The sequence below is a fragment of the Burkholderia cenocepacia genome (assembly GCF_014211915.1).
GTDB lineage: Bacteria > Pseudomonadota > Gammaproteobacteria > Burkholderiales > Burkholderiaceae > Burkholderia > Burkholderia orbicola.
In genome coordinates, this window is sequence record NZ_CP060040.1 from 2,129,101 (window position 1) to 2,185,228 (window position 56,128).

The 56,128-nt window shown below is 68.1% G+C and carries 55 protein-coding genes and 3 pseudogenes (2 of these 58 running past the window's edge); 25 read left to right on the top strand and 33 right to left on the bottom strand.

The genetic code is table 11. From position 1 onward, the window contains the following. Together SY91_RS25950 and SY91_RS25955 are read left to right on the top strand one after the other, a co-directional pair. On the top strand, positions 1-80 hold the 3' portion of the coding sequence (locus tag SY91_RS25950; protein ID WP_023477284.1) for a peptide MFS transporter. It extends 1,441 nt beyond the left edge of the window; the window shows 80 of its 1,521 coding nt (coding positions 1,442-1,521); its start codon lies beyond the left edge, outside the window; it ends in the stop codon at positions 78-80. A 120-nt stretch (positions 81-200) separates the two neighbouring features. Beyond that, positions 201-407, top strand: a complete 207-nt coding sequence (locus SY91_RS25955) for a hypothetical protein (RefSeq protein WP_011694889.1) — start codon at positions 201-203, stop codon at positions 405-407. A 42-nt stretch (positions 408-449) separates the two neighbouring features. Here the strand turns inward: SY91_RS25955 and SY91_RS25960 are convergent, their stop codons facing one another. The 3 genes from SY91_RS25960 to SY91_RS25970 form a co-directional block, all read right to left on the bottom strand. Further along, entirely contained in the window at positions 450-1,574 is a 1,125-nt protein-coding gene (locus SY91_RS25960; RefSeq protein ID WP_043888267.1) for an OpgC domain-containing protein, read from the bottom strand. 428 nt (positions 1,575-2,002) lie between these two features. Next, the gene (gene rarD, locus SY91_RS25965; protein ID WP_023477286.1) at positions 2,003-2,902 is read right to left on the bottom strand and encodes an EamA family transporter RarD; all 900 of its coding nucleotides are present in this window, start codon (positions 2,900-2,902) and stop codon (positions 2,003-2,005) included. A 16-nt stretch (positions 2,903-2,918) separates the two neighbouring features. Next, a complete protein-coding gene (locus SY91_RS25970) occupies positions 2,919-3,215 on the bottom strand; it encodes an acylphosphatase (protein WP_006480292.1) in 297 nt (98 codons plus the stop codon). Between the two features lie 152 nt (positions 3,216-3,367). Between SY91_RS25970 and hpnA the strand changes: the two genes are divergently transcribed. Both hpnA and SY91_RS25980 read left to right on the top strand, forming a co-directional pair. Next, positions 3,368-4,375: a hopanoid-associated sugar epimerase gene (hpnA, locus tag SY91_RS25975; protein WP_023477287.1), complete on the top strand. Its 1,008-nt coding sequence runs from the start codon at positions 3,368-3,370 to the stop codon at positions 4,373-4,375. Between the two features lie 108 nt (positions 4,376-4,483). After that, complete coding sequence (locus SY91_RS25980; RefSeq protein ID WP_185921223.1) at positions 4,484-5,887, top strand: phage tail protein; 1,404 nt, start codon at positions 4,484-4,486, stop codon at positions 5,885-5,887. A gap of 116 nt (positions 5,888-6,003) precedes the next feature. Here SY91_RS25980 and SY91_RS25985 read toward each other — a convergent pair whose 3' ends face one another. Continuing rightward, positions 6,004-7,191: a glycosyltransferase gene (locus tag SY91_RS25985; RefSeq protein WP_185921224.1), complete on the bottom strand. Its 1,188-nt coding sequence runs from the start codon at positions 7,189-7,191 to the stop codon at positions 6,004-6,006. 402 nt (positions 7,192-7,593) lie between these two features. Between SY91_RS25985 and ispH the strand changes: the two are divergent. After that, a pseudogene (gene ispH / locus SY91_RS25990) lies at positions 7,594-8,534 on the top strand (4-hydroxy-3-methylbut-2-enyl diphosphate reductase). A gap of 12 nt (positions 8,535-8,546) precedes the next feature. After that, positions 8,547-9,707 (top strand): adenosyl-hopene transferase HpnH, encoded by a 1,161-nt coding sequence (hpnH, locus tag SY91_RS25995; protein WP_006480287.1) that lies wholly within the window; start codon positions 8,547-8,549, stop codon positions 9,705-9,707. Positions 9,708-9,863: 156 nt separating this feature from the next. Here hpnH and SY91_RS26000 read toward each other — a convergent pair whose 3' ends face one another. The 3 genes from SY91_RS26000 to SY91_RS26010 form a co-directional block, all read right to left on the bottom strand. After that, positions 9,864-10,124 carry a hypothetical protein gene (locus SY91_RS26000; protein ID WP_185921225.1) on the bottom strand — a complete coding sequence of 87 codons (261 nt, stop codon included), beginning with the start codon at positions 10,122-10,124 and terminating at the stop codon, positions 9,864-9,866. A gap of 168 nt (positions 10,125-10,292) precedes the next feature. Further along, entirely contained in the window at positions 10,293-10,772 is a 480-nt protein-coding gene (locus SY91_RS26005) for a hypothetical protein (protein WP_011548879.1), read from the bottom strand. A 223-nt stretch (positions 10,773-10,995) separates the two neighbouring features. Continuing rightward, the gene (locus SY91_RS26010; RefSeq protein WP_011548878.1) at positions 10,996-11,373 is read right to left on the bottom strand and encodes a hypothetical protein; all 378 of its coding nucleotides are present in this window, start codon (positions 11,371-11,373) and stop codon (positions 10,996-10,998) included. A 489-nt stretch (positions 11,374-11,862) separates the two neighbouring features. Here SY91_RS26010 and SY91_RS26015 point away from each other — a divergent pair, with 489 nt between their 5' ends. Together SY91_RS26015 and SY91_RS26020 are read left to right on the top strand one after the other, a co-directional pair. Next, the gene (locus SY91_RS26015) at positions 11,863-12,216 is read left to right on the top strand and encodes a DOPA 4,5-dioxygenase family protein (RefSeq protein WP_011548877.1); all 354 of its coding nucleotides are present in this window, start codon (positions 11,863-11,865) and stop codon (positions 12,214-12,216) included. Between the two features lie 118 nt (positions 12,217-12,334). Further along, complete coding sequence (locus tag SY91_RS26020) at positions 12,335-12,760, top strand: nuclear transport factor 2 family protein (protein WP_124592032.1); 426 nt, start codon at positions 12,335-12,337, stop codon at positions 12,758-12,760. A 59-nt stretch (positions 12,761-12,819) separates the two neighbouring features. Here SY91_RS26020 and trhA read toward each other — a convergent pair whose 3' ends face one another. The 3 genes from trhA to SY91_RS26035 all read right to left on the bottom strand — a co-directional run bounded on the left by trhA (position 12,820) and on the right by SY91_RS26035 (position 15,945). Next, the gene (gene trhA, locus SY91_RS26025) at positions 12,820-13,440 is read right to left on the bottom strand and encodes a PAQR family membrane homeostasis protein TrhA (RefSeq protein ID WP_006480281.1); all 621 of its coding nucleotides are present in this window, start codon (positions 13,438-13,440) and stop codon (positions 12,820-12,822) included. A 207-nt stretch (positions 13,441-13,647) separates the two neighbouring features. Next, the gene (locus tag SY91_RS26030) at positions 13,648-13,854 is read right to left on the bottom strand and encodes a YbdD/YjiX family protein (RefSeq protein ID WP_006480280.1); all 207 of its coding nucleotides are present in this window, start codon (positions 13,852-13,854) and stop codon (positions 13,648-13,650) included. Positions 13,855-13,866: 12 nt separating this feature from the next. Continuing rightward, positions 13,867-15,945 (bottom strand): carbon starvation CstA family protein, encoded by a 2,079-nt coding sequence (locus tag SY91_RS26035; protein ID WP_006480279.1) that lies wholly within the window; start codon positions 15,943-15,945, stop codon positions 13,867-13,869. A gap of 268 nt (positions 15,946-16,213) precedes the next feature. On the opposite strand from SY91_RS26035, the gene dapF reads away from it, so the two are divergent. From dapF to SY91_RS26075, 8 genes are all read left to right on the top strand, one after another. Next, on the top strand, positions 16,214-17,023 hold the full coding sequence (gene dapF / locus SY91_RS26040) for a diaminopimelate epimerase (protein ID WP_185921226.1): 810 nt from the start codon (positions 16,214-16,216) through the stop codon (positions 17,021-17,023). Then, positions 17,020-17,907, top strand: a complete 888-nt coding sequence (locus SY91_RS26045; RefSeq protein ID WP_124476312.1) for an RNA polymerase sigma-70 factor — start codon at positions 17,020-17,022, stop codon at positions 17,905-17,907. Before dapF ends, SY91_RS26045 begins: the two co-directional genes overlap by 4 nt. Positions 17,908-18,101: 194 nt before the next feature. Continuing rightward, entirely contained in the window at positions 18,102-18,581 is a 480-nt protein-coding gene (locus SY91_RS26050; protein WP_034175086.1) for a carboxymuconolactone decarboxylase family protein, read from the top strand. Positions 18,582-18,657: 76 nt separating this feature from the next. Continuing rightward, positions 18,658-19,062 carry a cupin domain-containing protein gene (locus SY91_RS26055; RefSeq protein ID WP_185921227.1) on the top strand — a complete coding sequence of 135 codons (405 nt, stop codon included), beginning with the start codon at positions 18,658-18,660 and terminating at the stop codon, positions 19,060-19,062. A gap of 109 nt (positions 19,063-19,171) precedes the next feature. Then, complete coding sequence (locus SY91_RS26060) at positions 19,172-20,176, top strand: LysR family transcriptional regulator (RefSeq protein WP_124476313.1); 1,005 nt, start codon at positions 19,172-19,174, stop codon at positions 20,174-20,176. A 205-nt stretch (positions 20,177-20,381) separates the two neighbouring features. Beyond that, entirely contained in the window at positions 20,382-21,137 is a 756-nt protein-coding gene (locus SY91_RS26065) for an SDR family oxidoreductase (RefSeq protein WP_185921228.1), read from the top strand. 25 nt (positions 21,138-21,162) lie between these two features. Beyond that, positions 21,163-21,678 (top strand): Ohr family peroxiredoxin, encoded by a 516-nt coding sequence (locus SY91_RS26070; protein ID WP_006480272.1) that lies wholly within the window; start codon positions 21,163-21,165, stop codon positions 21,676-21,678. 39 nt (positions 21,679-21,717) lie between these two features. After that, entirely contained in the window at positions 21,718-22,470 is a 753-nt protein-coding gene (locus SY91_RS26075; RefSeq protein ID WP_006480271.1) for an SDR family NAD(P)-dependent oxidoreductase, read from the top strand. 54 nt (positions 22,471-22,524) lie between these two features. Here the strand turns inward: SY91_RS26075 and SY91_RS26080 are convergent, their stop codons facing one another. From SY91_RS26080 to SY91_RS26090, 3 genes are all read right to left on the bottom strand, one after another. Then, positions 22,525-22,953, bottom strand: a complete 429-nt coding sequence (locus tag SY91_RS26080; RefSeq protein WP_006480270.1) for a PRC-barrel domain-containing protein — start codon at positions 22,951-22,953, stop codon at positions 22,525-22,527. 392 nt (positions 22,954-23,345) lie between these two features. Further along, positions 23,346-24,476: a 3-deoxy-7-phosphoheptulonate synthase gene (locus SY91_RS26085; RefSeq protein ID WP_226240770.1), complete on the bottom strand. Its 1,131-nt coding sequence runs from the start codon at positions 24,474-24,476 to the stop codon at positions 23,346-23,348. A 181-nt stretch (positions 24,477-24,657) separates the two neighbouring features. After that, the gene (locus SY91_RS26090) at positions 24,658-25,980 is read right to left on the bottom strand and encodes a lipase family protein (protein WP_023477005.1); all 1,323 of its coding nucleotides are present in this window, start codon (positions 25,978-25,980) and stop codon (positions 24,658-24,660) included. Between the two features lie 400 nt (positions 25,981-26,380). Between SY91_RS26090 and SY91_RS26095 the strand changes: the two genes are divergently transcribed. Further along, positions 26,381-26,935 (top strand): hypothetical protein, encoded by a 555-nt coding sequence (locus tag SY91_RS26095; RefSeq protein ID WP_023477006.1) that lies wholly within the window; start codon positions 26,381-26,383, stop codon positions 26,933-26,935. A 158-nt stretch (positions 26,936-27,093) separates the two neighbouring features. On the opposite strand, the gene SY91_RS26100 is transcribed toward SY91_RS26095, so the two are convergent. Then, positions 27,094-27,804, bottom strand: a complete 711-nt coding sequence (locus tag SY91_RS26100) for a YceH family protein (RefSeq protein ID WP_034175083.1) — start codon at positions 27,802-27,804, stop codon at positions 27,094-27,096. Between the two features lie 407 nt (positions 27,805-28,211). Here SY91_RS26100 and SY91_RS26105 point away from each other — a divergent pair, with 407 nt between their 5' ends. After that, on the top strand, positions 28,212-28,973 hold the full coding sequence (locus SY91_RS26105) for an SDR family oxidoreductase (protein ID WP_043888013.1): 762 nt from the start codon (positions 28,212-28,214) through the stop codon (positions 28,971-28,973). A 17-nt stretch (positions 28,974-28,990) separates the two neighbouring features. Here SY91_RS26105 and SY91_RS26110 read toward each other — a convergent pair whose 3' ends face one another. The 3 genes from SY91_RS26110 to SY91_RS26120 are packed head-to-tail and all read right to left on the bottom strand — an operon-like array spanning position 28,991 to position 31,421. Continuing rightward, positions 28,991-29,695, bottom strand: a complete 705-nt coding sequence (locus tag SY91_RS26110; RefSeq protein ID WP_023477009.1) for an MOSC domain-containing protein — start codon at positions 29,693-29,695, stop codon at positions 28,991-28,993. Beyond that, on the bottom strand, positions 29,692-30,588 hold the full coding sequence (locus tag SY91_RS26115; protein ID WP_023477010.1) for a dihydrodipicolinate synthase family protein: 897 nt from the start codon (positions 30,586-30,588) through the stop codon (positions 29,692-29,694). Before SY91_RS26115 ends, SY91_RS26110 begins: the two co-directional genes overlap by 4 nt. Positions 30,589-30,638: 50 nt before the next feature. Further along, complete coding sequence (locus SY91_RS26120) at positions 30,639-31,421, bottom strand: aldolase (RefSeq protein ID WP_023477011.1); 783 nt, start codon at positions 31,419-31,421, stop codon at positions 30,639-30,641. A gap of 134 nt (positions 31,422-31,555) precedes the next feature. Here SY91_RS26120 and SY91_RS26125 point away from each other — a divergent pair, with 134 nt between their 5' ends. Next, positions 31,556-32,098, top strand: a complete 543-nt coding sequence (locus SY91_RS26125; RefSeq protein WP_012339122.1) for a helix-turn-helix domain-containing protein — start codon at positions 31,556-31,558, stop codon at positions 32,096-32,098. A gap of 41 nt (positions 32,099-32,139) precedes the next feature. Next, a complete protein-coding gene (hutC, locus tag SY91_RS26130) occupies positions 32,140-32,877 on the top strand; it encodes a histidine utilization repressor (protein WP_006480260.1) in 738 nt (245 codons plus the stop codon). Positions 32,878-32,951: 74 nt separating this feature from the next. Here hutC and SY91_RS26135 read toward each other — a convergent pair whose 3' ends face one another. Then, complete coding sequence (locus SY91_RS26135) at positions 32,952-33,800, bottom strand: phytanoyl-CoA dioxygenase family protein (protein WP_023477012.1); 849 nt, start codon at positions 33,798-33,800, stop codon at positions 32,952-32,954. Positions 33,801-33,831: 31 nt separating this feature from the next. After that, entirely contained in the window at positions 33,832-34,635 is an 804-nt protein-coding gene (locus SY91_RS26140; protein WP_023477013.1) for an ABC transporter substrate-binding protein, read from the bottom strand. Positions 34,636-34,979: 344 nt separating this feature from the next. Between SY91_RS26140 and SY91_RS26145 the strand changes: the two genes are divergently transcribed. Then, positions 34,980-35,357, top strand: a complete 378-nt coding sequence (locus SY91_RS26145) for a nucleotidyl transferase AbiEii/AbiGii toxin family protein (RefSeq protein ID WP_260632493.1) — start codon at positions 34,980-34,982, stop codon at positions 35,355-35,357. Between the two features lie 112 nt (positions 35,358-35,469). On the opposite strand, the pseudogene SY91_RS35200 reads toward SY91_RS26145, so the two are convergent. Continuing rightward, positions 35,470-35,556 (bottom strand): annotated as a pseudogene (locus SY91_RS35200) (ankyrin repeat domain-containing protein); the annotation flags it as partial. Between the two features lie 143 nt (positions 35,557-35,699). Between SY91_RS35200 and SY91_RS26150 the strand changes: the two are divergent. Beyond that, on the top strand, positions 35,700-36,563 hold the full coding sequence (locus SY91_RS26150) for a LysR family transcriptional regulator (RefSeq protein WP_006480257.1): 864 nt from the start codon (positions 35,700-35,702) through the stop codon (positions 36,561-36,563). Between the two features lie 61 nt (positions 36,564-36,624). On the opposite strand, the gene SY91_RS26155 is transcribed toward SY91_RS26150, so the two are convergent. The 3 genes and pseudogenes from SY91_RS26155 to SY91_RS26165 form a co-directional block, all read right to left on the bottom strand. Beyond that, positions 36,625-37,098, bottom strand: coding sequence for a nuclear transport factor 2 family protein (locus tag SY91_RS26155; protein WP_006480256.1), 474 nt, complete (start codon positions 37,096-37,098; stop codon positions 36,625-36,627). 56 nt (positions 37,099-37,154) lie between these two features. Further along, a pseudogene (locus tag SY91_RS26160) lies at positions 37,155-38,338 on the bottom strand (amidohydrolase family protein). 71 nt (positions 38,339-38,409) lie between these two features. Beyond that, positions 38,410-39,609 (bottom strand): amidohydrolase family protein, encoded by a 1,200-nt coding sequence (locus SY91_RS26165; RefSeq protein ID WP_034175081.1) that lies wholly within the window; start codon positions 39,607-39,609, stop codon positions 38,410-38,412. Positions 39,610-40,071: 462 nt separating this feature from the next. Between SY91_RS26165 and SY91_RS26170 the strand changes: the two genes are divergently transcribed. Both SY91_RS26170 and SY91_RS26175 read left to right on the top strand, forming a co-directional pair. Next, positions 40,072-40,722, top strand: coding sequence for a glycine zipper 2TM domain-containing protein (locus SY91_RS26170; protein ID WP_006480254.1), 651 nt, complete (start codon positions 40,072-40,074; stop codon positions 40,720-40,722). Positions 40,723-41,004: 282 nt separating this feature from the next. After that, complete coding sequence (locus SY91_RS26175; RefSeq protein ID WP_023477018.1) at positions 41,005-41,514, top strand: GNAT family N-acetyltransferase; 510 nt, start codon at positions 41,005-41,007, stop codon at positions 41,512-41,514. Between the two features lie 72 nt (positions 41,515-41,586). On the opposite strand, the gene SY91_RS26180 is transcribed toward SY91_RS26175, so the two are convergent. The 4 genes from SY91_RS26180 to SY91_RS26195 form a co-directional block, all read right to left on the bottom strand. After that, entirely contained in the window at positions 41,587-43,584 is a 1,998-nt protein-coding gene (locus SY91_RS26180) for a glycoside hydrolase family 28 protein (protein WP_023477019.1), read from the bottom strand. Between the two features lie 262 nt (positions 43,585-43,846). Further along, positions 43,847-44,722 carry a hypothetical protein gene (locus SY91_RS26185; protein ID WP_260632446.1) on the bottom strand — a complete coding sequence of 292 codons (876 nt, stop codon included), beginning with the start codon at positions 44,720-44,722 and terminating at the stop codon, positions 43,847-43,849. Between the two features lie 186 nt (positions 44,723-44,908). Then, a complete protein-coding gene (locus SY91_RS26190; protein WP_043888018.1) occupies positions 44,909-46,093 on the bottom strand; it encodes a M20 aminoacylase family protein in 1,185 nt (394 codons plus the stop codon). A 41-nt stretch (positions 46,094-46,134) separates the two neighbouring features. Continuing rightward, positions 46,135-47,367: a diaminopropionate ammonia-lyase gene (locus tag SY91_RS26195; RefSeq protein WP_023477022.1), complete on the bottom strand. Its 1,233-nt coding sequence runs from the start codon at positions 47,365-47,367 to the stop codon at positions 46,135-46,137. A gap of 190 nt (positions 47,368-47,557) precedes the next feature. On the opposite strand from SY91_RS26195, the gene SY91_RS26200 reads away from it, so the two are divergent. Then, positions 47,558-48,034 carry an Lrp/AsnC family transcriptional regulator gene (locus SY91_RS26200; protein ID WP_006485043.1) on the top strand — a complete coding sequence of 159 codons (477 nt, stop codon included), beginning with the start codon at positions 47,558-47,560 and terminating at the stop codon, positions 48,032-48,034. A 67-nt stretch (positions 48,035-48,101) separates the two neighbouring features. On the opposite strand, the gene SY91_RS26205 is transcribed toward SY91_RS26200, so the two are convergent. The 6 genes from SY91_RS26205 to SY91_RS26230 form a co-directional block, all read right to left on the bottom strand. After that, complete coding sequence (locus SY91_RS26205; RefSeq protein WP_023477024.1) at positions 48,102-49,826, bottom strand: tannase/feruloyl esterase family alpha/beta hydrolase; 1,725 nt, start codon at positions 49,824-49,826, stop codon at positions 48,102-48,104. A 33-nt stretch (positions 49,827-49,859) separates the two neighbouring features. Continuing rightward, a complete protein-coding gene (locus SY91_RS26210) occupies positions 49,860-51,008 on the bottom strand; it encodes a porin (protein WP_011548809.1) in 1,149 nt (382 codons plus the stop codon). Between the two features lie 63 nt (positions 51,009-51,071). Continuing rightward, positions 51,072-52,277: a 3-(3-hydroxy-phenyl)propionate transporter MhpT gene (gene mhpT, locus SY91_RS26215; protein WP_124476323.1), complete on the bottom strand. Its 1,206-nt coding sequence runs from the start codon at positions 52,275-52,277 to the stop codon at positions 51,072-51,074. A 215-nt stretch (positions 52,278-52,492) separates the two neighbouring features. After that, positions 52,493-54,400, bottom strand: coding sequence for a feruloyl-CoA synthase (locus tag SY91_RS26220; protein ID WP_023476189.1), 1,908 nt, complete (start codon positions 54,398-54,400; stop codon positions 52,493-52,495). Then, entirely contained in the window at positions 54,397-55,845 is a 1,449-nt protein-coding gene (locus SY91_RS26225) for an aldehyde dehydrogenase (protein ID WP_043887511.1), read from the bottom strand. The genes SY91_RS26220 and SY91_RS26225 overlap by 4 nt, the downstream gene beginning before the upstream one ends. A gap of 71 nt (positions 55,846-55,916) precedes the next feature. After that, positions 55,917-56,128: the 3' end of a p-hydroxycinnamoyl CoA hydratase/lyase gene (locus tag SY91_RS26230; protein WP_012339104.1), read on the bottom strand. The gene runs 619 nt beyond the window's last position; 212 of the gene's 831 nt are visible here — the last part of the coding sequence; the start codon falls outside the window, past its right edge — the gene reads right to left on this strand; the stop codon is at positions 55,917-55,919.

Consider the following 56,128-nt stretch of genomic DNA (forward strand, 5'->3'; position numbering starts at 1 on the left):
TGTCGCGCCAGCATCAGCGCTGCACGGAAGAACGCCGCGAAGAAGCGTTGCAGGCGCAAGCAGCGGCCGCCGCGCAGTAAGTACTATCCCTCGGCGTGCGGCGTGCACGCCACATTCTCCCGCCAGAAACGCGAACGCGTCCTACACTGGTTGCAGACAACGCATCCGCGTCGCGAGATGCGCACTGGCGGGAGAACACGATGAAAAGCAAGACAACGCGGCTGTTGAGAATCCTGTCGGACATCCGGCACGCGCAGCGCTGCACCGCGATGCGCGCCGCCCGGGCCGCGGCCGAAGCCGACGCAGTGCTCGCGGAGCGCGACGAGCCGGCGCAGGACGAACGCGACGACGCCGAATCCGACGACGCCACCGCCACGCCCCGCTCCCGTATCGGCTCACCTCACTGACGCCGCGCGGCGCCTGCCGCGCCGCACCCTTCTTGCGCGCGCCTACGCCGCCGCGCCGCGCCATCGCGCGATCCACGTCCCCGAACCCGCCACCGCCATCATCAGCCCGACCGCGCACGCGTCGGCGACGAGGCCCACGCCGACGTGCCGCAGATCGGCGTCGCGCACGACCGGGTGCAGCAGCGAATCGATCACGAGCGAGATCGCCGCGCCCGCGACGAAGCAGATCAGCCCGCGCTGGCCGACCGCCACGACGGGCCGTACGCCCTGCGCGATCCGCGCGATCCAGCCGAAGCGCACGCAATCGGCCATCAGCCATGCGACGGCCGCGAAGCTCACGACGCGCGGCAGCGCGAGATCGCGCTTGAGCACGCCTTCGGGCACCGGCAGCCCCGAGAACAGCTTGTAGCTCGCGCAGCCGAGCACGATCGCGCACGCGAGCCCGGTCGCCGCGGCGCCCCAGCGACCGAGTGCGACGCGCCGGTAGAACGGCTGGCAGCGCGCGAGCACGCCGGCGACGAACATCAGTTGCCACGCGAACGGGTTGAAGCTCCAGCGGAAGCCGTCGGTGTCCAGCAGTTCCGGGCCGAGCCAGCCCGCGGCGAGCCACGACGCGGCGCTGATCGCGACGAGCAGCCACGGATGGCGCCGCGCGAACGGCACCAGCACCGGCGACGCGAGCGCGAACAGCACGTACATCGGCAGCACCGACGCGAGATACGGCTGGCGCTGGAACGTCAACAGTTCGGCGAGACCCGTGAGCGGCGACGCGAGCATCACGCTGACGTCGTCGAGCGCGAGGTTCGGCGCGTCGATGCCGAAGTGATCGAGAACGGCCGACACGACGAGCATCAGCGTCGACGTCGCGAGAAACGCGCGGTAGATCTGCATCGCGCGCCGCACGAACCGCTGCTGCGCGGCGCGCGCGCCGTGTCGCTCGGCGATCGCGCCATATGCGCTCGCGGTCGCGAAGCCGCCGAGGAACACGAACACCTCGGCCGCATCGCACAGCGCGAATGCGTGCAGCGTCACGCGCGACAACACGCTCGCGCCAATGTGATCGACGACGATCATCAACAGCACGAGCCCGCGAAAGAAGTCGACTTCGATCAAACGGCCGCTGCGCGACGGCTGCACCATGGCGGAACGCGGCGGGCTCAACGACATGAGCGCACCTGCACGACGGCGGTGCGGCACGCACCGGGGAAAGGATCGGGAGAGAGACGGCGAGCGCGATCAGCGGCGATGCGCGTATGCCCGCATCGCGCCAATCCGGCTGGCCAGGCGCGGAGATGACCGTTCATGGCAAAGCTGCATACGAAGGGAAGTCGGTCAGGCCAGTCTAGTAGCCGATCAGGGGAGACCCTAAGTAACAAAGTGCAACCGAATCTTCTGTTCGATTACAAGCGCGAGCGTTGCGCGGCGAAGCAGACAGCGCCGCCAGATTCGCGTCAGCGCGTCGCCAGTTGGCGGTCAGGATCGAGGGATTCGGCGGGAGTGAGCGGAAGTCGGCAGCGCGACGCGCGGTGTTCGACGCTCGGATGAAGCGCGATGCGCGGCACGTTCCGCACGGCCGGCGCATCGCGACGAGGCGGTTATCCGCGCGCGGGCAAGCGCCGCATCAGCATCGCGCTGTGCCAGGCGGTCAGCGCGACGGCGACCCAGATCGGCCCGTACGTCGCGAGCTGCGCGACGCTCAGCGTCTCGCCGAGCAGCAGCAGCGACACCACGACGAGCAGCACGGGCTCGACGTAGCCGAGAATCCCGAACAGCGCCATCGGCAGCATCCGGCTCGCCTTCAGGTAGCTCGCGAGCGCGAGCGTGCTGAGGATGCCGAGCCCCGGCAGCAGCGCGGCCCACAGCAGCGGCTGGCCGGCGACCTGCGTCGCGCTCGTCGCGACCATCGCGAACGCGATCGGCCACAGCAGCACGATCTCGACCGCGAAGGCGGCCAATGAATCGGCGTTGATCCGCCGGCGCAGCACGAAATACGGCGGATAGCCGAGCGCGACGACCAGCGTCGGCCACGCGAACGCGCGCGTCGCCCACACCTCGTGCGCGACGCCGAGCGCCGCGCACGCGACCGCCGCCCATTGCAGCGGGTCGAGCCGTTCGTGATAGTAGAAGCGGCCGACGAGCACCATCGTCAGCGGCAGCAGGAAATAGCCGAGCGACACTTCGAGCATGCGGCCGTGCAGCGGCGCCCACAGGAACAGCCACAGCTGCACGCCGAGCAGCGCCGCGCTCGCCGGCAGCGCGATCAGCAGGCGCCAGTCGCGCGCACTGCGCCGCGCCAGCTCGACGAGCGCCGGCCAGCGGCCGCGCAGCGCGATCAGCGCGAGCGCGCCCGGGGCGGTCCACACGATGCGCCACGCGAAAATGTCGAGCCCGGTGAGCGGCGCGAGCAGTTTCGCGTAAGCCGACATCAGCGCGAACAGCGTCGACGCCATCACCGACAGCGTGAGACCGCGCCCGGCTTCCGGATACCCCGTCATGATCGTTTTGTGTCTTTTACTGCTGCTGGAAGCGTTCGAAGCGCTTCTCGGTCCGGCGTTCCTCGAACGTCACCTCGGTCACGCGCGCGGCGGGCGGCCCGTGACGCAGCCACGCGAGCATCCGGTCGATTTGCGCGCCGGGGCCCTGGATCATCGCCTCGACGGTGCCGTCCTCCAGATTCGCGACCCAGCCGCGCAGCTTCAGCGCATGCGCCTCGCGCACCGTCGCATGACGAAAGCCGACGCCCTGCACGACGCCGCGCACCCGCACGTAGTAGGTCTCGATCCGTTCGTCCAGTTCATTGCGGCTCATCGCGTCGCCCTCCCGTTGCATTCAAGCCCGGCATTGTAGTCGCGTCGGCCGCTTCGCACACGCGCCGGCCGGGCGTCGCCGCGCACGCCGACCACGTACAATCTCGCCGATGCCCAACCGCCGCGCCGCCCGCGCGGCCCTGAAGGAAACGCATGACTGATACCTCCCGCGATCTCGTTCTCGTCACCGGCGCGTCCGGTTTCGTCGGCTCGGCCGTCGCGCGCATCGCGCAGCAGAAAGGCTATGCGGTGCGCGTGCTCGTGCGCCCCACCAGCCCGCGCACGAACGTCGCGGATCTCGATGCCGAGATCGTCACCGGCGACATGCGCGACGAGGCGTCGATGCGCGCCGCGCTGCGCGGCGTGCGCTACCTGCTGCACGTCGCGGCCGACTACCGGCTGTGGGCGCCCGATCCCGACGAGATCGAGCGCGCGAACCTCGAAGGCGCGGTCGCGACGATGCGCGCGGCCCGCGCGGAAGGCGTCGAGCGGATCGTCTACACGAGCAGCGTCGCGACGCTGAAGGTGACGAGCGCGGGCGACCCGTCCGACGAGAACCGGCCGCTCACGGCCGAGCAGGCGATCGGCGTCTACAAGCGCAGCAAGGTGCTCGCGGAGCGCGCGGTCGAACGGATGATCACCGACGAAGGGCTGCCCGCCGTGATCGTCAATCCGTCGACGCCGATCGGCCCGCGCGACGTGAAGCCGACGCCGACCGGCCGCATCATCGTCGAGGCCGCGCTCGGCAAGATTCCCGCGTTCGTCGATACGGGGCTGAACCTCGTGCACGTCGACGACGTCGCGCACGGCCACTTCCTCGCGCTCGAGCGCGGCCGGATCGGCGAGCGCTACATCCTCGGCGGCGAGAACCTGCCGCTGCAGCAGATGCTCGCGGACATCGCGCAGATGACCGGCCGCAAGGCGCCGACGATCGCGCTGCCGCGCTGGCCGCTGTACCCGCTCGCGGTCGGCGCCGAAGCGGTCGCGAAGTTCACGAAGAAGGAGCCGTTCGTCACCGTCGACGGGCTGCGGATGTCGAAGAACAAGATGTATTTCACGTCCGCGAAGGCCGAGCGCGAACTCGGCTACCGTGCGCGCCCGTATCGCGAAGGGCTGCGCGATGCGCTGGACTGGTTCGGCTCGGCGGGCTACCTCAAGTAACACAAAGCGGCGCACGTCGCGCCGCTTTGCGCACTTTGTTACACGTCGCGCGCGGACCGGCATCGGCGCAGCGGTTAAAATCGCGGGTCTTACGCAGAGAAGACACGCATGAACCTGAACGATCAGATCGCTTCGCTCGCCACGGGCGTCGATCAGCTCCTCCACGATCACCACGCCGCGCAGCAGGCGGCACGCAGCGCGGAAGCGTTCGCGCGCGCCGCGGCAGCGGAAGCCCGGGCCGCGGCCGAGCGTCACGCGGCGGCGGAGGCCGAAGCGCAGGCCGCCGCGCAGCGCCACACGGCCGCTGCCGCCGATGCCGAAGCCGCGCAGCGGCGCCATGCCGACGCCACCGCCGCCGCCGAAGCGGCCGCCCAACGTCATACGGATGCCGCCACGCAAGCCGAAGCCGCGTCGCAACGCCATGCGGAAGCCACCGCGCTGACCGAAGCGCTCGCGCAACGTCACGCGGATGCCGAAGCCGCATCGCAGCGCCACGCGGCGGCGATCGCCGAAGCCGAGGCCGCCGCGCAGCGTCATCATGCGGCCGCGACCGAAGCCGAAGCGGCCGCGCAACGTCATGCCGCGGCGACCGCCGAAGCCGAAGCCGCCGCGAAGCGCCATGCGGAAGCGACCGCCGAAGCCGAGGCCGCCGCGCAGCGCCACATGGCCGCGATCGCCGAGGCCGAGGCGCTCGCCCAGCGTCACACGCAGGCACTCGCCGACACGCAGGCCGCCGCCCGGCGTCACGCCGAAGCCACCGCGGAGGCCGAAGCCATCACGCAGCGTCACGCCGAAGCGATTGCCCAGGCCGAAGCCGCCGCGCAACGCCACGCCGAAGCGACCGCCGAAGCCGAAGCCATCACGCAGCGCCATACCGAAGCGATCGCCCAGGCCGAAGCGGCCGCGCAGCACCACGCGAAGGCCATCGCCGACGCCGAAGCGCTGGTCGAGGCCGTCGTCAAGGAAGCCGCGACGAGTGCGGTCGCAGCCACGGCGGTGGCGGTCGAAGCCGTCGAGCCGGCACCGGCGGACACGCCGGCAGCGGAGCCGGCCGTACACGCAACCGCACCGGTCGAGGCCGACGCTGCCGCGGTGTCGACTGCGGCCGTCGACGCCGAAACCGCGATCGTCCCGGCGGCGCAAGCCGACTCCGCGGCTGCACCCGACACCGCTGCCGCACCGGCCGACAAGGCGACGCTGCACGTCGCGCGCCCGTCCCAGAACGAACTCACGCTGACCATCAACGGCCAGTCGATCACGCTGCATCCGGAACAACTGGGCCAACTGATCGAGGAACTCGCGCACGCGCGTGCGTCGATGCAGCCGGAGCCGCCGCCCGGCATCCCGGCCGGCTGGCGTTTCGTGACGACGAAGAACCCGATGATGGCCGTGCAGAAGCAGTCGAACGGCGACCGCCTGCTGGTCGCCCGTCACACGGGCTACGGCTGGGTGCCGTTTACGTTCTCGCCGGACGTCGTGGTCCAGATGTACATGATGCTGACTCAGCGGTAAGCGCTCGGCATCGGCACACGACACCGCCGAAAACGAAACAGCCCGACCGGTTCGCACCGATCGGGCTGTTTGCTTTCCGGCCGCCGGGAGGCATGCCTCCCGGGGCACACTCGGCGTCAGCGATCCACCGGCGCCTGCACGCGCGCCTTCCATTGCCCGCCCTTGCCGCGCCAGTAACGCCACGCGGACGCGAACGTCGCGCCGACGTAGAACAGCGCGACGAGCGGCAGCGCGGGCGCCCACAGCGGCGAGCGCCGGTAGTAGCGCAGCATCGGCGCATACGCGGCGCACATCGACGCCCACGCGAGCCAGGCCGGCCATGCACGCGCGCCGTAGGCGAGCGCGACGACGGGCGGCACCAGATAGATGATCGTCATCCCGAGCAGCGTGCCGGCCAGCAGCAGCGGCGAATAGTGCAGTTGCGTGAACGCGGTGCGCGCGATCATGTTCCAGATGTCGCGCCAGCTGTCGTACGGGCGCAGCGACACGCTGCGATCGGCGAGATCGAGCCGGATCGGATGGCGGCCGCTGCCGCGATGCTTGATCTGCGCGGCGAGGCTGCAGTCGTCGATCAGCGCGCCGCGAATCGATTCGATGCCGCCCGCTTCCTCGAGCGCCGTGCGCTTCACGAGCATGCAGCCGCCGGCGGCGCCGGCCGTCCGGTTGCGCGCGTTGTTGATCCACGAGAACGGATACAGCTTCGCGAAGAAGAACACGAACGCCGGAATCAGCGCCTTTTCCCAGAACGAGTCGCAGCGCAGCCGCACCATCAGCGACACGAGATCGCGCTGCTCGGCCTGTGCGCGCGTGACGAGCTGCGCGACGGCGTCGGGCGGATGGCCGATGTCGGCATCCGTCAGCAACAGGTAATCGGCCGGCAGGCCGAGCGTCCGCACCGCCGCGATCCCCTGCGACTGCGCCCACACCTTGCCGGACCAGCCGGCCGGCAACGGCTTCGCGCTCAGCACCGTCAGCCGGTCGGCACGGTTGATCGCGAGCGCGGCCGCGCGGGCCGCGTCGGCGGTACCGTCGTCGCTGTGGTCGTCGACGATGATCAGATGGAAGTCGCCCGGATAGTCCTGCTCGAGCAGCGACGTCGCCGCGCGGGCGATCACGTCGGCTTCGTTGCGCGCCGGCACGACCGCCACGACGGCCGGCCAGCCGGCGTCGGCCGCCGCGCCGCGGGCTTCCGGCGGCAGCGGCCGCGCGGGCTGCGCGCGCCAGAAGCCGCCGCGCGCGACGAGCAGCACGATCCAGATCACCAGCGACAGGCCGGACACGAGGAAAGCGATCGCCAGCATCATCGGCCTGCCTCCTGCCGGGCGCCGGCGGGTTCGGCATAAATAGGGGTCGGGAACAAAACACCCGAAACCCCGCGAGCGGAAGGGCAATACGCGTAAGAATCGACGGTCATCGAATGGCCTTGAAATGAGCGCGATGGCGGGCAGCCGGAGCGGCCGCCGGCGAAACCGCGCAGTTTACCGGGTTCCGCGCGCGCCAGCGCCGACGCGGCTCTCCCACAATTGCAACGGTGCCGGCACAGCACCAAAGCACGGACGGCCCGATAGGGTTAAAATGCGCGATTAATTCGGGGTTCCGGGGCCTGGCCGGCCGGTTCGTTCCTGCCTTCATAACATCAAGCCGGGGCGAGCAAGCGCGTGTCAGCGCCTCGAACCCCGGCGTCTGTCGTCGGAGTTCGCTCACCTATGCGAGTCATCCTTGCCCAGCCCCGCGGCTTCTGTGCGGGGTTGTCCGTGCGATCGAGATCGTCGATCGCGCGCTGCAACAGCACGGTGCGCCGGTCTATGTGCGTCACGAGATCGTGCATAACCGGCATGTCGTCGAAAATCTGCGTAATAAAGGGGCACGATTCGTTGAGGAGCTCGACGAGGTGCCGCACGGCGCTGTCGCGATCTTCAGCGCGCACGGTGTCGCCCAGACGGTCGAGCGCGACGCGCAGACGCGCGGGCTCGACGTGCTCGACGCGACCTGCCCGCTCGTCACGAAAGTGCACGTGCAGGGGCGCCAGTACGTCGCGGCGGGCCGCCGGCTGATCCTGATCGGCCACGCGGGCCACCCGGAAGTCGAGGGCACGATCGGCCAGATTCCGGCCGAGGTGATCCTCGTGCAGAGCGAAGCAGAAGTCGATACGCTGACGTTGCCCGTCGATACGCCGGTCGCGTACATCACGCAGACCACGCTGTCGGTCGACGACACGCGCGGCATCATCGAAGCGCTGCAGCGCCGGTTCACCGACATCGTCGGCCCGGATACGCGCGACATCTGCTATGCCACGCAGAATCGCCAGGCCGCCGTGCGCGAGCTGAGCGAACAGGTTGACGTGCTGCTCGTCGTCGGTGCGACGAACAGTTCGAACTCGAACCGCCTGCGCGAGATCGGCACCGAAAGCGGTGTGCCGAGCTATCTCGTCGCCGACGGCTCGGAAGTGAAGGCCGAATGGTTCGCGGGCGTGCAGACGGTCGGCCTGACCGCCGGCGCGTCGGCGCCCGAAGAAATGGTCGAGGATGTAATCGGCGCGCTGCGCGCGCTGGGGCCCGTCGATGTCGCGACGATGGCGGGCCGTGAAGAAAAAGTCGAATTCAAGTTGCCGGCGAAGCTCACGCAAGCTGTCGCCCGCGAAGTTTAAGGAGGACATCCCTTGTCTATTCCGCTGCTCCAGCAAGTCCGTGTCGGCGCCTACATCGTGCGCCAGCACCTGTCCGGCAACAAACGCTATCCGCTCGCGCTGATGCTCGAGCCGCTGTTCCGCTGCAACCTCGCGTGCAACGGCTGCGGCAAGATCGATTATCCGGATCCGATCCTGAACCAGCGCCTGTCCGTCGAGGAATGCCTGCAGGCCGTCGACGAGTGCGGCGCGCCCGTCGTGTCGATCGCCGGCGGGGAGCCGCTGCTCCACAAGGAGATGCCGGAAATCGTCAAGGGCATCATGAAGCGCAAGAAGTTCGTGTACCTGTGCACGAACGCGCTGCTGATGGAAAAGAAGATGGACGACTACCAGCCGAGCCCGTATTTCGTCTGGTCGGTCCACCTCGACGGCGACAAGGACATGCACGACCATTCCGTGTCGCAGGAAGGCGTGTACGACAAGGCGGTCGCGGCGATCAAGGAAGCGAAGCGCCGCGGCTTCCGCGTGAACATCAACTGCACGCTGTTCAACGATGCGATCCCCGAGCGCGTCGCGAAGTTCTTCGACACGCTGGGCCCGATCGGCGTCGACGGCATCACCGTGTCGCCGGGCTACGCGTACGAGCGCGCGCCGGATCAGCAGCACTTCCTGAACCGCGACAAGACGAAGAACCTGTTCCGCGAAATCCTGAAGCGCGGCGAAGGCGGCAAGCGCTGGTCGTTCAGCCAGTCGTCGCTGTTCCTCGACTTCCTGGCCGGCAACCAGACGTACAAGTGCACGCCGTGGGGCAACCCGGCGCGTACGGTGTTCGGCTGGCAGAAGCCGTGCTACCTGGTCGGCGAAGGTTACGTGAAGACCTTCAAGGAACTGATGGAAACGACCGAGTGGGACAACTACGGCGTCGGCAACTACGAGAAGTGCGCGGACTGCATGGTCCACTGCGGCTTCGAGGCGACGGCCGTGATGGACACGATCTCGAACCCGCTGAAGGCGCTGCGCGTGAGCCGCAAGGGCATCAAGACCGACGGCCCGTTCGCACCGGACATCTCGATCGCGAAGCAGCGTCCGGCCGAGTACGTGTTCTCGCGCCACGTCGAGATCAAGCTCGAGGAAATCCAGCGCGCCGGCAAGGGCAAGCTGCAGAAGCCGGCGAAGTCGGCAACGGCCGCTTAAGCCGCGCGTCGCGCCGCGGGAAGGTTCGCGCCTTCGTCGCGGCTGGAATCGAAAAAGCGCCACGGAGCTCATTCGCTCCGTGGCGCTTTTCGTTTTGACGGACGCCGTGTGACGCGCAGCGCTTGCGCCCTGCGTGCGAAGGCGCACGCCGGTTGCCTAGCTTCGCGACTCCGCCGCGGCGATCAGTTGCCAGGCGGTCGGTCCCGGATCGAGCAGCGGGTCGGACGGCGGATCGAGATCGTGCGGATGCGCTTCCTCTGACGGCAACGTCTGTGATTTCGCAATGCCGATTTCGTCGCCGCATACGGTGCATCGATAGATGCCCGCCACCGTCACCTTGCTGCCCGGCGGCAGATTCTCGCTGAATGCGCGGCCACTTCCGCACGTGAAGTAGCCGCCGCTCCTGTATAGCGCCATCGCTCCTCCTGACCGAATCGAATGCGTTCGCGTCGACACGCATGATCGCCGCAAACGCGAGGATGGATCCTCGTCGCCCGGCCACGCCGGGTTCCAGTCAAGTCATTAGACGGCGCGCGGCCGGGAGATGGAATGGGACGCGTATGAAACACGGCCCGTGGCAGCCCCTCAATGCAGAACGGCCGGCTCCCGCATCTTCGCCGCGGCCTGCGCGACCAGCCCCGGCTGTTCGGCAGAAGCGAACGTGCACACATGACGCCACAGCTCCGCCAGCCGATGCCGCGTGAGCGTCGCGACGCACGCGTCGTTCGCGGTGAGCACGCGTTCGAGCACCGCGCATTCGTCGTCGTGCAGCGCCCATGCACCGCTTTGCACGGCGCGCGCCACGCTCGCGTCCAGCACGCGCTCCGCGTCGACGCACAGGTCGATGGTCGCGTCGGGAGAGACCGCATCGTCGAGCGCGAGGAACACCAGATACACGCTCGTGCGCAGCCGCATCAGCAGCGTTTCGCTACCGTGCTCGCCGCGCAGCGCGACCAGCGCCATGTGGCATTTCAGCGAGATGTCGCGGGCATGCGCGGGCGGCAGCGGCAGCAGCCATTCGCGCGTCAAAGGCGGATGGCGGCGGCCTTTTCGGGCAGCCTTCATGATTCGCCGTCGCTCGCGGACGCGTCGTCCTCTCCCACGCCCGGCCACGCGCTACGGCACACGACGGCGCCGCGGCCCGCGTCGCACAGGATGTTCGCCCGGCGTCGCATGCCGTGCATATCTGCGCGCCGTCGCGTCGCGCCCGCTTCCGGCAGCCTGCGTATCGCCGGCGCACGCCACACGCCGGACAATCGGTTGGGGCATGCCATGTTCGTCTCCTGCATCAAAACGTGTTCTCGCCCTTCAGGTAATACGCGGTTTTCACGAAGAACGCCTTCACCGGATGCCCGGTCTGCGCGTCGCGGGCCGCCCGCGCCTGCATCGCGGCCTTCTCGTCGGGCCACCGGTCGGGCATCGGGTTGTACACGCGCTCGAGCGCACGCTGCATCGCGAGCGGATAGTTCTGGTTGCCGGCCGTCGTCGCGCGATAGCCGGCACGCGTCATCTGCATCAGCTGCACATCGGTTTCGGCACGCGCCGCCGACCAGGTCAACGGCGCGGCATGCGGGATGTCGCCGGCACCAATCGACTGCGCAAAGGCGACGGCAGGCAGCGCAACGAGTGCGCAGGAAAGAACAGCAACGGGAACGAGGGATCGCATAATGGCCTCCAGATGGTTGTCCCCGCATCGATCCATCATCGATGCGTTGAAATCATCGTATGTCGGGCCGCATCCCGCTTGAATAGCCGAATCCGCAATTGTTATTTTCAGGTGCGGCATTCGGCGTGCGCACCGCGTCGTTCGCGAATCCCGCCGGCATGGAATTTCTTTATTTCATTCAATGACCTGATCGGATTTCTACCGACGATCCGGTGGGTACTCGCCCCGGCTCTTTCAATTTCCGAAATGGCGTGTTGCCGGTGCGATGCCGGCCGGTGCGCCTGCCCGCAAGGCTCCGGCGTGATATCGCGCACGCGGATACCGCCGAAGCGATTTGATCGGACCGGCCGATTCTTCTGATGCAGGACAAATCATCCGCATCGGTTTTCCGGATTGAGACACGACGCAAACAGCAAGGACGCGCGATAATCACGCATCGGCCGTTTCGCACGGCATCTCCAGCATTCCCCTTTTTAATCGAGTCTTTCCATGGCTGCCCTCGACACTACCGCCATCGACAGCTGGCACGCGCACGTCTATTTCGATGCGGCGAGCCGCGACGCGGCCTGGGCGTTTCGCCAGGTCGTCGACGCGCGGTTCGGCGCGGTCATCGAACTCGGCCGCTTTCACGAACGCCTCGTCGGCCCGCATCCGGCCTGGTCGTACCAGATCGCGTTCGACGCCGCGCGCTTCGACGACATCGTGCCGTGGCTCGTGCTGAACCACGGCGCGCTCGACATCTTCCTGCATCCGAATACGCACGACGAACTGCGCGACCATCGCGATTGCGCGGTGTGGATCGGCAAGTCGTATACGCTGAATCTCGACGCGCTGGCCGGCTAAGGGCCGGCGCCCGACCGCCTTCGCCACGGCAGGGCATCCACGTTTCGGGTCGACGTGAAACGTCCCGCGACGGCGCGCCCCTACAGTGGTTTCCGTGATCGACTTCCGGAAACCCGCCATGACACCCGCAGACACCGACGCCGACGCCCGGCGTATCCATGAAGACTGGCACGCAGCCGTCGTCGCCCGCGACCTCGACGCGCTGATGTCGCTGTATGCCGACGACGCGGTGCTCGAAACGCCACTCGTCGTCGCCACGCAGCCCGCGCACGGCTCGGGCGTGCTGCACGGCAAGGCCGCGATCGGCGCATTCTTCGCGGCCGGCCTGCGCAATCCGGACAACAAGCTCGGGCGCTGGTACCGAACCGGGCTGTTCTTCTCGAACGGCCGCCAGCTCGTCTGGGAATACCCGCGCGCAACGCCGGACGGCGATCAGGTCGATCTCGTCGAGGTGATGGACCTGCGCGACGGGTTGATCGCGCATCACCGCGTGTACTGGGGATGGGTCGGGTTCAGCGCGCTGCGCGGCGCCGCGCGCCGGTAGCGCCTACTCCGGCCGACGCGCCACGCACGGGGCGTCACCCGCTCGACGCCCCGTGCCGCTCACGCGACATACATCGCGACACTGACGAACTGGCACAGGCTGCCGGCCAGCACGAAAAGGTGCCAGATGCCGTGCCCGTGGCGAATGCGTTCGTCGTTGATGAAGAAGTAGATCCCCGCGCTGTAGATCACGCCGCCGGCCACGAGCCACGCGGTGCCGATCGGCGGCAGCGCATGGATCAGCGGACGCACGGCGACGAGCGCGAGCCAGCCCATCAGCACGTAGAGGATCATCGACAGCAGGCGCGTGCGACGCCCGAGCGTGAGTTCCTGCACGATGCCGAACACGGCGAGCCCCCAGCTCACGCCGAACAGCGACCAGCCCCACGGGCCGCGCAGCGTGACGAGCGTAAACGGCGTATAGCTGCCGGCGATCAGCAGATAGATCGCCGCATGGTCGCATTTCTGCAGGATCGCCTTCAGGCGCGGGTTGCGCACGCTGTGATACGCGGTCGAGATCGCGTAGAGCAGGATCAGCATCGCGCCGTACACGCTGAAGCTCACCACCTTGTACGGATCGCCTTCGAGCGCGCCCATCGTCACGAGCGCGACGAGGCCCGCCACCGACAGCACCGCGCCGACGAGATGGGAAATGCTGTTGAAACGCTCACCGACATGCACGACGTGTTCTCCTGCGGTCCATCGGGAAAAGAAAGTGCCCCAATGATACTGGCGGCCGGACGCCGCCGCGCTGCGCCCGGGCAAACGGCACGCGAGCACCGTGCGATGCGCGCCGCCGGCTCGCCAAAGAAAAAGCGCCGCGACATCCGTCGCGGCGCTTTCGTTTCGATACCGGGCTGATTCGTCAGGTCATTGCAACGGCCCGGTTCAGCAACACTTCCCGGCTCCCGACCCGTACCGCGCATTCTGACGCTCGCGGAAGAATTCCTCGTACGTCATTGGTTCGCGGTCCGGATGGGTTTCGCGCATGTGCGCGACGTAGGTGTCGTAGTCGGGCAGGCCGACCATCAGCCGCAACGCCTGCCCGAGGTAACGCCCCGCGCTGCGCAGGTCGCTGCCAAGATCGCTGAACATCGCGGCTTCTCCTCAACGTCCGCTGCCGAGCGCCTGCGCGGCCGGCATCGCTTCGTACGGCGTCTCGCGCACGGTCGGCTTCGACTCGCGGCGCGCGCGCAGCACGGCGATCACGCCGTACACCGCGATCGCCACGACGACGAAGATGAACAGCCCGGCCAGCGCCGCGTCGATGTAGTCGTTGAAGATGATCCGTTTCATCTGCGCGATCGACTTCGCCGGCGCGAGCACCTTGCCTTCGTCCACCGCGGCCTGCAGCTTCGCGGCGTGCGCGAGGAAGCTGACCTTCGGGTTCGCGTCGAAAATCTTCTGCCAGCCGGCCGTCAGCGTGCAGATCAAGAGCCATGCGGTCGGCACCATCGTGACCCACGCATAGCGCTCGCGCTTCATCTTGAACAGCACGACGGTGCCGAGCACCAGCGCGATCGCGGCGAGCATCTGGTTCGAGATGCCGAACAGCGGCCACAGCGTGTTGATGCCGCCGAGCGGATCGACCACGCCCTGGTACAGGAAGTAGCCCCACGCGGCCACGCACAGCGCGGTGGCGACGAGGTTCGCGGGCAGCGACTCGGTGCGCTTGAGCGCCGGGTGGAACGTGCCGAGCAGATCCTGCAGCATGAAGCGGCCCGCACGCGTGCCCGCGTCGACGGCCGTCAGGATGAACAGCGCCTCGAACAGGATCGCGAAGTGATACCAGAACGCCATCATCGCTTCGCCGCCGATCACCTGGTGCAGGATGTGCGCCATGCCGACGGCCAGCGTCGGCGCGCCGCCCGCACGCGCGATGATCGTCGTTTCGCCGACGGCCTTGGCGGTCTGCGTCAGCATGTCGGGCGTCAGCACGAAGCCCCATTGCGTGACGGTGTTCGCGACCGCTTCCGGCGTCGAGCCGAGCACCGCGGCCGGCGCGTTCATCGCGAAGTAGATGCCCGGTTCGATCACGCATGCGGCGACCAGCGCCATGATCGCGACGAACGATTCCATCAGCATCGCGCCGTAACCGATGAAGCGCGCGTTGGTTTCGTTGTCGATCAGCTTCGGCGTCGTGCCCGACGAGATCAGCGCGTGGAAGCCCGACACCGCGCCGCACGCGATCGTGATGAACAGGAACGGGAACAGGTTGCCCGACCACACCGGGCCCGAGCCGTCGACGAACTTCGTCAGCGCGGGCATCTTCAGTTCCGGTGCGACGACCAGGATGCCGATCGCGAGGCCAAGGATCGTGCCGATCTTCAGGAACGTCGACAGGTAGTCGCGCGGCGCGAGCAGCAGCCACACCGGCAGCACCGATGCGACGAAGCCGTAGCCGATCAGGATCCACGTGAGCTGCGTGCCGCTGAACGTGAACCACGCGGCAACCGTCGGCGAGGCGGCCACGTTCTGGCCGAACGCGATCGCCGCCATCAGCCCGATGAAACCGATGATCGACACTTCGCCGATGCGGCCCGGACGGATGTAGCGCGTATAGATGCCCATGAACAGCGCGATCGGAATCGTCGCGGCGACGGTGAACGTGCCCCACGGCGAATTGGTCAGCGCCTTCACGACGATCAGCGCGAGCACCGCGAGGATGATCACCATGATCAGGAACGCGCCGAACAGCGCGATCACGCCGGGCACCGTGCCGAGCTCCATCTTGACGAGGTCGCCGAGCGAACGGCCGTCGCGACGCGTCGAGATGAACAGCACGATGAAATCCTGCACCGCGCCGGCGAACACGACGCCGGCCAGAATCCACAGCATGCCGGGCGTGTAGCCCATCTGCGCGGCGAGCACGGGGCCGACCAGCGGCCCGGCGCCGGCGATCGCGGCGAAGTGATGGCCGAACAGCACGTACTTGTTGGTCGGCACGTAGTCGAGGCCGTCGTTGTACTTGACGGCCGGCGTCATCCGCAGCCCGTCGAGCTGCATGACCTTGCTGGCGATGAAACGGCTGTAGAAGCGATACGCGATCAGATACACGCAGACTGCGGCGATCACGATCCAGAGGGCACTGACGCGCTCGCCGTGCGCGAGTGCGATGGTGCCGAATGCGAACGCGCCGAGCAGCGCGACCGCGATCCATAGCAGGGTACTGGAAGCCCGATTCATGGCGTCTCCTGGTCTCCAATGTGTTTTGAGTGGATGCGGCGTGAGGCCGAACCCGCGTGACGTCGATGCGTCGTGCCGCAGCCTCGCGAAGACCGCGGCGATGGGCCGTAGTATTCCGCGCGACGGGGGCAGCTTACAAGCGGATAACTACGTATGACGATCTACGTAAAATTACGTAGATCGTCGGCGTGTGCGCACCATCGGGCGACGATTGCCCGCGACCGGCGAGCCACGTACAGTATTTGCCTGCCTCCATTCCGGAACCCTCATGCCGATCGCATTTCAGAAGTTGAACGCGAATGGCGATGACTTCGTCATCGTCGACCTGCGCGGTCAGGAACACGATCGCGCGCATCCCGTCGACGACGACCTCGTGCGGCGCATGGGCGATCGGCATCGCGGCATCGGCTTCAACCAGCTCGCGGTGATCTCGGACGGCGACGACGCGGCCGCCCGCGTCGCGTTCCGGAATCCCGACGGCTCGACGCTCGATACCTGCGGCAGCGCGACGCGCGGCGTCGCGTGGAAGCTGATGCGGGAAACCGGCGCGACATCGGTCGTGCTGCGCACGAATCGCGGGCGCCTGCACTGTTCGCAGGATGCGGACGGGCTGATCAAGGTCGACATGGGCGCGCCGCGGCTCGGCTGGCAGGACGTGCCGGTCTCGGAGGCCGTCGACACGCTCGTGCTGCCGCTGCCCGGTGCGCCGGCCGCATGCAGCATGGGCAATCCGCATTGCACGTTCTTCGTCGACGATGTCGCTGCGCTCGACATCGAAGCGCTCGGCCCGGCGATCGAAACGCATCCGCTGTTTCCGCTGAAGACCAACGTGCATTTCGTTCAGGTCATCGATCGCACGCATATCCGTCTACGTATCTGGGAACGCGGCGGCGGCGTGCCGCTCGGCTCCGGCTCGTGTTCGTGCGGCGCGGCGGTCAACGGCATCCGGCGCGGGCTGCTCGACGATACCGTGCGGGTGACCTGCGACGGCGGCGACGTCACCGTTCAATGGGACGGCGCCGGCAGCGTGTTCCTGAGCGGGCCCGTGACGTTCGGGTTCGGCGGAGTGTGGCTGTGACGACCGACGACGCACGAACCTTCGACGCGCTGCGCCCGCGCCTGCAGAAGATCGCGTACCGGATGCTCGGCTCCGTCGCGGATGCCGAGGACATCGTGCAGGACGTGTGGCTGCGCTGGCACGACGCGGCGCGCGACGACATCGAGAACGCCGAGGCGTGGCTCGTCGCGGTCACGACGCGCACGTCGATCGATCGCCTGCGCGCGGCGAAGCTCAGGCGCGAGCACTACACGGGTATCTGGCTGCCCGAGCCGGAACTCGGCGAATCGCCCGCGACGCCCGAGGAAATGACGGAGCGCGCGAACGACGTGTCGGTCGCGTACCTGCTGTTGCTCGAACGGCTGACGCCGGAAGCGCGCGCGGCCTTCCTGCTGCATGAAATCTTCGAATTCGACTACGACCGGATCGCCGACGCGATCGGCAAGAGCGAAGCCGCGTGCCGGCAGCTCGTCAGCCGGGCCCGGGCGCGGCTGCGCGACGATACGCAGCCGCGGCACGCGGTGCCGCACGAAACGCACCGTCGGCTGCTGCAGACGTTCACGCATGCGCTCGCGCACGGCGACTTCCCGTCGATCCAGGCGCTGCTCGCCGAAGACGCGATGCTGATCGGCGACGGCGGCGGCCATGTCCAGAGCTTCCCGAAACCGATGGTCGGCGGCCGACGCATCGCTCAACTGTTCTATGCGACGTGGTTGCGCTGCGGCAGCGGTGTCGAGATGCGGCCGGTCGTGCTGAACGGCCAGTGGGCGATGCTGCGCTTCATCGACGGGCAACTCGAAGCGGCGATGTCGTTCGAGACCGACGGCACGCGCATCGGCCGGATTCTCGTGCAGCGCAACCCGGAGAAGCTCTCCCGGATCGCGAGCGCCTGCGCCGCCGGCTGACCCGCGCATCGCCGCGCGCCGGCGCCGGCCGCGCTCGCCGCCGAGCCCGGATTGGTGCAGCGCGCGCAACACGATGCGTCCCCGTGCGTGGCTACCGCGCCCCGGCACACCCTCCTAAGATGATTTCGCGCGGCGCCCTGCCGCCCACGACACCCGCGCAGCGCGGGCCAGCCTCTTCGTCGCCAGGAGAAATCATGACGCAGCGTATCAACTACATTCAACAGTCGCCCGAGTTGTTCAGGAAATTCCTCGAGCTCAGCAACCTGCTGCGCAGCAGCGCGATCGAGGAATCGATCCGGGATCTCGTGTCCCTCCGGGCATCCCAGATCAACGGCTGCGCGTTCTGCGTCGACATGCACGTGAAGGAAGCGCGCATCCACGGCGAGCGCGAGCTGCGCCTGCATCATCTGGCGACGTGGCGCGAATCGACGCTCTTCTCGCCGCGCGAGCGGGCCGCGCTCGCGTGGACCGAAGCGCTGACGACGCTGGCCGCGCACGGCGTGCCGGACGACGTCTACGACCGCGTGCGCGGCCAGCTCTCCGAGAAGGAATTGTCGGACCTGACGTTCGAAGTGATGGCGATCAACGGCTGGAACCGCGCGAATGTCGCGTTCCGGACCGTGCCGGGCTCGTCCGACAAGGCGTTCGGCCTCGACAAGGCCAATCTCGCCTGACGGCCGCGCCCGACGGCAGGCCACGCCCCTCTCTCGCTGCCGGCCGTCGGCCGGCGGCCCACCGGAAGCCACCACCATGATTCGCATGAAACACGTGATCGCGTCCGCGCTCGTCGTCGCGGGCGCCGCGACCGGCACCGTTCGCGCGGCGCCCGCGGCCATCGTCACGCCGCTGATGACGAAGCCGCTCGACGCATACCCGGGCAAGGAAGCGCAGATGATCTCGGTCGAGTATCCGCCCGGCGCGGTCGACCCGGTGCACCGCCACCACGCCGACGCGTTCGTCTATGTCGTCGAAGGGTCGATCGTGATGCAGGTGAAGGGCGGCGAGCCCGTCACGCTGACACCGGGCCAGACCTTCTACGAGGGCCCGAACGACCTGCACACGGTCGGACGCAACGCGAGCCGCACCCGGCCCGCGAAGTTCATCGTGCTGCTGTTGAAGGACCAGGGCGCGCCCGTGCTCGTGCCGGAAAAATAACCGGGTCGCACGCCGCCGCGCCCTTTTTGAAAAAATGCGGCGGGCGGTGTCACAGGCGGCAGCGCTGAAACGTCTAGTCGCATACGGACACCACGATTCCAGCGCCTCCATGCCCGACACTTCCATCCGCCGCCCCGACGCCGACGACCCGTTCGCCCGTAGCTTCTCGACCTGCTATGCCGGCGTGGTCACGTTCCTCGCCGTCGTCACCGAAGGCAGCTTCGCGCGCGCCGCCGATCGCCTCGGCGTCGGCCGCTCGTCGGTCAGCCGCCACGTGCAACGGCTCGAGGACCGGCTCGACGCACGCCTGTTCCAGCGCACCACGCGCAGCATGTCGCTGACGCGCGAAGGCGAGCTCTTCTACGAAAACTGCCGGCCCGGCATCGAGCATCTGGCGCAGGCGCTCGAGGACATGCGCGAGCTGCGCAGCGGGCCGCCGAGCGGACACCTGCGCGTCGGCTCGACCCCGGGCTTCGGCCGCAAGGTCATCGCGCCGCTGCTGCGCGACTTTCATGCGCAGTATCCGGACATCACGCTCGACCTGCTGCTGAACGACCGCCCGGCCGATTTCTCCGCCGATCGCATCGACGTCGCGTTTCGCGACGGCCGCATGGAGGACAGCGCGATCGTCGCGCGCCGGCTGATTCCGATGCAGATGATCGTCTGCGCGTCGCCGTCGTATGCGCACCGGCACGGCTTGCCGCGCCACGTCGACGACCTCGCGCGGCATCGCTGCATCAACCTGTGCACCGCGTCGGGCCGCGTCACGGAATGGGAATTCAGGATCGACGGGGTGACGCAGCGGCGCCAGCTCGCCGCGCATCACACGTTCAACGACATCGATCTCGTCGTGCGCGCGGCGCTCGACGGGCTCGGCATCGCACAACTGCCCGCGTACCAGGTGTGCGACCTGCTCGCCGACGGCCGGCTGCTGAGCTGTCTCGGCCAGCACGCGCCGGACGACGGCGGCCACTATCTCTGCTACCTGAGCCGCAAGCATCTGCCCACGCGCATCCGCGTGTTCATCGACTACATGATCGAACAGACACGGGCGCGCGATCTGCAGTGCCTGACCACGATGACGACGCTGGCGCCGCTGGAGACGATCGATTGATGCATGCACGGCAACATGGTGAGGGCTTGCCGGCCTCTACCGGATCGCGCGGCGCATGCCTACGATGCGGGCTGTTCGACAGGCACGCGAATACGGCGCTGCGCCGTTCGGCAACGTACCGGCCCGATCGCGCGCACGCGATGGGCGCCGGTTTCGGCAGATTCAAGCGGCGCGCATGTCGCGCGCCCGTTCAAGGAGAGCAATCGTGAAAATCGTCGTGATTGGTGGTACCGGCCTGATCGGCAGCAAGGTCGTCAGGAACCTGATCGCACGCGGCCACGACGCCGTCGCGGCCGCGCCGTCGACGGGCGTCGATACGATCACGGGCGCGGGGCTGGACGCCGCGCTGGCCGGCGCGGAGGTCGTCGTCGATCTCGCGAATTCGCCGTCGTTCGAGGAAGCGGCCGTGAAGGCGTTCTTCGAGGCGTCGGGGCGCAACCTGTTCGCCGCGGAGCGCGCGGCCGGCGTGCGGCATCACGTCGCGTTGTCGGTGGTCGGCACCGACCGGCTGCAACAGAGCGCGTATTTCCGCGGCAAGATCATCCAGGAGAACCTGATCCGCGAAGCCGGCGTGCCGTACACGATCGTGCGCTCGACGCAGTTCTTCGAATTCGTCGAGGCGATCGCGCAGGCTGGCGCGCAGGGCGACACGGTCCGGTTGACCACCGCGCACTTCCAGCCGATCGCGTCGGACGACGTCGCGGCCGCCGTGACCGACTTCGCGCTCGACGCGCCGCGCAACGGCATCGCCGAAATCGGCGGCCCCGAGCGCGTACGGATCGCCGATCTGGTCGAGCGTTTCCTGTCGGCGACGCACGATGCCCGCACGGTGACGCGGGATGCGGACGCCGACTACTTCGGCGCGATGCTGCAGGACGACACGCTCGTGCCCGCGCCCGGTGCGCGCCTCGGCGCGACGACCTTCGACGCGTGGTTTCGGCAGAACGCGCTCGCGCGGTGACCGCCGCCGCCGGATCACGCTCGCCATGACGCCATTGCGCCCACCGCCGCTGTCGCTGCTCGACCGGTATCGCGGACGGGAACCGCGGACGCTGTACTCGACGACGGTGACCGTCACGGGCGGCGCGGCCGATCACGGCCGCGCATCGGGCGTCGCACGTTCCGACGACGGGAGCCTCGATGTCGAGCTGCGCCTGCCGTCCGCGCTCGGCGGCCCCGGCGACGGCCCGAACCCGGAGCAACTGTTCGCCGCGAGCTATGCGGCGTGCTTTCACGGCGCGCTGAGCCTGCTGGCTGCGCGGGCGGGCGTGTCGATCGCCGGCGCATCGGTGTCCGCATCGATCGACTTCTGCCGCGATCCGGTGGACGGATTGTTCATGCTGAACGCGAACATTCGCGTGCGGCTGCCGGGCATCGAACGCGCGGTGGCGGAAGAGCTGGTCCGCAATACGGAGCGTTTCAGTCCGTATACGAAGATGGCGCACGAGGGGATCAGCCACGTCGTGGCGCTCGCGCCGGCGGACGATGCGCACGAACGCTAACGGCACGCACGCTCAACTCATCGTCTTTACGAGGAAGTCATGCAGTCATTCGACAACAAGGTGGTCCTCATTACCGGCGGCGGTGCCGGCATCGGGCTGGCAGCGGCCGTCGCGTTCGCACGCGAAGGTGCGCGCGTCATCATCACGGGGCGCCGCGAAGATGCGCTGTCCGCCGCCGCGCGCAGCGCGCCGGGCATCGACTACGTGGTCGCGGATGCCGGCAATGCGGCCGACGCCGCGCGCACGATCGACGAAGCGGTCGCGCTGGCGGGGCGGCTCGACGTGCTGGTCAACAATGCGGGCGCCGGTGCAATCCTGCCGCTGGAGTCGGCTACCTTCGAAGCGATCAGCGCGATCTTTTCCGTCAATACGCTCGGACCGTCGATGCTCGCGACTGCCGCGCTGCCGCATCTGAAAGCGGCGCGCGGCAGCATCGTCAACGTGTCGAGCACGTTCGGACACAAGGCCGCCGCGCTGTTGTCGCACTATGCGGCGAGCAAGGCCGCACTCGAGCATCTGACGCGCTGCTGGGCGCTCGAGCTCGCATCGGCAGGCGTACGCGTGAACGCCGTCGCGGCGGGCCCGACGGAAACGGACTTCCTGTCGGAACGGATGAAGCTGTCGGAAACCGACATCGAAGCGATCAAGGCGCAGGAGCGCACGCGCATTCCGCTTGGCCGGCGCGGCGAGCCCGCGGACGTCGCAAACTGGATCGTGTCGCTCGCATCGCCGCAGGCGGCATGGATGACGGGGCAGGTAATCACGGTCGACGGCGGCCTCGACGCGACCTGACCGTCGCGAGGACGCGCGTCGCCCGTCACGACGTACGACGCGCGAGGTGGCGGATCAGTGCTTTTCGTCGACCTTCTTCGGCTTCGGCGGCGACGGCACCTTCGCGTACTGGAACGCCGGCGTGGCCTTCAGCGCTTCCTTGGTCGCACCCGGCAGATAGATGTTGCCGTTGCGCACGTCGAGCGACGCGATCGGCACCGCGACGTCGTGCGCGGCCACGCCGAGGAAACCGCCGGCCGACACGATCGCGGCGGACACCGAGCCGTCCGGCGCGACGATCAGGTCGCGCACCTTGCCGACTTTCTGGTTCTCGTCGTTGTACACGGTCTTGCCGAGCACGCTCTTCTTCACGCTCCAGCCTTCGAGCAGCGCCTGCGATTGCTCGACGGTCACGCTGATCGGCTGAGCGCCCGCGATCTGCGCGTGCGCGCTGACGCTCGAGGCGAGGACGGTTGCTGCGATGAGGGTCTTGTAGAACTTCATATGTGTTGCACTCCGGTTCGGTTGTTGTGGATTCCGGGACGAAGCGGCGGGACGCGACGGCCGATCGGTGAACGCCCCGCGGATGGCCGCGCTTCGTCGGTCGCGTGGCGGCCGGCCGCGCCGCCATGACATGTGTGCGTGGCGGACCGGCATGGCCGGGCCGCAGCGTGCAACACGTCCTTCATGGTAGCGGCATTCGCCGGATCGTGCGTTCAGGGTGCAATGGGGCTGGCGGCGCGAGCAGGATCAGGATCAATGATCGTGCAGACAGATGGAGCGCGCGGCGCGGGAAAATGGCGCCGCGGCGTGTCGATCAGGACAACCCCATAGATGGGCACCCGAACTTCGTGGCGCATCGAACGACGCGGCGGCCGCCGCGCCGCCACGCGGCATCACGCATTCCGCGAATACACCCTGCGATGCCGCACCGCCTCCGCCAGCACGTCGAGCACCGGCTCCGTCTGCGCCCAGCTCAGGCACGCATCGGTGATCGACACGCCATACTGCAACGGCACACCCGGCTTCAGGTCCTGCCTGCCGGCTTCGAGATGGCTTTCCACCATCACGCCGACGATCCGGTGCTCGCCCTGCCCCAATTGCCGCGCGAGATCCTGCGCGACCTCGATCTGCCGCTCGTGCGACTTGTTCGAGTTCGCATGCGAGCAGTCGACCATCACCTGCTCGCGCAACCCGGCCTTGCGCAGCACCGCGCAGCTCGCCTCGACGTGCCCGGCATCGTAGTTCGGGCCGTTCTTGCCGCCGCGCAGGATCACGTGCGCGTCGTCGTTGCCGCGCGTCTCGAAGATCGCGGCCATCCCCATCTTCGTCATCCCCATGAACGCATGGCTCGCCGCCGCGGCGACGATCGCGTCCGACGCGACCTGCACGCCGCCGTCGGTGCCGTTCTTGAAGCCGATCGGGCAGCTCAGCCCCGACGCAAGCTGGCGGTGGCTCTGGCTCTCGGTGGTGCGCGCGCCGATCGCGCCCCACGCGATCAGGTCGGCGATGTACTGCGGGCTCAGCAGGTCGAGGAATTCGGTCGACGCCGGCAGGCCGAGCGCGTTGATGTCGAGCAGCAGTTGCCGTGCGGCGCGCAGCCCTTCGTTGATGCGGAAGCTGCCGTCGAGGCGCGGATCGTTGATGTACCCCTTCCAGCCGACCGTCGTACGCGGCTTCTCGAAGTACACGCGCATCGTGATCAGCAGGTCGTCCTTCAGCGCGTCGGCCGCGACCTTCAGGCGGCGTGCGTAATCGAGCGCCTGGTCGTGATCGTGGATCGAGCACGGGCCGACGACGAGCAGCAGCCGGTCGTCGCGGCCGTGCAGGATGTCGCCGATCGCGCGGCGCGTATCCTCGACGAGCGTCTGCGTGGCGGCCGGCACCGGCAGCTCGTCGAGCAACAGCGCGGGCGAAATCAGCGGACGCACGGCGCCGATGCGGACGTCGTCGATGCGTGTGGTGTCCTGCGTCGCGTCGGCGCTGCCTACCTCGCGATCATGGGAAGGATTGTCGAGGTTCTGCATGGTGATTCTCCGGGGGACGTCTGTCTGTAATGATGGGCAGGCTCGATTATGGCACCCGGAGAAGGTGGCGGCGGGGAATGCGTGCGGTGGCGGCCGCAGTCACGCGGCCGACGTCGAAACGACGCAAAAAAGGCGACCCGCAAAGGGGTCGCCCGACCGTTTGCCGCATTGCGCGGCGTGACTAGTGCCGCGTCTCGGGCGCGAGCGAATTGCTCGGCAGCAGCGACGTCAGCCAGCAATTGTTCGGCGCGGCCTTGCCGTTGAAGCGATCGTAGAGCCACGGCAGCATGCCGGCCACCCACGGCACGATCGCGCCCGCGTGTTCGAGCGGATACTCGGAGTACGTGACCGCCGTGCCGCTCGCGCAAAACTTCTGCGCCAGCGCGCGCACGTCGTATGCCAGCATCACGCCGTCGCCCACCTGGCTGCTGAAGGTGCCGTCCAGCGCGCCCGCAGTGCCCTGGCCGATGAACATCGGGATCGTCGGCGACGCGGCCAGCCCCGCATTCACCTTGTTCGCATAGGTGACGTACACCGGAATGCTGTTGATGTCGTTCGCGTATTGCGGCTTGAACAGCGTGCCCCAGCGCAGGCCCGTGTACTTCGGCAGGATGTACGCGAGCGACTGGTTCTGGATGTCCTTGAACACGGCGACGCCCGTCTCGCTGAGGTACGGCGTCAGGTCGAAGTCGTAGCCGCGCGACAGCCCGGCCAGCGCGGCCGCGGCGACGCCGCCCCACACGATGCTGCCGTCGACATAACGCAGGTTGTGCGCGGGATCAACCAGCACACCGCCCTCCGCCGCGCCGACGAGCTGCCGGTTGACGTCGGGCGCGTAGCTCGGCGCGAGTTGCGCGGCCCAGTTCGTCGCGATCGCGCCGCCGGAATAGCCGATCATCGCGACCTTGCTCGACGGACTCAGCCCGGTCGACGGCGTATTGAGCGCGGCGCGAATCGAATCGAGCGTCGTCATCCCGTATTCGGGGCCGGCCGCGAAATCGGCCGTCTGGCCCTCGGTATCGGGCACGATGATGTTGTAGCCGAGCAGCAGCAGCGTCGACAGCGGAATCGATTCCGCGCTGTACAGCAACGTGCCGACGTTGATGACCTTGGTCACGTCGCGATCGCCGGCGATCACCTGCGACGGTTCGTCGTACGGGTTCAGCGAATCGTAGGCCGACTGGTACGAGATCGCGTGGCCGTTGCTGACCGGGCTGCGGATCACGGAGGTCACGTTCACGACCGGCTGGTTCAGCGCGTTGCTGGTGCGATACAGCAATTGCTGCGCGGTCACCGCGGTCGGAATGCCGGCCACGTGATAGGTGACGTTACGCGTCTTGATCACGGTGCCCGGTGGAACGGATGCCAGCGGCGTCGTGCCGGTGTACGTGTAGAACGGATCGGAGACGGCTGGTGCCGCGGCGCCGGCCGGCGGTGCCGTGACGGCGAGCGCGGCCGACACCGCGGCCGCAGCCGCGGCAATCATGAAACGTCTGAAGGACATGGGTGGCCCCTGGGATAACCTGCTTTCATCGAAGGAAATTCGGCGGTGTTGCAGACCATCTCGATTGCCGCTTCAACAGCGTTTCGGTGCCATCGACTGTCTCCTGTAAATGAATGATCCGGTTTGTTCCGATTCTGTAATTTAGTAGGACTGCAAATCTGATTCATTGAAGCACAACGGGAATGCGTTCGAGGCGCGTTTTCGCTTGTTTGAAGGTAAACGTCTAAACCGGTTGCCACGCGAGGTCGGCGGCCCGGCCGTTCGGCCGAGTGTTCGCGTTGGAGGGAAGTCCCGTAGGATCACCGTTGTCCGGTACCGAAGCGGCCCGTCGTGCGACGCCGGTCGCTCCGCACACCGCTTGCCTGTGACCGATCGCTTCCTGCCCAACCGACACGCCACGATGACCGTCTCCGAACTGCTCCGCGCCATCCGCCAACCCTATGTCGACCTGCTCGCGAAAGCGACCACGCAACCGGCCGTCGTCGTCGAGCCGGCCTACCGGCGGGCCGACGGCACGCTGGCCACCGAAGGCCCGCTCGCGCTGCCGTGCCGCGCCGACACGATCGCGACCGAAGGCGAGGCGGCCGGCCAGCCCGCGATGGTCGATTCGGCCACGCAGCTGGATTTCGAGCCGTTCGCCTTCGAACTCGAAACGGCGGCCGTGTCGATCCAGCCGTTCGTGTGGGACTGGGCGGCGGTCGAGGCCGACGGCCTCGACGAAAGCGCCGCGAACGACGCGTTCAAGACGTGGTTCCTCGCGTGGTTCGACGCGGACGACGAAAACACGCCAGCCGAAGACGGACTGCACGGCATCGTTCACTACCTGTCGAAACCGGTTCGCACGGAGCAGGGCTGGCGCATCCATGCGGATCTCGGTTCCGCGCCGGAGACGGCCGTCGAGGATCTACTGTTCCGGCTCGTCGATGCGGGCGCGACGCGGATCAGTGTCGGTTGATATGTGTCTTCATCGCTCACGCACCGTCATGAAAACCATTCGGTTCTCGCCGTGATGCGCCGGTTGATCCGAAGCGCGTGCGTGGTACCTCGCCCCCGGCGTCGAGCAGAAGTGACGCGGCGGTGCGCGCGCACCGCCGTCATTGCATCAGGAAGCGATCACGACGCGTCGCCCGGCGCGTCGACGTCGATGCCGAGTTCGCTCGCCATCCGCTGAACCAGCGCATTCAGGCGCGCCACTTCGTCCGCGAGGCGCTTCTGTTCGGCCTTCAGCGCCTCGAATTCGGAAGGCGGCACCGAATCCGCGCCGCCGCCGGCATCCGCGCTCGCGAAATCGGCCATGTTCACTTCGCCGCACATCAGGTGCATCCAGCGGTTCTCGCGCGCACCCGGCGCACGCGGCAGCCGGACGACGAGCGGCTGCGTACGCGCCGCGAGTTCGTCGAGGAACGCCTCGACCGACGAGATGTCCGCGAAGCCGTGCAGGCGTGCGCTGTTCAGGCGCAGCTCGGCGGCCGTCTGCGGGCCGCGCAGCAGCAGGATCGTCAGCAGCGCGATCGCCTGGCTCGGGATGCCGAGCACGCGGTTCATGTTGTGCTCGAAACGCGGCACGCGGCTGCTGCTGCCCTCCATCACGAGGCTCAGGTGCTTCAGCCCGTCGAGCGCGGTCGTCACTTCGTCCTCGCTGACGTTCATCACCGGCGCGCGCGCGGTTTTCTGGTTGCAACCCGCGGTCAGCGCGTTCAGCGACAGCGGGTAGGTATCCGGCACCGTGTGTTGTTTCTCGACGAGCACGCCGAGAATGCGGGCCTCGAGAGGCGTGAGTTCGCGAAGGGCGCGGGGCGTGGGCGTATCCGGCGTGGTGTTCATGAGTGGCGTCGCAGCGTGCAGCAGGTGAAGGGAAACGATCGCGGCCCGTACGGCATCGCGCACGGGCGAGCCATATGATAGCTCGCGACACGCGGCCCGGCGCCGCTCATCGCACCAGCGCGCGCACGTGCCGCAACAGGCTTTCGTCCGACGTAGCGGCGCGCCGATCGCACGTGAGGCAACGCGACGATGCATGCGCGCAGCACCGCGGATTCGGCCTTCACGCACGCCCCGCGGCGTTTGCGCGATGCACATGCCGGCGCTACGATGTACCCTTATCCCGATATCAACGGCGCCGCGCGATCGTCTTCTCACGCCGATACCACGCATCACCCGCGTTGAATGCGCTGCCGCCGTGCCTGCGCGCCGCTCGTCAAACCCGTTCACCCCCTCACCCGTTCACCACCATGACTGCATCTTCTTCCGCACCCGTGCGCGCCATCGTCACCGGACACACCCGCGGCGTCGGCGCGGCGCTCGCCGAACAACTGCTGCAGGAAGGCATCGCCGTGCTCGGCGTGTCGCGCAGCCGTCATCCGTCGCTCGCGTCACAGGCCGGCGAGCGCTTTACCGAGGTCGAACTCGATCTGTCGGACTCGAAGACCATTGCGAGCTGGCTGGCCGGCGACACGCTGCGCCGCTTCGTCGACGGCGCGTCGCTCGTGCTGCTGTTCAACAACGCGGGCATCGTCGACCCGATCGGCCCGCTCGCCGCGCAGGACCCGGCGATCGTTGCCCTCGCGGTCGGCCTGAACGTCGCCGCGCCGCTGATGCTGTCGGCCGCGCTCGCGCAAGCCGCCTCGGCCGCGACCGAATGCCGGATCGTGCACCTGTCGAGCGGCGCGGCCCGCAACGCGTATGCCGGCTGGAGCGTCTACTGCGCGACCAAGGCCGCGCTCGATCATCATGCACGCGCCGTCGCGCTCGACGCGAACGGCGCGCTGCGGATCTGCAGCGTCGCACCGGGCGTCGTCGATACCGGCATGCAGGCCACGATCCGCGCGACCGGCGAAGACAACTTCCCGATGCGCGAGAAATTCGACCAGTTGAAGTCGAGCGGCGCGCTCGCCACGCCCGAGGCGACCGCCCGGCAACTGATCGGCTATGCGCTGAGCGATGCATTCGGTACCGAGCCGACGGCCGACGTGCGCAACCTGCCGACGAAGTAAGCACCGGACGCGGCCCGTCATCCTTCGAGCCGCTTCGTCCAGTCTTCGACCTGCCGCTCGGTCCGGCGCTTTTCGAGCATCTTGCGCCAGCCGGGCGGTAGCAGCGGCACGTCGCACAGCGCATCCAGCGCGGCCATGTCGAGCGTGCGTCGATACAGCACGTCGAGCACCGTCGACAGCGGCCATTCCGGGTAGCGGCGCGCATGCAGCGCCAGCACATCGCCCGCCGCCACCCAGCCTTCCTGCAGCACGCGGTAGTACCAGCCGGTCCGGCCGCTGTGCTGCACGAGCGCCGCCATCCGCGAATGGTCGAAGCGTGCGTTGAGCTTCCAGCACGGCTGCCGCGACTGCGACACCTGGAGCACCGCGCCGCCCAGCGTGAACACGTCGCCGAGACACACGTCGCGCTCGGTGATGCCGCGCGTCGACAGGTTCTCGCCGAATGCACCCGGCCGGGCGAGCACGTCGCGCGCGCCGATCTGCCCGGCCCACCACGGATAGTGATCGTACGCATAGTGGTGAACGGCCTTGTCGGGGCCGCCGTGATGCCGCGCATCGGCCTGCTCGTCGCCGGCAAAGCCGAGCGCGCCCAGCCACAGGCGTGCATCCACCGGCTGCTTGTCGATCGCGCTCGCGTGCGGCGTGCCGGCAAGCGGCCGGCTCACGCCGATCCGCACCGCGCCGATGGCGACCGCGATCGCCGGCCGTGCGTCGGCGCTCATGCCGCCACACCGTCCGGCAGCGCCGCGAGCAGGCGTTCTAGTTCGCGCATGCGTGCGTCGCCAAGCGGCAGCAGCGGCCGCCGCGGTTCGCCGGCGTCGAAACCGCGCAGCCTCAGCCCGGCCTTCACGGTCACCGGCAACCCGCCGTTGACGATGAACTGCAGCAACGGCAACTGCGCGTGAAAGACCGATCGGGCGCGGGCGAGGTCGCCCGTGCGCATCGCGTCGAACAACGCGAGCGGCAACGCGGCATTCAGGTTCGGCGCGGCCGTGCACCATCCGGCCGCGCCGGCGGCCAGTGCGGCGAGCGCCATCGGATTGCTGCCGTTGTAGAACGGGATCGCGCCGTCGCTCAATTGCGCGAGCCGGTGCATCCGGCCAATGTCGCCGGTGCTTTCCTTCACCATCGTCACGTTGCCGACCGTCCGGCAGATCGTCGCGATCAGCTCGGGCGACATGTCGACGCCGCTCGTCGCAGGGTTGTTGTACAGCATGATCGGGATGCCGATCGCGTCACCGATCGCGCGATAGTGCGCGACGATCTCGTCGTTGCCGAGCTTCCAGTACGACACCGGCAGCACCATCACCGCATCGGCGCCGGCCTGCTCGGCAAAGCGGGCGCGGCGCACCGCGCCCGCCGTGGTGAGATCGGAGATTCCAACGACGGTCGGCACGCGCCGGCGCACCGCGCGAATCGACGCGGTAGCGACGGCCTCCCATTCGGCGTCGGACAGGTACGCGCTTTCGCCGGTACTGCCCAGCGGCGCGATCGCGTGAACGCCGTCGGCGATCAGGCGATCGATCAGCGCATCGAGCGCTGTCAGGTCGACGCCGCCGTCGACGGAGAACGGCGTGACCGGGTAGGCAATGATGCCTTTCAACAGGATGGACACGATTGGTATTCCTCAATGATTGACTAAAAAGATCGAAACGGCGCATTCGCTTACGCGACGCAATCCTGATGCGTACGCAATGCGCGGCGCGCGTAGTAGTCGAACGTCACCGCATCGCGCTTCGGCTTCGAGATCCAGTCGTGCGCTTCACGCGCCAGCGCGGGCGGCACCGGTTTGATCTCGCCGGCCGACATCGCGAGCAGCTGAAGCTTCGCGGCGCGTTCGATCAGCAGCGCGAGAATGCACGCCTCCTCGATCGTCTTGCCGACCACGAGCTGCCCGTGATGCGACAGCAGAATCGCGCGCTTGCTGCCGAGCGCCTTCGAGATGATCTCGCCCTCCTCGTTGCCGACCGGCACGCCCGGCCAGTCCTTCAGGAACGCACAATCGTCGTACAGCGGACAGGTATCCATATGCGACACGACGAGCGGCTGTTCGAGCATCGACAGCGCCGCGACATGCGCGGGATGCGTATGGATGATGCAGTTCACGTCCGGGCGCTCGCGATAAATCCACGTATGGAACCGGTTGGCCGGGTTCGGAATGCCTTCGCCGTCGACGACGTCGAGATCCTCGTTGACGCGCAGCAGGTTCGCGGCCGAGATCTCGTCGAAGCCGAGCCCGAGCCGCTGCGTGTAGTACGTGCCGGCCGCGTCCGCGCGGCAGGTGATCTGCCCGGCCAGGCCCGAGTCGTGGCCGGCGTCGAACAAAATCCGGCAGGTCAGCGCAAGCTTTTGCCGCGCGGACCAGCCGCTGTCGCCCACCGCGTTTTCCAGACGCCGCTCCGCCAGCGCGACCAGCGCTTCCTTCGTCAAATTCAGCGTTTCCGCCATGTTCGCCTCCTGAATGAACCGGGTCTGCCGCGCCGTCCGCGGCCGTTTACCCGATCACAAATGACACACGATACACCGAATGACACTTTGTGTCATGCGTTACAATCGGTTTTTCGAAGGACACCTGGCGCCCCATGACGATTCGCCTGAAGCTGCTCAGAAAACAGAAGGGCTGGACGCTCGACGTGCTGGCCGACGAGACCGGCCTCACCAAGAGCTACCTGTCGAAGGTCGAGCGCGGCCTGAGCGTGCCGTCGATCGCGGTCGCGCTGAAGCTGTCGAAGGCGCTGAACGTCGACGTCGAGCAACTGTTCTCGGAAAGCCGCAACCGCGAACTGATCACGGTCACGCGCGCCGGCGAGCGCACGGCAATGGGCGCGGCGGCCGACAGCCACGCGCATCGCTTCGAAAGCATCGCGGCGGGCGTCGCGCCGAAGAAGATGCTGCCGTTCGTCGTGCATCCGCCGCACGAATTCGTCGCATCGACGTTCCGCGAGCACGAAGGCGAGGAATTCCTGTTCGTGCACAAGGGACGCATCGAAATCGAATTTCCGAACGAGACGGTGCAACTCAGGGCCGGCGATTCAGTCTATTTCAACGCACTGATCCCGCACCGCACGCGCAGCCTCGGCACCGCGCAGGCGGAGATCCTGGTCATCGTCAGCCACGACGACTAGCCTCGTCACTTCTCGTCACTTTTTCGCGCAAGGATCTTCCGATGGTCACCAAGGCCACCGCACCGTTCCAGCAGATCAAGACGCTCGTCCGCCAGAACGTCGAGTCCGGCGACTGGCGCCCCGGCGACCGCATTCCGTCCGAGCTCGATCTCGCCGCGCAGTTCGGCGTCGCACGCATGACGGTCAACCGCGCGCTGCGCGAGCTGACCGAGGAAGGCGTGCTCAAGCGCACCGCAGGCGTCGGCACCTTCGTCGCCGAGGTGAAGCCGCAGTCGAACCTGCTGATGATCGCGCACATCCGCGACGAAATCCGCGCGCGCGGGCACGAATATCGCTGCCGCGTGCTCAGCCAGTCGAGCGAACCCGCGTCGTTCGACGTCGCGGCCGCGTTCGGCCTGCCGGTCAATACGCCGGTCTTTCACGTGGTGTGCGTGCACGAGGAAAACGGCCGCCCGATCCAGCTCGAGGATCGCTACGTGAACCCGGCCGCCGCGCCCGGCTTCATCGACCAGGATTTCCAGACCGAGCCGCCGTCCGAGTACCTGTACAACAACGTGTCGCACTACGAACTGGAAATCGAGCACGTCGTCGACGCGTCGCTGCCCACCAGCGAACAGGCGCGGCTGCTCGACATGCGCGCCGACGAGCCGTGCCTCACGCTCACGCGCCGCACGTGGACGGACGGGCTGCCCGTCACGTTCGTGCACTTCCTGCATCCGGGCAACCGCTACCGGCTCGGTTCGCGCTTCAAGCCCGGCGCGGGGCGTCACCCGACCTGATCGTTCGTCGCAAGCCCCCAACGCACGGCGGCCGTTTCGTCATGAAACGGCCGCCATATTCGTTCCTGCGCTGCTCAGATCGCACCGACCTGCCCCGCCTCGCGCGACCACACGACCGGAAACAGCGGGTGATCGAGCGGCGCGCCGTCCGGCAGTTGCTGCGCGAGCCCGGGGAAATCGGGCGACGTCTTCCAGCGGCGCGGCGCGTGACGGATATCGTCGCCGACGAAGCGGATCGAGAACGCACGGCGGCGGTTCCGCGTACCGCCCGACGCATGCAGCGTGAGCATCCGGAAGCACACCATGTCGCCGGGTTCGAGCGCCCAGCGGCGAATCGGGAAGGCCGCGCGGTCGGCTTCGATGTCGGGCAGGTCGGCGAGGCTGCCTTCCGGAAACCACTTCGCCTCCTTGTCCATGAACGTGCGCGGCATCAGCCACGGCCCGCGATGCGAGCCGGCGACGAATTCCAGCGTCGATTCGAGCGGCACCGGATCAACCGGAATCCACATGCTGACGTTGTCGTCGCCTTCGATGTCGTAGTACGGCTGATCCTGGTGCCACGGCGTGCGCTGCCGCGTGCCGGGCTCCTTCACGAGCAGGTGATCGTGATGCAGCCGCACGTGGTCGGTGCCCATCAGCGCGGCGGCGACCGATGGCGCCGGCGAGCGCACGATGAAATCGCGATATGCGTCGTTGTGCTGCCAGTTGCAGAAATCCTCGAAGAACCAGCCCGGATCGTCGGGCCGGCTCGCGACTTTCGCGCGCTCGCTCGGCTGCGCGAGGTTCGCGTCGATGCCGGCCCGCAGCGCGGCCACTTCGTCCGGCGAAAAGATGCCCCTAATGCAGACCGCGCCTTCCTCACGGAACGCGGCGATCAGTTCGGGCGTCACGGCTTGCGCGACGCGCTCCTGGATACTCGTCATGGTGTGCCTGTCGATCGAATGAGTCACGGGGTCACGGTGCCGAAGTCAGCTGCTGCTTCGCGCCATAGATGTCGAAGTCGAAGTATTTCGCGGCAATCTTCTGGTACGTGCCGTTCGCGCGAATCGCGACGATCGCGTCGTTCAGCCGCTTCTTCATGTCGGCGTCGCCCTTGCGTATGCCCATCGCGACGCCGTAACCGGTGATCCGCGCATCGGTCACGTCCGGGCCCGCGAACGCATAGCCCTTGCCGCGCGGCGTCTTCAGGAACGAGTAGCCGGCCTGCGTCTTGTCCTGGAAGGTCGCGTCGAGGCGGCCGTTGACGAGATCCTGGTACACCTGGTCCTGATTCTGGTACGAAACGATCGTCACGCCCTTGGTTGCCCATTCGGCCTTCGCGTACGCCTCCTGCGTCGTGCCCTGGTCGATCCCGATGCGCTTGCCGGCGAGCGACGCGGCGCTCGGCAGCAGCTTCGAGCCGACCGGCGCGACGAGCGCGCCCGGCGACGCATACAGCTTGTTCGAGAAGTCGATCTGCTTGAGCCGCTCGTCGGTGGCCGTCATCGCGGACATGATCACGTCGAACTTGCGCGCGCGCAGCGCCGGGATCATCCCGTCGAAGCCCTGCTCGACCCACACGCACTTCGCATGCAGCTGCTCGCAGATCGCATTGCGCAAGTCGATGTCGAAGCCGGCGAGCGAGCCGTCGGGCTGCTTCGCCTCGAACGGCGGATACGTGGGGTCGATACCCCAGCGGATCGTCGACGTGTCCTGCGCGAACGACACGAGCGGCGCGAACGCCAGCGCGGTGACGAGGAGCTTTGCGGTGCGGTTCATGGCGGGTCCTTGTGAGTCTCGACGGGGCGGGCGATGCCGGCGTACGGTGGTGGGCGCCTCGACGGGAGGCCGGCGCGGGGCGCGAACGGCCGGGGTTTCGATGAAACTGCGATGCAGTCTAGACTGCTTGATTTTTGAGCGCAAGCGGGGAAATACGGGAGGGGCGGCGGATTGAGAGAAGATCGAAACCGAGAGACGGGGTGATGCTCAATTGTGAGATTTTCCAGGAATTTTTGGGTGTTTACCCTGCGCGATCCATACCTGACACAGAATGCGCTTTCCGAATGTTAACGAGAGGAAGTGATCTACACCGGTCACCACGGCGATGAGTTTCCCGCAGTTCCATCGAACCTACCGGCAATGCAGCCTATACTGCGATGGAATTTTTCAACACCAATATCAAGGTCGAGACTTCCGCGGAAATCGTCGCCAAGAAAATGTGGCACCGCGGCGATCGTCCGACCGCCCGGGACCTGTTCGATCTGTGCCTGATCATCGAGCGGGAGCCGGAAAGCCTGATGGACGCCGGTGCGTTCCTCGTTCGGCATCGCGACACGTTTCTGCGTCTGCTCAACGAGCATCGTGCCTTCGTCCGACCGCGCTTCGACGACATCCGGACACTCGGCTACACGCCGTCGTTCGACTATTGTGTTGAACTCGCCGACGCATTCCTGCGAAAACTCCCCGGCGGCACGCCGGAACCCAAATCGCGCCGCCGCTAAACCTACTGCGCCCCGCCACCAGCCCGCTCGTTCGCCCCATACCCGCCGTCGCGCGGGCGGCAGCGGCGTCACGCCGTTCGATCCGCACGTACCGTTCGCCGCGTCGTCGAGCATGACCGCGTTCGGCCGCCGGAATCCACGCGGTGCAGCGATAGCGGATCGGGCTGCGCAGATCGGCGCTGTGCGCGAGCGTCATCCATTGGATGTCGTCTGGCGCCTCAAAATCCCGCCAAACACCACTCCCAAGTCCGGCGAAACCGCGATTGCCCGCGGCGTCCCGCCATGTTAAAAGTCGTCGCACGCATTTGAAAATGAAATGCCCGAATCCACAGAAGTGCAGAAATGAATAGACCTCTGTTCGACATCGACCTGCTGCGCGCGCTCGTGATGGTCGCCGATTGCGGCAGTTTCACGACGGCTTCCGCGCGCCTGCATTCGACACAGTCGACGGTCAGCCAGAAGGTGCGCCGGCTCGAGGAAATCGCCGGCCACCGCCTGCTCGATCGCGGCGCGCGCGACGTGCGGCCGACCGACGCGGGCGTGACGGTGCTCAGCTATGCGCGGCGCATGCTCGCGCTGAACGACGAGATGCTGGAGGCGCTGTCGGGTGCGACGGTCGCGCTGACGATCCGGCTCGGCGTACCTGACGATTTCGCGGCGGGCCGTACGACGCACGCGCTCGCGGCGTTCAAGCGCGAGCATCCGCAGGTGAAGCTCGAAGTAACGTGCGGGCTGAGCCGCGACATCAGCGCCGCGTACGATCGCGGCGAACTCGACCTCGTGCTGATCAAGCAGCGGCGCGACAGCCGCGAGGCGGTCGTGCGCTGGCCGGAGAAGCTGCGCTGGATCGACAGTGCGAAGCATCCGTCGATCGATCTCGACCCGGTGCCGATCGTCGTGTTCCCGCCGCGCGGGCTCTATCGCGACGACATGATCAAGGCGATCGAGGAGCGCGGCCGCCGCTGGCGGATCAGCTTCACGACGTCGAGCCTGAGCGGCATCCAGGCGGCCGTCGCGGACGGGCTCGGCATCAGCGTACTGCCCGCGCGCGTGGTGACGGACGAGCACGTGGTGCTGACCGCGAAGCAGGGCTTCGCGCCGATCGAGCACATGGACATCGCGATCCTGCACCGGCCGACGGCCGACCCGATGGTCAGCGCGCTGACGAAGGCGCTCGCGGCGATGCTCGAACTCGAAGGGCGGTAGGCGAACGGATTGCAAACGGAAGCGGCGCACAGGGCGCCACGCACTACACGCGTCAGAACAATCAGAACATCGTGTTGCCGTTCGCCGCCTGCTCGGGCACCGGCTGGTTGACGTCCCAGTGTTCGACGATCTTGCCGTGCTCGAGCCGGAAGATGTCCATGATCGCGCTGCCGCGCGTGCCCGGTTCGCGCACCGCGTGCACGTGCAGGATCACGTAGTCGCCATCGACGAACGAACGCTTGATCTCGCTGTGCGATTGCGGATATTTGTCGCGCAGGAACGCGACGAACTTGCGGAAGCCGTCGCGCCCGTCGGCCGCGTTCGGGTTGTGCTGCACGTAGCGATCGCCGACATACGCGAGCGCGGCGTCCGCATCCTTCTCGTTCAGCCCTTTCTCGTAGAACGCGAGTACCGTGCGCCGGTTGGCTTCCTGCTGCGCGTCGGCCGGGCCGGCCGCCACCGCATGCGCGGCCGTCACGGCGAACAGGGCCGCCGCCATCCATCGTGCGGCTCGTGCCGCGGTCGTGCGTCGCATCGTCGTCTCCCCGGAAATCCGGTTGAAAACCGGATCATACCGGGGCGACGCGGCGCTCAGACCAGCACGCCGTTACGTGCGACGATCTTCCCCGAAGACACGACGAGCCGCCGCACCGGCCGCGCGACGACGGCCTCGGCGAACGTCAGCGCATCGACGAGCACGACGTCCGCGCGGCTGCCCGGCTGCAGCCCGTAATCCGCGAAACCACAGCCGCGCGCCGCGCCGTACGTCACGCAGTCGAGCGCGACTTCGAGCGCATCGTCGCGGCGGAAATCGTTGCGCATGCCGATCAGCATCGCGCGTTCGAGCATGTCGGGCGAGCCATACGGCGTCCACGTGTCGCGCACGCCGTCGTTGCCGCCGATCACGGTCACGCCGGCCGCACGGCATGCGGCCACCGGCGGCACCGGCACCGCGGCCGGCGCGGTCGTGACGATCGCGACGCCGAGCTCGGCCATCCGCGCGAGCAGCGCATCGCGCTCGCGGTCGGCGAGATCGCCAAGACAGAAACCATGGCTGATCGTGACCTTGCCGTGCATCCCGTGCGCCGCCGTGCGCTGCAGGATCAGGTCGAGCGAGTACGCGCCCATCGACCCGCGCTCGTGCAGATGGATGTCGAGCCCGCGGCCGTGGCGTTCGGCGATCGCGAACAGCACGTCCACCGCCTCGACCGGATCGCCTTCGATCGCGCACGGATCGAGCCCGCCGAGCAGGTCAGCGCCGGCACCCAGCGCGTCGGACAGCAGCGCATCGGTGCCCGGCCGCTTGAGCACGCCCGATTGCGGAAACGCGACGATCTGGATCTCGACCTGCCCGCGCAGCGTCTCGCGCGTCGCGAGCACGCCGTGCAGATGGCGCAGCCCGGCGTCGGTATCGACGTCGACGTGCGTGCGGATGCGCGTCGTGCCGGCCGCGAGGAACGCGCGCGCCAGCCCGAGCGACGCGGCGCCCGCGTCATGGCCGCTCGTCGCGCGATAGTGGCGTTCGCTCTCGATGCGGTCGACGAGGCGCGGCCCGACCTGGTTGCGATACCACGGCATCCCCAGTGGGTCTTGTCGAGGTGGGTGTGGCCCTCGACGAGGCCGGGCAACGCCAACGCGAGCGCGCCGTCCTCGATCGCGCAGCCGGCGGGCGCGTCGAGCGACGGGCCGACGCGCGCGATGCGATCGCCTTCGATCAGGATATCGAGCGCCGCGTCGGCGCTCGTGCGGACATTGCGGATCAGCAGGTTCGTCATGTCGGTTCCGGTCAGGTCGGTCAGTGCAACGCAGGCACGGCGCGGGCCGTGCCGCCGGTCGGGTGGGTGGGTCAGCGCGTGAAGCGTAGCGACGGCGCGAATGGTGCGCCCGTATCGCTTTCGCCGCGGCGGAATACCCAGCGTTCGGCCGGCACGCCCGCGACGGCCGCCGCCGCGTTCGGCGCACGCACCGCGACGAAGCTCGCGTCGCAGCCGACCGCGATTCCGTAGTTCTCCTTGCCGATCGCGCGTGCGCCGGCGTGCGTCGCCATGTCGAGTGCGATGCCGAGCGCTTCGTCGGTGTAGAAGCCCGACCGGTAGCCGACCATCATCGCGCGCTGCAGCATGTCGCCGTTACCGTACGGCCACCACGCGTCGCGAATGTTGTCGTTGCCCGCGAACACGTGCACGCCCGCGTCGCGCAGCCGTTGCACCGGCGGGAACGCGCAGTCGCCCGGCGCATTCGTCAGGATCGACACGCCGGCTTCGGCCAGTGCCGCAGCGGTACGCTGCACGTCGTCGTCGCTCACCTGGCCGAGCGCGTATGCATGGCTCACGTTCACGCGGCCGCCGAGCCCGGCCGCGCGCGTGCGCGCCGTGATCCGCAGCAGTTGCGCGATGCCGGTGTCGCCCGGTTCGTGCAGGTGAATGTCGATTTTCGCGCCGCGCTTCTCGGCGATGCCGAACACGATGTCGAGCTGGCCGTCCGCGTCGCCGTCGAGCGTCGTCGGGTCGATCCCTCCGACCACGTCCGCGCCTTCGCGCACGGCTGCGTCGAGGATCTCGGCGGTGCCCGGGCAGGTGATCACGCCGGCCTGCGGAAACGCGACCAGTTCGATGTCGACGATGCCGCGCCATTGTTCGCGCGCGGCCATCACGGCGTGCAGGTTCGACAGGCCCGTCGTCGCATCGACGTCGACGTGGCTGCGCATCGCGATCGTGCCGAACGCGGCGGCCTGCGCGATCAGCGCATTCGCACGCTCGACGATCGGCGGCGCGGCCGCGAGCTGGCGCTTCTCGACCGCGAGCCGCTCGCGCAGCGAGCCGACCGGTTCGTGCGGCACCCAGCGATCGCCGACGAAGCTCTTGTCGAGATGGATGTGGCCGTCGACGAAACCGGGCAGCACGACGCGGCCGTCGAGGTCGATCGTCTGCGCGCCGGGCGCGGCGGTGCAATCGGCGCCGATCGCGGCGAAGCGGCCGTCGCGGACGACGAGGTTGACGGGCCGGCCGCCGGCGGCGCGGGCGTTGATGAAGAGTCGTTCGGTCATGGCTTCGAATGTGGGGCGGTCGCGGCGCGACACCGGCGCGGATCGAGGAAGGACCGCGGCCGGCGCGGCGCGACCGTTGGCAGGGAATCCGGCCACGATATCGAACGCTGCCGCCCGAGGCCAATTAAATGTCGCGATGCCGCGCATTCGATTTCGCGATGCACGGCGCGAAGGCCTGCCGGGCCGGGCGCGACGGGAGCGCGATCGTCGATGAAATGGCCGAAACGTCTTCGGCAACGCACGGGCCGCGTCGTCGGCATGCGTGCGCCGGGAAGCCGCGCCACGTCCTTGCCGCGCACGGCTTCGATGCCCCGCCCCACCGGGGATTTACGCGGCAACAGACTTTACACGTTGTTACCCGGCCGCACCGGACGCGCATCCGGCCATTCCTTATACTCACGCCGAGTTCGCCACCCATCACGGGAATCCATCGGCGGACACGTTGCCGATGCAGGAATCATCATGATGCGCATGCCTTCCACGAAGACCGTTCTGTTCGCCTCGCTCGTCGCCGTGGCGGCGCTTCCGCTCACTGCCTGCGTCGCGCCGGGCTACTACGGCGCGCAGCCGGGCTATCCGCAACAGCAGCAATACGCGACGCCCGGCTATGCGCAGCCCGCGTACTCGCAACCGGGCTACGTGCAGCAGCAACCGGCGTATCCGAACCAGGCGCCGCAGCCGTACGATCAATACGGCAACCCGTCGCAATACGGCTCGCAGCCGTATGACCAGTACGGCAATCAGCAGCAGCAATACGCGACCCCGTACGGCACGCAGTACGGCACCGTGTCGAACATCCAGCCGGTCAACGGCTCGGTCGCCCCGTCAGGCATCGCCGGCACCGTCGTCGGCGCGCTGGTCGGCGGGCTGGTGGGCAACCAGTTCGGCCGCGGTCATGGCCGCGATGCGGCGACCGTGATCGGCGCACTCGGCGGGGCGGTGGCGGGCAACCAGATCGGCCAGCAGATGGGCGCGGCGCAAGGCCCGAGCAGCTACCGGATCGACGTGCAGGTGAGCGACGGCTCGATGCGCTCGTTCGACGTGCAGTCGCCGGGCAACCTGCGTCCGGGCGACCGCGTGCAGATCAACGGCAATCAGCTGTCGCGCTATTGATGCCGCTGGCGTGCGCGTGAATTGATCGCGCGCACGTCGCCGGTTTGACGTCGGAGGGCCGGTCCGGTCCGACGGCGCATACGCTTTACGCGCCCCCACCTTGATCGCGGCACGACGCGCCGCCATCCCTGTCTTCTCCGTTCACGATCGGGCCCGCCACCCCTGCGACGCACCGACCATCGCTCCGCGACATCCGGATTCCTATTACGATAAGGGCGATGCATCCCGCGGCGCGTAGCAGCGGCGCGCCGGCATGCAAGCCCCTCAACCGGAATGCTCCCGATGACGATCACGATCCGCCTGCTTGACGCCGCCGACGCGGCGCAGTTCCAGACCGTCCGCCTGCGCGCGGTCGACACCGCGCCTACGTCCTTCCTGCCGACGCTCGACGAGGAATCGCAGGTGCCGGTCGACGAATTCGCGAAGCGCCTCACGCCGACGCAGGCACAGGCCGTGTTCGGCGCGTTCGACGGCGACACGCTCGTCGGCATCGCCGGCGTGCGCCGCGACGCGCGCACGAAGATCGCACACAAGGCGACGATCTGGGGCGTGTACGTCGATGCCGCGTATCGCGGGCAACGCATCGCGCAGGCGCTGCTCGACAGCGCGACCGGGCATGCGGCGAACGCGTGGGGATGCAAGCAACTGATGCTGTGCGTGAACGACGTCAACCGTACCGCGGAGCGGCTCTATGCATCGCAGGGGTTCGTGCGGTTCGGCACGGAGCCGCGCTCCCTGTTCGTCGATGGCCGCTTCTACGACGAGCACTACATGATCAAGACGCTGGCGTAACGCATGCGCATTCGCGCTCGCGTGCGGGCACCGGCCGGGCCGCACGCGGACGTCGTGCGTGTTACCTCATTCTCACCGCTTGTCGTTGATCGTCGTGTTGACGACCTGCCCGGCGATCGTCACGTTCGTCAGCGTCATCGCACTCACGTTGAATGCATAGATCGGCCCCGGCGACGTGACCGTCGGCACGCCTGACGCGACCGGCGTGCCGAAGTCGCAATTGCTGATCGTCACGCCGGAGATCGGCTGCACGGCCGGCGTCGGTGGCGTGCCGTTGTAGTCGAACGCGACCGGCCCCTGCGCGACGATCGCCTGGAAACACGACGCGGTCACGCCGTTCAGCGTCACGTTGCTCGCCTTCACGTCGGCGATCGTCACGTTCTGCACGACCGGTGCGCGCGTGCGCACCGCATCGTTCGCCGGCTGGTAGTCGCAGTCGAACGTGACGATGCCGCCCTGCGCCGCGGACGGATTGCCGGCCGACGGCGTCACGACGCCGAGCGGCACGCTCGCGTTGACCGGGCTGCCCGCGAGCAGCGCGCTGCCGTAGCCGCCGCCCTTCAGCGTCACGCCGTTCGGCAGCGTGACGCCCTTCACGTGGAAATCCTTCACGTATCCGCCGCGGTTCATGTTGGTCTTCACGCGAATCGCGATGTTCAGCGGATTGGTCTGCCAGTTCGCGTTCAGCATCGACAGGTTCGTCGCGTAGATCTGCTCGACGCCGCCGCCCATCTCGCTGCCGAGCGTGATGCCGCCGTGCCCGCTGTTCATCGTGCAGTTGCGGATCAGGTGCCGCTTCGCGGGGCCGTATTCGATGTCGCGGTCCTTGCCCGACTTGATCGCGATGCAGTCGTCGCCGGTGTTGAACGTGCAGTCCTCGCACAGCACGTCGGTGCACGCGTCCGGATCGAAGCCGTCGTTGTTCGGGCCGATGCTGTTGGTCGTCACGCCGCGGATCACGACGTTGCGGCTGGCGGTCGGATGGTGCTGCCAGAACGGCGTGTTCTGCGTCTGGTAGTTCGCCATCAGCACGTTCGTGCAGCCGATGAATTCGACCATGCACGGCCGCAGGTAGTGGCCGAGGCCGAAGATGCGCCGCTCGACCGGCACCCCGGCCTCGGACAGCGCGGGCAGGTAGTTCTGGTCCTGCTGCCACGGCGTGACGGGCGACGTCAGCAGCGCGTAGAGCGCGTCGGGAATCGCGGGCGCGACGATGCGCAGGTCGACGTTGTTCGGATTCGCGGAGTTCTGCGCCGGCACCGTCGCGCTCGCGCCGTACGCGCCCGACGAGCCCTTGTAGGTCCACCAGCAGACGCTGTTCGCGCCGCTGCCCGAGAACGGCGTCATCGCCTGCCCGTTGAGCACCGACGTCGGGCCTTCGCCGGTCAGCGCGATGTTGGTCGCGTTGCGCGCATAGACGGGCGCGCCGTAGTTCAGGCAATCGTTCGCCTGCCAGCGGCTGTAGTACAGCCGGCCGTTCGCGCCGCAATCGACCGGGCCGTCCTTCGCGTAGTCGGCCGGGTTCGGGCTGAAGTAGATCGTGCAGTTCGCGCTCAAGTGGAACGTGACGTTGCTCTGCAGCACGATCGGCCCCGCGCAATACCAGTTGCCGGGCGGCACGACGACGCGGCCACCGCCTTCGCGCCGGCATGCGTCGATCGCCGCGAGAAACGCCGGGCGCGAATCGAATGCGCCGGGCGCGGCGGTCAGTTCGGCACCGGGGCTGACGGGCGATTTCGCCGCCGGGTACGGCGACGTCTGCGCGACCGTCGCGCACGGGCGCGCGCCGTAGTGTGTCACGTCGAAGTCGCGTCTGCGCCGCGCGAGCCGCGACACGTGCGCGAGCGACGCGGCAATGCGCGCCGCCGCGCCGTGCTCGCCCCACACGAGATCGACCGCCGACGCATTCGGCGTCGCGCCTGCCGCCAGCGCCCGGGGGGCCGCGAACGGACCGCCGAGCATCGCGCCGCCGGCGAGTGCGCCGGTCCAGCCGATGAAGGCGCGGCGCGAGACCCGTTTCGATGCAGGCGATCGGACGGACGAAGACGAACGGCGGCGATGGGCGGCCATGGGCACTCCTTCAGGACTGGGGTATCGATGCGCCGAACGGCGGATCTCTATTTATACGTCGTCGTACTACATCGAGCAGTCTAGACGCGATCGAGCTGCGACACGTATCTGTCGTTTACCCGGTTTTTACTGCATTCATCTGCGGTATGTGTGCGCACACTCACATTGAAGAATGAACTCCATGAGATACGTTATCGTATGTTTATGCGCAAAAACTTCCATCGAAAAACCCCGGCCGACGATGTCTGCCGGGGCGATTTCCCTACTCGCCAGCAGCCGCGACCGCTCCCGTCGTCGGCTCGCGCCCCGCCGAAGCTGCCGGCTCGAACACCAGCACCAGGTCGCCGCGATAGTGCCCGTTGATCGGTGCCGTCCCGCCGACAGCCGGCGCTTGCGCGCTGACCTTCACGTTGCGGGTTTCGTCATAGCCGTCGAATCCGTCGCGCCCCGGTTTCACCAGCATAAGCGTGCGGCCAACGCCGGGCGCGATTTCCGCGTCTTCGGCCTTGCCCGTCAGCACCACCTTCGTATTGGCAAGATCGTCGCGACCGTTCGACAGGCGCAGCGGCTGCAGCAGCGTGACGTTGATATCGGGATTCGTCGTGCGCACACGGATCGGCAGCGTCGTCGCGAACGTCGGTTGCCTGCCGTCGGTCGCGCTCAGATCGACCACGCCGTATGCGGTGTTGTCCGGCTGTGAAGCGAACAGGCTGTCGCCGATGTGCGCGGTCAGCGTGATTTTCTTGACGACCGCTTGCGGCGACGTCGGGCCCGCATGGGCGATGCCGGTCAAGGCGCCACATGCGACGAGTGCGGTGAGAGAAGTTCGGATTTTCATTGTGTAGTCCCGCATTCCGGAGGGTTGGGATTCGGGCGTCCGCGCCTTCCTTTGCCGGAAAATTCGGAATCCACTTATCCCGAAATTAACCGGCGCGATCTCCGTGGCATTCGATGCGCCCAGCCGCGACGCGCGCGATCGAGTCGGCTGAACTCGATCGAAAACACGTAACAGATTCGCGCAACAGCCAATACTGGCCTCGTTGTGCGAATCCTCCGCGCCACGGCATGCAACAACGATAGATCGCGGGAAGTCCGTTAAAAATCCATGGAAACCTTCACGGGTTTTTACGGTTTTCATTCACCAGTGCCATCTTGAAATCAAATAGAACGCACTCGCGAATTGCCGCCGCCGACCGCCTCGGTCATTCCGCCTCTGTTCAGCTCCCCGCTGCCCGCGCTATCGTTTCCCCCAATCCCACAGATTGCCTACCCGCCCGGCACGCTGCTCGTGATCGATGAGACGCACACGATCAGCGCCCGCCCCCTAAACCGCCTTCAATGCGCGCCGCGCCACTTCCGCGAAATACCGCGCGCCGATCGGCAAGATCTCGTCGTTGAAATCGTACGTCGCGTTGTGCAGCGGCACGCCGCCTTGCACGGCCGCTTCGCCGTTGCCGATGAACACGAAATTGCCCGGCACCGCCTGCAGGAACGCGCCGAAATCCTCCGAGATCATCGTCGGCTGCACGTCGGCGCTCACCGCGTCGGCGCCCACGATATGCGCGGCGGCATGCACGGCCGTGTCGACCCATTCCGGCGAATTCACCGTCGGCGCGAACTCGTGCGTGTAGTCGAACGTGCAGGTCGCGCCGTGCGTGCGGCAGATTCCTTCGCTGATCTCGCGCATCCGCGCCTCCAGCAGCGCCTGCACGTCGCGCGAATAGCTGCGCGTGTCGCCCTTGATCGTCACCGTCGACGGCAGCACGTTGCGCAGCCCGTCGGTGATGAATTCCGTGCACGACACCACCGCCTGCTGGCCCGGATCGAGATTGCGCGACACGATCGTCTGCAGCGCGAGCACGATCTGCGCGCCGATCACGATCGGATCGATGCCCATGTGCGGACGCGCCGCATGCGTGCCGCGCCCGTCGATCCGGATCACGAAGTTGTCCTCGCTCGCCATGATGCCGCCCGCACGTGTCGCGAACGTGCCCGCGCGCATGCCCGGCATGTTGTGCGCGCCGAAGATCGCATCGACCGGAAAGCGCTCGAACAGCCCGTCGGCCATCATCGCCTTCGCGCCGCGGCCGTGCTCTTCCGCCGGCTGGAAAATGAAGCGCACCGTGCCGTCGAAATCCTTGCGTTCGGCCAGCAACTGCGCGGCGCCGAGCACCATCGACATGTGGCCGTCGTGCCCGCACGCATGCATCTTGCCCGGCGTGCGCGACACGTGTTCGCGGCCCGGCGCGTGCTCGGCGATGTTCAGCGCATCCATGTCCGCGCGAATGCCGATCGCGCGCTGGCCGGTGCCGGCCGTCAGGTTCGCGACGAGCCCCGTGCCGCCGATGCCGCGATGCACGTCGAGCCCGAGCGTCGTGAGAATCCGCGCGACGTAGTCGGACGTATTCACTTCTTCGAAACCCGTCTCCGGATACTGGTGCAGATGGCGACGCCAGGTCTTCAGTTGGCCCTGCAGCGTGCTTTCTGCCGTTGCGTCGATTGCGTCCATTGCGTTTGCCTCGTCGGTCGTCACGTCGGTCGTCACGTCGTTCAGGCCGCCACCACCGCGCGGCTCAGCCAGTCGCGCTGCCGCGCGAGCACCGCGTCGGCCGTCTCGCCGACGCAATCCCGGTACACGGACGGCGCGGTCGCCCCTTCCGTGTTGATCGCGAGCACGCGCGCGTTCGCGTCGAGCCCGACCTGCCGCGCGCGCGCCGGGTCGCGCATCAGCACGTCGAGCCCCGCCACGCCGGCCGCGCCCGATTCGCCGGCGACGAACGGCACGTCGCGTTCGCTGCCGGCCGCGAGGCCGCGCATCGTCTGCACCGCGTCTTCATCGTCGATCAGCATGAAATGGTCGATGCACATCTCGAGGAAATCCCACGCGAGCGGCGACGCCTCGCCGCACGCGAGCCCGGCCATCACCGAATCGACGCTGCCGCTCGCCTTCGTCGCACGGCCCGCCAGCGCGCTCTGGTACAGGCAATCGGCCTGGCGCGGCTCGACGACGATGAAGCGCGGCCGCTGCACGCCGTCGCGCTCCCACAGGTAACTCGCGACGCCTGCGGCGAGGCCGCCCACGCCGCCCTGCAGGAACACGTGCGTGAACGGCCGCCCGTCGTCCTCCGCGGCCTGCGCGACCGCTTCGGCGGCGATCACGCCGTAGCCCTGCATCACGTCGCGCGGGATCGCTTCGTAGCCGTCGTACGACGTATCCGACACGACGTACCAGCCGTTCGCCTGCGCGAGCTGCGCCGCGCAGACGACCGATTCGTCATAGTTCCCGGCAATGCGCACGATCCGCGCGCCGTACGCGGAGATCGCGCGTTCGCGCTCCGCGTCGACGTTCGCGTGCAGCACGATCACGCAGCCGCAGCCGATCGCGCGCGCGGCGGCGGCCAGCGCGCGGCCGTGATTGCCGTCGGTCGCGCTGATCACCGTCAGGTCGGCCAGCGCCGATGCATAGCGACCGGTGACGAGCCCTTGCGGATCGAGTGCCTGCGCGCGCCGCAGCCGCTTCACGAGCCGCACCAGCGCGATCGGCGCGCCGAGCGCCTTGAAGCTGCCGAGCGGCGAGCGGCACGACTCGTCCTTCACGCTGACGCTCGCGACACCGAGTCGCGCGGCGAGATCGGGCAGCGCACGCAGCGGCGTGCGCGCGTGGCCGACGAGCGGCCAGTGCGCGAGCCATGCGCCGCTTTCGTCCGCCGACGCGATGTTCATCACGCGGCGCAGCGCGTTCGGGTAGGCGGTGCGCGATGCACGCGGGTTGGCGATCAGCATGGCGAAAAGGCTCCGGAGCGGGACCGCGCAGGCGGGCGGTCGGGTGAGACAGATGGGTCGGGGCAGGCAGGCGCGTATTGCGCTCGCCGTCGGTTGGAAAAATAATATTGCGCATGCTGGTGAATGAAATCGCCAAATCGACCGCTTCGACGCAAAAATTTCTCATTCTTTCGAGGTTTCACGCGCCATCATGACGACCCCTCTCGATGCGTTCGATCGCAAGCTGTTGATGGAAGTCCAGCGCGACGCGCAGACGCCGCAAGCCGAGCTCGGCGCGCGCGTCAACCTGTCGACCGCCGCGGTGAACCGGCGGCTGCGGCGCCTCGCGGAAGATGGCGTGATCGAGCGCTACACGGCCGTCGTCGCGCCGGACAAGGTCGATCATCCGCTGACGATCGTCGTGAACGTCGAGGTCGAAAGCGAGCAGATCGACCAGCTCGACGCGATGAAGCGCGCGTTCGAGCGCTGCCCGCAGATCCAGCAGTGCTACTACGTGACGGGGGAATGGGATTTCGTGCTGATCCTCGCGGTGCGCAACATGGATCAGTACAACGCGCTCACGCGCGAGCTGTTCTTCGCGAACAACAACGTGAAGCGGTTCAAGACGCTGGTGAGCATGAGCCGCGTGAAGGTCGGGCTCGACGTGCCGGTCGATGCCGGCGAGTGAATGAATGAGGCCATGAAGCGGCCGGCACGTCGTTACACGCGCCGGCCGCCTCCCATCGACGGCTACGTCAACGACAACTGAAGCTCGCCGCCGAGTTCAGGTCGCCCGAACCGTTGTAGCGCGCGACCTGCGGATACGGGCACAACGGACGCGTACGGCCCGCGCCCCACGACGTCGGCACGTCCGCGTTCGGCACCGCGTTCGTCGTGTCGCGTGCGGTCGCCACGACCGCCGCGGGCGCCTGCCCCTGTTCGACCCACGCGACGAGCGGCGTCAGCATGTCGAACTGGTCGGCGGCCGGCCCGCCCGAGCAGTGGTTCATCCCCGGCACCGGATAGAAGCGAGCAAAGCTCGACGCATCGCCGCCGTTCGCCTGCGCGACCTGCGCATACCAGTCGCGCGTGTCGTTGAACGAGAACACCGGGTCGCCGGTGCCGTGATAGACGAGCAGCTTCGCGCCGCGCGACTTCAGCGCGGCGAGGTTCGTCTCGTCGGGCGGCGTCATGAACAACCACGACGATTGCGTGTAAGTGCCGTTCGTCGCGAAGATCGCCGGCGCGTCGTTGTCCATGTCGAAACCGAGCGCGAAACCGGGCAGGTTCGCGAGCGCCGCGGCGGTTTTCGGCGGCGTCATGAACGTGAACGCCATCGCGGCCGGGTCGAGCGTGACGGAATTCGACTGCTTCCACCCGGCCCAGCCTGGGCCCGAGATGCCCGGATCGTACGGAAAGCTCGCGTAGAGCGCCGTGCCCGCGCTGTTGCGCGCACCGGCGAACACGTTCTCCAGCGCGGTTTTCTGCGCAGGCGTCAGGCACGACCCGGTGCGCGTGCCGTTCGCGCAGGTCGGGATGTCCGTGTCGACGCTGAAATGCGTCTGGCACGCGGCGACGTCCTGCACCATCCCGTCGGCCGCGCCGTCGAGCGCATCGCATTTCTCGAGAATCTTCGCGCCGACGAACTGGCGCTCCGCATCGTTGAAACCACTGCGGATATCCGGCAGCCCGTTGGTGCCGGTGGCCGACGCGATCTTCGCGAACTGCTGGGCGCCATACATCTCGCCGATCGCCGCCTTCGGCAGATGGAAGCCCGGATCGCCCGCGATGATGCCGTCGTAGTCGGCCGGGTTGCGCACCGCCGTGACCATCGCGTGACGGCCGCCGTTCGAGCAGCCGCCGAAATAGCTGCGATCGGGCGCCTTGCCGTACGCGAGCCGGATCACCTGCTTCGCCATCGGCGTCAGCGCGTCGACGGCGCCGTAGCCGTAATCGATCCGCGCCTGCGGATCGAGACCGAACAGCGGATTCTGCGCGGCGCTGTGCCCGGAATCCGAGCTGATCACCGCGAAGCCCTGGTTCAGCGCGTTGGTCAGCGGCCCGCCGCCGCCGATCTCGCCGGTCGCGGTCACGACGTTGCCGTCGAGCCCGCCGTTGGCCTGGTAGAAGAAGCGGCCGTTCCACGCTTTCGGCAAGCGCATCTCGAAGCCGATCGCATAGGTGTTGCCGTCCACCGCGCTCACGCGCTGGTTCATCTTGCCGGCGATCACGCAGTGCTCGGCGACCGGCTTGCCGGCCACCGTCAGCGTGCCGGCCGCGGCGGTCGTCACCGACGTGAACGACGTGTTCGCATAAGCGAGCTTCGCGGCGAGCGCGTCGCAGGTCTGCGCCATCGTGGCCGGCGTCGCGGCGCTCAGGTGCGTGGGCGGGGCGCTGATCGAATCGTCGCCGCCGCAACCGGCGAGCAGGGCAGCGGCGGACAACGGCGCGATACAGAGGAATGCAGATTTCCTGTTCAAGATAACTCCCGTTGGGTTCGTCACGCCGGTGAATCAGAACATGTGCCGCATGCCAACCATCGCGCCGAGCTGCCCCATCCCCGCGCCGGGCGTCGTGCCGGGCCCGCCGCCGCTGACCGAGTAGCGTGCATGCTCGCTGTTCCACAGATACGACGATTGCGCATAGACGGCCGTGCGCTTGGTCAGCAGATAGGTCGCGCGCAGCGTGGCCATCGTCGCGCGCGTGTCGTGCGCGCTGTTGACGATCCGGTAGCCTTCGCCGTCGACGATGAAATCGGGCTTCACCGCATACGACGCGCCGACGAAGAACAGGTCGGAATGCGCGCCCGCCGCGGCCGGCGAACCGGTCGACACGCGCCGCCCGATCCAGCCCGCGCCGATCTTCGCGCCGGCCGCCTGCGCATACGCGCTGACGTGCGTGCGCGCATCCTTGCCGCCGCTGCTGGTGAAGGGAACGGGCGCCACGCCGTCGAAGAAGTTGGCGGCCGCGCCGGTGCCGCCGCGCTGTTCCTCGTACGACGCCGCCGCACCGAAGTACGCGCTGTCGTACTTGAGCATCACCGACCAGTTGCGGCACTGCACCGCGTCGCCCGGCACCTGCCCCGCGCACGTGCCCTGCCCCGGCGAATTGCCGGTGCCCGCGCCGTCGCGGCCGAACGAATAGGCGGCGCCGAGCGTCACGCCGCGATACGTGCCGAGGTAGGTCACCGCGTTGTCGGCGCGGCCGTTCGGCACGTACGCGTCGAACGAGCCGAGCCCGTAGATGTCGGGGCCGATGATGTCCGCGCCCTGCAGCGCGAGATAGGTCATCGTGTACTGACGGCCGAACGCGAGCGTGCCGAAGCCGCTCTTCAGCCCGACGAACGCCTGCCGCCCGAACAGCCGGCCGCCCTGCCCGAGATCGCCGCCGCGCACGTTGAAGCCGCTTTCGAGCGTAAACACCGCCTGATAGCCGCCGCCGAGATCCTCGGTGCCGCGCAGCCCCCAGCGCGACGGCAGCTCACCCGTCACGCCCGGCATCCGCACGACATGATCGCCGGCCGCGTTCGCGTGCGACACGAATTCGACGCCCGTATCGATGATCCCGTACAGCGTCACGCTCGACTGCGCATGCGCACCGGGCGCCGCGAGCGCGCAGCACGCGCCGGCGGCCAGCAGGCCGTTCCTTGTCTTCGTCTTCATCGTTGCGTCTCCAGACCTTGAGTAAGCGCGCTCTGACGGCGCGCATTGAAAAAAACCGAAACCTCAGTCGCCGGCTTGCGGGCGGCGAATCAGCACGAACGCAGCGAAAGCCGCGACGAGCGTGACCGGGATGCTCGCGCCGATCACGACGGGCGCGCTGCGGCCCGCGGCCAGCAGCGTCGCGGCCGCGAGCGGCCCGACGACGGAGCCGAGCCGGCCGACCGCCACCGCCGCGCCGACGCCGGTGCCGCGCATCGCGGTCGGGTAGTAGATCGCCGCGAGCGCATACAGCACCGACTGCCCGCCGACGACGAACATCCCCGCCGCGAACGCGGCGGCCGCGAGCGACCCGAAACCCGGCGCGGCCGCGAGCGCGGCGAGCGACAGCACGATCCCGACGTACATCCCGCCGACCACGCGCGACGCGCGCATCCGGTCGAGCGCCGCGCCGATGCCGAGCGCGCCGAGCCCCGCGCCGACGTTGAACGCGATCTGCACGAGGCCGACGTGCGCGCGATCGAGCCCGCGCGAGGCCATCAGCGACGGCAGCCAGTTCAGCAGGAAGTAGAGGACGATCAGCGTGCAGAAGTAGCTGACCCACAGCGCGACCGTCGACGTCGTGCGACCGTCGCCGAACAGCGTGCGGCCGACGCTCGCGCGCGCGGCTTGCGTGCCGGCGACGTCGAGATACGCGCGCGATTCCGGCAGGCACCACACGAGCAGCGGCACGAGCAGCAGCGGCCCCACGCCGCCGACGTAGAAGATGTGCCGCCATTCGGTGTCGCCCGCGAGCAGCACGCCGATCACCGATGCGATCACGCCGCCGAACGGAATCCCGCAGTACATCGTCGCGACCGCGCTGCTGCGCGAGCGCGGCTCGACCGCTTCGGACGACAGCGCGATCAGGTTCGGCATCGCGCCGCCGAGGCCGATGCCGGTCAGCACGCGCACGACGACGAGCATCGCGAACGTCGATACCTGCGCGGTCGCGATCGACAGCAGCCCGAACAGCACGACCGATGCGATCAGCACGCGCTTGCGGCCGATCCGGTCGGCGAGCCGCCCGCCGAGCATCGCGCCCGGCAGCAGCCCGAAGGTGCCCGCGCTGAACGCGATGCCCATTTGCGACACGGTCAATCCGAATTCGCGCGCCATCCGCGGCGCGGCGACGCCGACCGACTGCAGGTCGAGCCCTTCGAGGAGTGCGATCGCGAAACACAGCGCGAGCGTGGTCGCGACCGTGGATTTTTCGGCAACGTACGTGTTCATGTCTCCAGTCCCATGTCTTTGTAGTCGGTCGGCCGTGCGACGACCGCCGCGCGCCGCCGCCGGCCAGTGGCGGTGCGGCGCGCGAGGTGTCGTATGAACGGCTGCCTTTATCAGGCAACCTGATTCACTGGCCGAAAGAGCGCCTGCCGGTGTCGTGGCCGGCCGGTCGTTGTGCCTGCTGGTTGCTTACTGCCGTAACTGCTCGCGCGTGCTGCCTACGCGTAAATCACGTCGGGATCGCGCCGCGCCGGGTCGTACAGCGCGTCGATCGTCGCCGCGCGATGCTTCTGCACGGCCGCCTGGTTCAGCGAACCCTTGTCGGTCACCTCGCCGAGATCGAGCGACGGCGGCGTGTCGATCAGCCGGATTCGCGCGACGAACGTCGACCCGCCGCTCGCATTCCGGTTCAACGCAGCCAGCCACGCCGCGAACGCCGCGCGCACGGCCGGCGCGCGCAGCACGTCGGTCACCGATGCATCCGCGGCGAGCCCTGCCAGCGCACGGCACGCCTCGACGCGCGGAAACACCAGCAAGCCGATGTCGTCGCGATTGATCCCGGTGACGACCACGTCCTGCACGTACGGCGCACCCGTCGACACCGCGTTCGCGCGCAACGGCCCGACGCTCACGAACGTGCCGCTGCTCAGCTTGAAATCCTCGGTCAACCGCCCGTCGAACAGCAGCCCGAGTTCCGGCCGCTCCGGATCGGCAAAGACGCCCGCGTCGCCGCTGCGGTAATAGCCTTCTTCGTCGAACACGTCGCGCGGATCGACGTCCGCGTGCCAGTAGCCGCGCATCACGTTCGGCCCCTTGAAGCGCAGTTCGTGCTTGCCGCCGCACGGCACGAGCTTCGCGTCGCAGCCGGGCGCGGGCAGCCCGATATAGCCGGCGCGCATCAGCGGCCCCGTCGTGAACAGGCACGACGGCGACGCCTCCGTCATCCCGAGGCCGGCCATGATCCGGATACGCTCGCCGCAATGCGCTTCGGTCACGCGGTCGAGCCGGTCCCACGCGGCCTGCGACAGCCCCGCGCCGCCGAAGAAATACAGCTTCACGCGCGAGAAGAACGTGTCGCGCAATTCGGCATCGCGTTCGAGCGCGGCGGTCAGTTCCTCCCAGCCCTTCGGCACGTTGAAGTAGATCGTCGGCGCGATCTCGCGCAAATTGCGCACGGTTTCGTCGAAGCGGCCGGGCATCGGGCGGCCGTCGTCGATGTACAGCGTGCCGCCGTTGTACAGCGCGATGCCGAGGTTGTGGCTGCCGCCGAACGTGTGATTCCACGGTAGCCAGTCCACCAGCACCGGCGGCTCGCGCGTGAGTTCCGGCATCGTCTGGCGCAGCATCTGCTGGTTGCTGCACAGCATCCGGTGCGTGGTCGGCACGGCCTTCGGCTGCTTCGTCGAACCGGACGTGAACAGGATCTTCGCGAGATGGTCGGGGCCGATCGCCTCGTGGATCGCGTCGATCGTGCGCGGTGCGGTGGCGAGCAGGCGCGACAGCGGCACCGCGCGGCCGCTTGCATCAGCATCGGCATCGACATCGCGCGCGACGATCAGCGCCGCATCGGCCGGCAACGTCGCGTCGAGCGCCCGCGCGAACGGTGCGCGTTCCGCGACGAACACCGCGCCCGGCCGCAGCACGCCGAGCGTATGACGCAACTTGCCGTAGTCGGTCGACACCAGCGAATACGCGGGCGAGATCGGCGAGTACGGCACGCCGGCCAGCATCGCAGCGAACATCAGTTGCAGGTGCTCGAGATCATTGCCGGACAGCACCGCGAGCGGACGCTCGGCCGACAACCCGAGATCGACGAGGCCCTGGCCGAGCGCCCGGGCGCGTTCGAGCATCTGCGCGTAAGTGATCTCGATCCAGTTGCCGTCGGCGCCGCGCCGCGCGGCCAGCACGCGGTCGGGGTGCGCCTGCGCGCCCCGCACGAGGCAGTCGGTGACGCGCGTCGGGTAATCGCCGAGCGGCTCGCGCGAACGCAGGTACCAGGTGCCGTCGTCGGCGCGGCGAATCTCGGCCGCGCCCACGGCGACGGCGGCCGCGCGATAGCGCACGGCGCCCGTGTCGTTCATCGGGCCGCTGGTGGGCGTCTCAACATTCATCGTCGGCTCGCTCATACCGGGTAATGCCGTGGCGCGGTCTGCACGGTGATCCAGCGCAGCTCGGTGAATTCGGCGATCGACGCGCGGCTGCCGAAGCGGCCGTAGCCGCTCGCCTTCGTGCCGCCGAACGGCATCTGCGCTTCGTCGTGCACGGTCGGCCCGTTGACGTGGCAGATCCCCGATTCGATCCGCCGCGCGACCGCCATCGCACGTGCGATATCGCGGCTGAACACACTCGCCGACAGCCCGAATTCGCTGTCGTTCGCCAGCGCGACCGCCTCGTCGTCGTTGTCCGCGCGCAGGATCGCGACGACCGGTGCGAACGATTCCTCGCGATAGAGCCGCATGCCGGGCGTGACGCCGTCGACGATCGCGGGCTGCATCGTCGCACCCTCCACACGGCAGCCGAGCGGCAATTGCGCGCCCTGCGCACGCGCATCCTCGACCAGCGACGCCGCGCGCGCGGCGGCCGACGCATCGACCATCGTGCCGAGCGGATGGCCGGCCAGCGGATCGCCGGCGATCAACGTGCGCGCCTTCGCGGCGAGCCGCTCGACGAGCGCATCGGCGATCGGCCGCGCGACGATCACGCGCTCGGTCGACATGCAGATCTGCCCCTGGTTGAAGAATGCGCCGAACGCGATCGCGTCGACGGCCGCGTCGAGATCGGCATCGTCGAGCACCAGCACCGGCGCCTTGCCGCCGAGTTCGAGCAGCACGGGTTTCAGGTGCGCGGCCGCGTGGCGCGCGATGATGCGGCCGACGTGCGTCGACCCGGTGAAGTTGATCCGCTTCACGTGCGGATGCGCGATCATCCGCTCGACGAGTTCGGGCGCGTCGGCCGCCGCGTGCGTGATCACGTTGACCACGCCCGCGCCGAGCCCCGCTTCGTCCAGCACTTCGCCGATCAGCGCGTGCACGCCCGGGCACGCCTCGGACGCCTTCAGCACGACCGTGTTGCCGCATGCGAGCGGCATCGCCAGCGCGCGCGTGCCGAGGATCACCGGCGCGTTCCACGGCGCGATGCCGAGCACCACGCCGCACGGCACACGCATCGCGAGCGCCAGATTGCCCGGTACGTCGGACGGGATCACGTCGCCGTCGATCTGCGTCGTCATCGACGCGGCCTCGCGCAGCATGTTCGCCGCGAGCGTCACGTTGAAGCCGAGCCAGCCGGGCGTCGCGCCGGTTTCAGCCACGCCGGTCGCGATGAACGCGTCGATGCGCGCGTCCATCAGGTCGGCCGCCTTCAGCAGCCGGCGGCGGCGCTCGGTCGGCGCAAGCGCCGCCCATGCGGGGAACGCGCGGTGCGCGGCGTCGATCGCCGCGTCGGCATCGGCCACGCCGGCCGCCGGCGCGCGCGATGCGAGCGCGCCGGTCGCGGGGTTGAAGCGGTCGAAGGTGCGCCCGTCGCGGGCGTTGCACCACTCGCCGCCGATCAGCATCCGTCTGTCTGTCATGTCGTCTCCTGCCTTGCCTGTCTCTTGCGATTACGCCGGCGGGGAAGCCGGCGGCTGCGTCCGCGCTTGTCTCAGCGCTTGTATGCCTGCAGGCCCGGCTTGATCGTCTTGTCGTCGAGGAACTGCTTCAGGCCCTGCTCGCGGCCGCGCTCCGGATCGCGCAGCTGCGCCTGGTCGAGCTTCGCATACAGGTAATCCTCGCACTGTTCCCACGTGAGTTCGCGCGAACGCTTGAAGCCGTGCTTCGCCGCGCGCAGCACGACCGGGTTCTTGTCCATCAGCC

Coding starts and splice junctions, on each gene's coding strand:
- SY91_RS25955 (WP_011694889.1), top strand. CDS start 201: ATGAAAAGCAAGACAACGCGGCTGTTGAGAATCCTGTCGGACATCCGG.
- SY91_RS25960 (WP_043888267.1), bottom strand. CDS start 1,574: ATGTCGTTGAGCCCGCCGCGTTCCGCCATGGTGCAGCCGTCGCGCAGC.
- rarD (WP_023477286.1), bottom strand. CDS start 2,902: ATGACGGGGTATCCGGAAGCCGGGCGCGGTCTCACGCTGTCGGTGATG.
- SY91_RS25970 (WP_006480292.1), bottom strand. CDS start 3,215: ATGAGCCGCAATGAACTGGACGAACGGATCGAGACCTACTACGTGCGG.
- hpnA (WP_023477287.1), top strand. CDS start 3,368: ATGACTGATACCTCCCGCGATCTCGTTCTCGTCACCGGCGCGTCCGGT.
- SY91_RS25980 (WP_185921223.1), top strand. CDS start 4,484: ATGAACCTGAACGATCAGATCGCTTCGCTCGCCACGGGCGTCGATCAG.
- SY91_RS25985 (WP_185921224.1), bottom strand. CDS start 7,191: ATGATGCTGGCGATCGCTTTCCTCGTGTCCGGCCTGTCGCTGGTGATC.
- SY91_RS26000 (WP_185921225.1), bottom strand. CDS start 10,124: ATGGCGCTATACAGGAGCGGCGGCTACTTCACGTGCGGAAGTGGCCGC.
- SY91_RS26005 (WP_011548879.1), bottom strand. CDS start 10,772: ATGAAGGCTGCCCGAAAAGGCCGCCGCCATCCGCCTTTGACGCGCGAA.
- SY91_RS26010 (WP_011548878.1), bottom strand. CDS start 11,373: ATGCGATCCCTCGTTCCCGTTGCTGTTCTTTCCTGCGCACTCGTTGCG.
- SY91_RS26015 (WP_011548877.1), top strand. CDS start 11,863: ATGGCTGCCCTCGACACTACCGCCATCGACAGCTGGCACGCGCACGTC.
- SY91_RS26020 (WP_124592032.1), top strand. CDS start 12,335: ATGACACCCGCAGACACCGACGCCGACGCCCGGCGTATCCATGAAGAC.
- SY91_RS26030 (WP_006480280.1), bottom strand. CDS start 13,854: ATGTTCAGCGATCTTGGCAGCGACCTGCGCAGCGCGGGGCGTTACCTC.
- SY91_RS26035 (WP_006480279.1), bottom strand. CDS start 15,945: ATGAATCGGGCTTCCAGTACCCTGCTATGGATCGCGGTCGCGCTGCTC.
- dapF (WP_185921226.1), top strand. CDS start 16,214: ATGCCGATCGCATTTCAGAAGTTGAACGCGAATGGCGATGACTTCGTC.
- SY91_RS26050 (WP_034175086.1), top strand. CDS start 18,102: ATGACGCAGCGTATCAACTACATTCAACAGTCGCCCGAGTTGTTCAGG.
- SY91_RS26055 (WP_185921227.1), top strand. CDS start 18,658: ATGATTCGCATGAAACACGTGATCGCGTCCGCGCTCGTCGTCGCGGGC.
- SY91_RS26060 (WP_124476313.1), top strand. CDS start 19,172: ATGCCCGACACTTCCATCCGCCGCCCCGACGCCGACGACCCGTTCGCC.
- SY91_RS26070 (WP_006480272.1), top strand. CDS start 21,163: ATGACGCCATTGCGCCCACCGCCGCTGTCGCTGCTCGACCGGTATCGC.
- SY91_RS26075 (WP_006480271.1), top strand. CDS start 21,718: ATGCAGTCATTCGACAACAAGGTGGTCCTCATTACCGGCGGCGGTGCC.
- SY91_RS26080 (WP_006480270.1), bottom strand. CDS start 22,953: ATGAAGTTCTACAAGACCCTCATCGCAGCAACCGTCCTCGCCTCGAGC.
- SY91_RS26085 (WP_226240770.1), bottom strand. CDS start 24,476: ATGCAGAACCTCGACAATCCTTCCCATGATCGCGAGGTAGGCAGCGCC.
- SY91_RS26090 (WP_023477005.1), bottom strand. CDS start 25,980: ATGTCCTTCAGACGTTTCATGATTGCCGCGGCTGCGGCCGCGGTGTCG.
- SY91_RS26095 (WP_023477006.1), top strand. CDS start 26,381: ATGACCGTCTCCGAACTGCTCCGCGCCATCCGCCAACCCTATGTCGAC.
- SY91_RS26100 (WP_034175083.1), bottom strand. CDS start 27,804: ATGAACACCACGCCGGATACGCCCACGCCCCGCGCCCTTCGCGAACTC.
- SY91_RS26105 (WP_043888013.1), top strand. CDS start 28,212: ATGACTGCATCTTCTTCCGCACCCGTGCGCGCCATCGTCACCGGACAC.
- SY91_RS26110 (WP_023477009.1), bottom strand. CDS start 29,695: ATGAGCGCCGACGCACGGCCGGCGATCGCGGTCGCCATCGGCGCGGTG.
- SY91_RS26120 (WP_023477011.1), bottom strand. CDS start 31,421: ATGGCGGAAACGCTGAATTTGACGAAGGAAGCGCTGGTCGCGCTGGCG.
- SY91_RS26125 (WP_012339122.1), top strand. CDS start 31,556: ATGACGATTCGCCTGAAGCTGCTCAGAAAACAGAAGGGCTGGACGCTC.
- hutC (WP_006480260.1), top strand. CDS start 32,140: ATGGTCACCAAGGCCACCGCACCGTTCCAGCAGATCAAGACGCTCGTC.
- SY91_RS26135 (WP_023477012.1), bottom strand. CDS start 33,800: ATGACGAGTATCCAGGAGCGCGTCGCGCAAGCCGTGACGCCCGAACTG.
- SY91_RS26140 (WP_023477013.1), bottom strand. CDS start 34,635: ATGAACCGCACCGCAAAGCTCCTCGTCACCGCGCTGGCGTTCGCGCCG.
- SY91_RS26150 (WP_006480257.1), top strand. CDS start 35,700: ATGAATAGACCTCTGTTCGACATCGACCTGCTGCGCGCGCTCGTGATG.
- SY91_RS26155 (WP_006480256.1), bottom strand. CDS start 37,098: ATGCGACGCACGACCGCGGCACGAGCCGCACGATGGATGGCGGCGGCC.
- SY91_RS26165 (WP_034175081.1), bottom strand. CDS start 39,609: ATGACCGAACGACTCTTCATCAACGCCCGCGCCGCCGGCGGCCGGCCC.
- SY91_RS26170 (WP_006480254.1), top strand. CDS start 40,072: ATGATGCGCATGCCTTCCACGAAGACCGTTCTGTTCGCCTCGCTCGTC.
- SY91_RS26175 (WP_023477018.1), top strand. CDS start 41,005: ATGACGATCACGATCCGCCTGCTTGACGCCGCCGACGCGGCGCAGTTC.
- SY91_RS26180 (WP_023477019.1), bottom strand. CDS start 43,584: ATGGCCGCCCATCGCCGCCGTTCGTCTTCGTCCGTCCGATCGCCTGCA.
- SY91_RS26185 (WP_260632446.1), bottom strand. CDS start 44,722: ATGAAAACCGTAAAAACCCGTGAAGGTTTCCATGGATTTTTAACGGAC.
- SY91_RS26190 (WP_043888018.1), bottom strand. CDS start 46,093: ATGGACGCAATCGACGCAACGGCAGAAAGCACGCTGCAGGGCCAACTG.
- SY91_RS26195 (WP_023477022.1), bottom strand. CDS start 47,367: ATGCTGATCGCCAACCCGCGTGCATCGCGCACCGCCTACCCGAACGCG.
- SY91_RS26200 (WP_006485043.1), top strand. CDS start 47,558: ATGACGACCCCTCTCGATGCGTTCGATCGCAAGCTGTTGATGGAAGTC.
- SY91_RS26210 (WP_011548809.1), bottom strand. CDS start 51,008: ATGAAGACGAAGACAAGGAACGGCCTGCTGGCCGCCGGCGCGTGCTGC.
- mhpT (WP_124476323.1), bottom strand. CDS start 52,277: ATGAACACGTACGTTGCCGAAAAATCCACGGTCGCGACCACGCTCGCG.
- SY91_RS26220 (WP_023476189.1), bottom strand. CDS start 54,400: ATGAGCGAGCCGACGATGAATGTTGAGACGCCCACCAGCGGCCCGATG.
- SY91_RS26225 (WP_043887511.1), bottom strand. CDS start 55,845: ATGACAGACAGACGGATGCTGATCGGCGGCGAGTGGTGCAACGCCCGC.